Source organism: Prosthecobacter gellanilyticus (assembly GCF_007992435.1).
GTDB classification, from domain to species: domain Bacteria; phylum Verrucomicrobiota; class Verrucomicrobiia; order Verrucomicrobiales; family Verrucomicrobiaceae; genus Prosthecobacter; species Prosthecobacter gellanilyticus.
The window spans coordinates 1-49,109 of sequence record NZ_BKAG01000051.1 but is presented as its reverse complement, the minus strand read 5'-3'; the positions used below and the strand labels follow the sequence as shown (position 1 = coordinate 49,109).

General features: G+C 59.0%; 48 protein-coding genes. 28 read left to right on the top strand and 20 right to left on the bottom strand.

Features of this window, described 5'->3' with window-relative positions:
• Positions 1 to 346, top strand: a 346-nt coding sequence (locus tag BGE01nite_RS24010; protein ID WP_146854528.1) for a DUF1553 domain-containing protein, incomplete at its 5' end; no start/stop codon positions are given.
• Between the two features lie 22 nt (positions 347 to 368).
• On the opposite strand, the gene BGE01nite_RS24005 is transcribed toward BGE01nite_RS24010, so the two are convergent.
• Positions 369 to 800, bottom strand: a complete 432-nt coding sequence (locus tag BGE01nite_RS24005) for an ASCH domain-containing protein (protein ID WP_146854526.1) — start codon at positions 798 to 800, stop codon at positions 369 to 371.
• Positions 797 to 2,809 (bottom strand): GNAT family N-acetyltransferase, encoded by a 2,013-nt coding sequence (locus tag BGE01nite_RS24000; RefSeq protein WP_146854524.1) that lies wholly within the window; start codon positions 2,807 to 2,809, stop codon positions 797 to 799. Before BGE01nite_RS24000 ends, BGE01nite_RS24005 begins: the two co-directional genes overlap by 4 nt.
• A 259-nt stretch (positions 2,810 to 3,068) precedes the next feature.
• Between BGE01nite_RS24000 and BGE01nite_RS23995 the strand changes: the two genes are divergently transcribed.
• Complete coding sequence (locus BGE01nite_RS23995) at positions 3,069 to 4,508, top strand: DUF1501 domain-containing protein (RefSeq protein WP_146854522.1); 1,440 nt, start codon at positions 3,069 to 3,071, stop codon at positions 4,506 to 4,508.
• Here BGE01nite_RS23995 and BGE01nite_RS23990 read toward each other — a convergent pair.
• Positions 4,489 to 5,283 carry a metallophosphoesterase family protein gene (locus BGE01nite_RS23990; protein WP_146854520.1) on the bottom strand — a complete coding sequence of 265 codons (795 nt, stop codon included), beginning with the start codon at positions 5,281 to 5,283 and terminating at the stop codon, positions 4,489 to 4,491. The two genes, BGE01nite_RS23995 and BGE01nite_RS23990, sit on opposite strands and share 20 nt — an antisense overlap.
• An 81-nt stretch (positions 5,284 to 5,364) precedes the next feature.
• On the opposite strand from BGE01nite_RS23990, the gene BGE01nite_RS23985 reads away from it, so the two are divergent.
• From BGE01nite_RS23985 to BGE01nite_RS23945, 9 genes are all read left to right on the top strand, one after another.
• Positions 5,365 to 6,336, top strand: a complete 972-nt coding sequence (locus tag BGE01nite_RS23985; RefSeq protein ID WP_218033085.1) for a Kelch repeat-containing protein — start codon at positions 5,365 to 5,367, stop codon at positions 6,334 to 6,336.
• A gap of 45 nt (positions 6,337 to 6,381) precedes the next feature.
• On the top strand, positions 6,382 to 7,815 hold the full coding sequence (locus BGE01nite_RS23980) for a DUF1501 domain-containing protein (protein WP_146854516.1): 1,434 nt from the start codon (positions 6,382 to 6,384) through the stop codon (positions 7,813 to 7,815).
• 32 nt (positions 7,816 to 7,847) lie between these two features.
• Complete coding sequence (locus BGE01nite_RS23975) at positions 7,848 to 8,525, top strand: matrixin family metalloprotease (protein ID WP_170267017.1); 678 nt, start codon at positions 7,848 to 7,850, stop codon at positions 8,523 to 8,525.
• 52 nt (positions 8,526 to 8,577) lie between these two features.
• Positions 8,578 to 8,799, top strand: coding sequence for an AbrB/MazE/SpoVT family DNA-binding domain-containing protein (locus BGE01nite_RS23970; RefSeq protein ID WP_146854512.1), 222 nt, complete (start codon positions 8,578 to 8,580; stop codon positions 8,797 to 8,799).
• A gap of 303 nt (positions 8,800 to 9,102) precedes the next feature.
• Entirely contained in the window at positions 9,103 to 10,491 is a 1,389-nt protein-coding gene (locus BGE01nite_RS23965; RefSeq protein WP_146854510.1) for a DUF1501 domain-containing protein, read from the top strand.
• A 25-nt stretch (positions 10,492 to 10,516) separates the two neighbouring features.
• Positions 10,517 to 12,253 carry a DUF1549 and DUF1553 domain-containing protein gene (locus BGE01nite_RS23960; protein ID WP_146854508.1) on the top strand — a complete coding sequence of 579 codons (1,737 nt, stop codon included), beginning with the start codon at positions 10,517 to 10,519 and terminating at the stop codon, positions 12,251 to 12,253.
• A 199-nt stretch (positions 12,254 to 12,452) separates the two neighbouring features.
• Entirely contained in the window at positions 12,453 to 12,983 is a 531-nt protein-coding gene (locus BGE01nite_RS23955) for an FMN-binding protein (protein WP_146854506.1), read from the top strand.
• A 10-nt stretch (positions 12,984 to 12,993) separates the two neighbouring features.
• Positions 12,994 to 13,875 carry an FAD:protein FMN transferase gene (locus BGE01nite_RS23950; protein WP_146854504.1) on the top strand — a complete coding sequence of 294 codons (882 nt, stop codon included), beginning with the start codon at positions 12,994 to 12,996 and terminating at the stop codon, positions 13,873 to 13,875.
• A gap of 27 nt (positions 13,876 to 13,902) precedes the next feature.
• Positions 13,903 to 14,796: a helix-turn-helix domain-containing protein gene (locus BGE01nite_RS23945; protein WP_146854502.1), complete on the top strand. Its 894-nt coding sequence runs from the start codon at positions 13,903 to 13,905 to the stop codon at positions 14,794 to 14,796.
• Between the two features lie 204 nt (positions 14,797 to 15,000).
• Here the strand turns inward: BGE01nite_RS23945 and BGE01nite_RS23940 are convergent, their stop codons facing one another.
• Both BGE01nite_RS23940 and BGE01nite_RS23935 read right to left on the bottom strand, forming a co-directional pair.
• On the bottom strand, positions 15,001 to 16,035 hold the full coding sequence (locus BGE01nite_RS23940; RefSeq protein ID WP_146854500.1) for a ChuX/HutX family heme-like substrate-binding protein: 1,035 nt from the start codon (positions 16,033 to 16,035) through the stop codon (positions 15,001 to 15,003).
• A gap of 54 nt (positions 16,036 to 16,089) precedes the next feature.
• Positions 16,090 to 16,557, bottom strand: coding sequence for a flavodoxin domain-containing protein (locus tag BGE01nite_RS23935; protein WP_170267016.1), 468 nt, complete (start codon positions 16,555 to 16,557; stop codon positions 16,090 to 16,092).
• 163 nt (positions 16,558 to 16,720) lie between these two features.
• Here BGE01nite_RS23935 and BGE01nite_RS23930 point away from each other — a divergent pair, with 163 nt between their 5' ends.
• The 3 genes from BGE01nite_RS23930 to BGE01nite_RS23920 all read left to right on the top strand — a co-directional run bounded on the left by BGE01nite_RS23930 (position 16,721) and on the right by BGE01nite_RS23920 (position 21,504).
• A complete protein-coding gene (locus BGE01nite_RS23930) occupies positions 16,721 to 18,670 on the top strand; it encodes an efflux RND transporter periplasmic adaptor subunit (protein WP_146854496.1) in 1,950 nt (649 codons plus the stop codon).
• A gap of 341 nt (positions 18,671 to 19,011) precedes the next feature.
• Entirely contained in the window at positions 19,012 to 19,902 is an 891-nt protein-coding gene (locus BGE01nite_RS23925) for a polyphosphate kinase 2 family protein (RefSeq protein WP_146854494.1), read from the top strand.
• Positions 19,903 to 20,061: 159 nt separating this feature from the next.
• Positions 20,062 to 21,504 carry a DUF1501 domain-containing protein gene (locus tag BGE01nite_RS23920; RefSeq protein WP_146854492.1) on the top strand — a complete coding sequence of 481 codons (1,443 nt, stop codon included), beginning with the start codon at positions 20,062 to 20,064 and terminating at the stop codon, positions 21,502 to 21,504.
• Between the two features lie 10 nt (positions 21,505 to 21,514).
• On the opposite strand, the gene BGE01nite_RS29125 is transcribed toward BGE01nite_RS23920, so the two are convergent.
• Positions 21,515 to 21,685, bottom strand: coding sequence for a hypothetical protein (locus BGE01nite_RS29125; protein ID WP_170267015.1), 171 nt, complete (start codon positions 21,683 to 21,685; stop codon positions 21,515 to 21,517).
• A 75-nt stretch (positions 21,686 to 21,760) separates the two neighbouring features.
• A complete protein-coding gene (locus BGE01nite_RS23915) occupies positions 21,761 to 21,982 on the bottom strand; it encodes a hypothetical protein (protein ID WP_146854490.1) in 222 nt (73 codons plus the stop codon).
• Between the two features lie 113 nt (positions 21,983 to 22,095).
• On the opposite strand from BGE01nite_RS23915, the gene BGE01nite_RS23910 reads away from it, so the two are divergent.
• The gene (locus tag BGE01nite_RS23910; protein WP_146854488.1) at positions 22,096 to 22,689 is read left to right on the top strand and encodes a hypothetical protein; all 594 of its coding nucleotides are present in this window, start codon (positions 22,096 to 22,098) and stop codon (positions 22,687 to 22,689) included.
• Positions 22,690 to 22,832: 143 nt separating this feature from the next.
• Here the strand turns inward: BGE01nite_RS23910 and BGE01nite_RS23905 are convergent, their stop codons facing one another.
• From BGE01nite_RS23905 to BGE01nite_RS23895, 3 genes are read right to left on the bottom strand one after another with little or no spacing between them, the layout of a single operon-like run.
• On the bottom strand, positions 22,833 to 23,387 hold the full coding sequence (locus BGE01nite_RS23905; protein WP_146854486.1) for a hypothetical protein: 555 nt from the start codon (positions 23,385 to 23,387) through the stop codon (positions 22,833 to 22,835).
• A gap of 4 nt (positions 23,388 to 23,391) precedes the next feature.
• On the bottom strand, positions 23,392 to 24,051 hold the full coding sequence (locus BGE01nite_RS23900; protein WP_146854484.1) for an anti-sigma factor family protein: 660 nt from the start codon (positions 24,049 to 24,051) through the stop codon (positions 23,392 to 23,394).
• Positions 24,035 to 24,646, bottom strand: a complete 612-nt coding sequence (locus tag BGE01nite_RS23895; RefSeq protein ID WP_146854482.1) for a sigma-70 family RNA polymerase sigma factor — start codon at positions 24,644 to 24,646, stop codon at positions 24,035 to 24,037. The genes BGE01nite_RS23900 and BGE01nite_RS23895 overlap by 17 nt, the downstream gene beginning before the upstream one ends.
• A gap of 183 nt (positions 24,647 to 24,829) precedes the next feature.
• Between BGE01nite_RS23895 and BGE01nite_RS23890 the strand changes: the two genes are divergently transcribed.
• Together BGE01nite_RS23890 and BGE01nite_RS23885 are read left to right on the top strand one after the other, a co-directional pair.
• On the top strand, positions 24,830 to 25,441 hold the full coding sequence (locus BGE01nite_RS23890; protein ID WP_146854480.1) for a DUF1801 domain-containing protein: 612 nt from the start codon (positions 24,830 to 24,832) through the stop codon (positions 25,439 to 25,441).
• Positions 25,442 to 26,044: 603 nt separating this feature from the next.
• Positions 26,045 to 26,749 (top strand): TVP38/TMEM64 family protein, encoded by a 705-nt coding sequence (locus BGE01nite_RS23885; protein ID WP_146854478.1) that lies wholly within the window; start codon positions 26,045 to 26,047, stop codon positions 26,747 to 26,749.
• A 189-nt stretch (positions 26,750 to 26,938) separates the two neighbouring features.
• On the opposite strand, the gene BGE01nite_RS23880 is transcribed toward BGE01nite_RS23885, so the two are convergent.
• The 5 genes from BGE01nite_RS23880 to trxA form a co-directional block, all read right to left on the bottom strand.
• Positions 26,939 to 28,825 (bottom strand): DUF4209 domain-containing protein, encoded by a 1,887-nt coding sequence (locus BGE01nite_RS23880; protein ID WP_146854476.1) that lies wholly within the window; start codon positions 28,823 to 28,825, stop codon positions 26,939 to 26,941.
• A 1,039-nt stretch (positions 28,826 to 29,864) separates the two neighbouring features.
• The gene (locus BGE01nite_RS23875) at positions 29,865 to 30,407 is read right to left on the bottom strand and encodes a hypothetical protein (protein ID WP_146854474.1); all 543 of its coding nucleotides are present in this window, start codon (positions 30,405 to 30,407) and stop codon (positions 29,865 to 29,867) included.
• Between the two features lie 33 nt (positions 30,408 to 30,440).
• Entirely contained in the window at positions 30,441 to 31,529 is a 1,089-nt protein-coding gene (locus tag BGE01nite_RS23870; protein WP_170267014.1) for a transporter substrate-binding domain-containing protein, read from the bottom strand.
• Between the two features lie 185 nt (positions 31,530 to 31,714).
• Positions 31,715 to 32,206 carry a DUF6530 family protein gene (locus BGE01nite_RS23865; RefSeq protein WP_146854470.1) on the bottom strand — a complete coding sequence of 164 codons (492 nt, stop codon included), beginning with the start codon at positions 32,204 to 32,206 and terminating at the stop codon, positions 31,715 to 31,717.
• Between the two features lie 290 nt (positions 32,207 to 32,496).
• Entirely contained in the window at positions 32,497 to 32,826 is a 330-nt protein-coding gene (trxA, locus tag BGE01nite_RS23860) for a thioredoxin (RefSeq protein ID WP_146854469.1), read from the bottom strand.
• Positions 32,827 to 32,954: 128 nt separating this feature from the next.
• On the opposite strand from trxA, the gene mazG reads away from it, so the two are divergent.
• The gene (mazG, locus tag BGE01nite_RS23855) at positions 32,955 to 33,749 is read left to right on the top strand and encodes a nucleoside triphosphate pyrophosphohydrolase (RefSeq protein ID WP_146854468.1); all 795 of its coding nucleotides are present in this window, start codon (positions 32,955 to 32,957) and stop codon (positions 33,747 to 33,749) included.
• A 103-nt stretch (positions 33,750 to 33,852) separates the two neighbouring features.
• On the opposite strand, the gene BGE01nite_RS23850 is transcribed toward mazG, so the two are convergent.
• Entirely contained in the window at positions 33,853 to 35,076 is a 1,224-nt protein-coding gene (locus tag BGE01nite_RS23850; protein WP_146854466.1) for a polysaccharide pyruvyl transferase family protein, read from the bottom strand.
• A gap of 124 nt (positions 35,077 to 35,200) precedes the next feature.
• Between BGE01nite_RS23850 and BGE01nite_RS23845 the strand changes: the two genes are divergently transcribed.
• A complete protein-coding gene (locus BGE01nite_RS23845; RefSeq protein ID WP_146854464.1) occupies positions 35,201 to 35,644 on the top strand; it encodes a hypothetical protein in 444 nt (147 codons plus the stop codon).
• A 6-nt stretch (positions 35,645 to 35,650) separates the two neighbouring features.
• On the opposite strand, the gene BGE01nite_RS23840 is transcribed toward BGE01nite_RS23845, so the two are convergent.
• Positions 35,651 to 37,012, bottom strand: coding sequence for a PDZ domain-containing protein (locus tag BGE01nite_RS23840; protein ID WP_146854462.1), 1,362 nt, complete (start codon positions 37,010 to 37,012; stop codon positions 35,651 to 35,653).
• Positions 37,013 to 37,186: 174 nt separating this feature from the next.
• Between BGE01nite_RS23840 and BGE01nite_RS23835 the strand changes: the two genes are divergently transcribed.
• The 7 genes from BGE01nite_RS23835 (at position 37,187) to BGE01nite_RS23805 (ending at position 44,392) form a co-directional block, all read left to right on the top strand.
• Positions 37,187 to 38,443, top strand: a complete 1,257-nt coding sequence (locus tag BGE01nite_RS23835; RefSeq protein WP_146854460.1) for an ABC transporter permease — start codon at positions 37,187 to 37,189, stop codon at positions 38,441 to 38,443.
• Between the two features lie 3 nt (positions 38,444 to 38,446).
• Complete coding sequence (locus tag BGE01nite_RS23830) at positions 38,447 to 39,952, top strand: ABC transporter permease subunit (RefSeq protein WP_146854458.1); 1,506 nt, start codon at positions 38,447 to 38,449, stop codon at positions 39,950 to 39,952.
• A gap of 95 nt (positions 39,953 to 40,047) precedes the next feature.
• Positions 40,048 to 41,946: an extracellular solute-binding protein gene (locus tag BGE01nite_RS23825; protein ID WP_170267013.1), complete on the top strand. Its 1,899-nt coding sequence runs from the start codon at positions 40,048 to 40,050 to the stop codon at positions 41,944 to 41,946.
• A complete protein-coding gene (locus BGE01nite_RS23820) occupies positions 41,946 to 42,932 on the top strand; it encodes an oligopeptide/dipeptide ABC transporter ATP-binding protein (protein ID WP_146854532.1) in 987 nt (328 codons plus the stop codon). Before BGE01nite_RS23825 ends, BGE01nite_RS23820 begins: the two co-directional genes overlap by 1 nt.
• Positions 42,929 to 43,114 (top strand): type II toxin-antitoxin system HicA family toxin, encoded by a 186-nt coding sequence (locus BGE01nite_RS29835; RefSeq protein WP_146854455.1) that lies wholly within the window; start codon positions 42,929 to 42,931, stop codon positions 43,112 to 43,114. Before BGE01nite_RS23820 ends, BGE01nite_RS29835 begins: the two co-directional genes overlap by 4 nt.
• 25 nt (positions 43,115 to 43,139) lie before the next feature.
• Positions 43,140 to 43,412: a type II toxin-antitoxin system HicB family antitoxin gene (locus BGE01nite_RS29830; RefSeq protein ID WP_146854453.1), complete on the top strand. Its 273-nt coding sequence runs from the start codon at positions 43,140 to 43,142 to the stop codon at positions 43,410 to 43,412.
• 11 nt (positions 43,413 to 43,423) lie between these two features.
• Positions 43,424 to 44,392 (top strand): ABC transporter ATP-binding protein, encoded by a 969-nt coding sequence (locus BGE01nite_RS23805; RefSeq protein WP_146854451.1) that lies wholly within the window; start codon positions 43,424 to 43,426, stop codon positions 44,390 to 44,392.
• Between the two features lie 10 nt (positions 44,393 to 44,402).
• On the opposite strand, the gene BGE01nite_RS23800 is transcribed toward BGE01nite_RS23805, so the two are convergent.
• Positions 44,403 to 45,299: a LysR family transcriptional regulator gene (locus BGE01nite_RS23800; protein ID WP_146854449.1), complete on the bottom strand. Its 897-nt coding sequence runs from the start codon at positions 45,297 to 45,299 to the stop codon at positions 44,403 to 44,405.
• 112 nt (positions 45,300 to 45,411) lie between these two features.
• Here BGE01nite_RS23800 and BGE01nite_RS23795 point away from each other — a divergent pair, with 112 nt between their 5' ends.
• Together BGE01nite_RS23795 and BGE01nite_RS23790 are read left to right on the top strand one after the other, a co-directional pair.
• Positions 45,412 to 45,837, top strand: a complete 426-nt coding sequence (locus BGE01nite_RS23795; protein WP_146854447.1) for a type IV pilin protein — start codon at positions 45,412 to 45,414, stop codon at positions 45,835 to 45,837.
• 1 nt (position 45,838) lies between these two features.
• Positions 45,839 to 46,426, top strand: coding sequence for a methyltransferase domain-containing protein (locus tag BGE01nite_RS23790; protein WP_170267012.1), 588 nt, complete (start codon positions 45,839 to 45,841; stop codon positions 46,424 to 46,426).
• 7 nt (positions 46,427 to 46,433) lie between these two features.
• Here BGE01nite_RS23790 and BGE01nite_RS23785 read toward each other — a convergent pair whose 3' ends face one another.
• Together BGE01nite_RS23785 and BGE01nite_RS23780 are read right to left on the bottom strand one after the other, a co-directional pair.
• Positions 46,434 to 47,081 (bottom strand): response regulator transcription factor, encoded by a 648-nt coding sequence (locus BGE01nite_RS23785; RefSeq protein WP_146854443.1) that lies wholly within the window; start codon positions 47,079 to 47,081, stop codon positions 46,434 to 46,436.
• On the bottom strand, positions 47,074 to 49,050 hold the full coding sequence (locus tag BGE01nite_RS23780; protein ID WP_246145788.1) for an ATP-binding protein: 1,977 nt from the start codon (positions 49,048 to 49,050) through the stop codon (positions 47,074 to 47,076). The genes BGE01nite_RS23785 and BGE01nite_RS23780 overlap by 8 nt, the downstream gene beginning before the upstream one ends.
• Positions 49,051 to 49,109 lie beyond the last annotated feature (59 nt).

The window sequence follows — 49,109 nt, the reverse complement described above, 5'->3', positions numbered from 1 at the left end:
TATGTTCATCAAGCGCGGGCTCGTGGTCCCCATGCTGGAGACGCTGGACCTTGCCGACACGGTGAGCAGCTGCCCGCAACGCCAGGTGACCACCGTGGCTCCGCAGGCGCTGACGCTGTTCAACAGCGATTTTGTGAATGAGCAGGCCCGGTATTTTGCCGCGAGACTGAAACGTGAAGCGGATGATGACGCCGAACAACAAGTGCGACTGACTTGGCGGCTGGCGCTGTGCCGTGAACCTTCCCAGGATGAGATGGCGAAGATGCGGGCGTTTTTGCGAGAGGAGTCTCTGGAGCAGCTTTGCCGGGTGGTGCTGAATCTGAATGAGTTTGTTTATCCGGAGTGAGGTGACTTCCGTCCTGCAACAATCACACTCTCGAATCAGGCGATAAAATCTCGCGTTCGGATCCACGCAAGTATCGATAGGATTGAGGTGGATGGAATCCTCTAACCTGCTTTCTGAGAGACTTTAATTCAGCCTCTTCGTTCAATGTCCATGCCTTAGCTATTTGGATGCCGTAAGCTGTTTTACAGCCACTGAAATAGGAATCAAATTCTGCCTGGGTTACCCCGGCGTCTTTGCCATGACTGCGATAAACACTTCGTGGAGTTCCTGAGACAATGCCAGCAACCTCAAACCCGCCGACCAGTGCCATTCGGGGCCCTGAAGCATATACCATCACAAGGTCTCCAGGCTTCAACTTCGGGCACACCCGCCGCAACTCAATCGTCTTCACTCCCGAGAAGATCATTTCAGAGTATCTGGGTTTGATAGACATCAATACGGCATTTCGGGTCATGGTGTGGCTCCTGTTCCTAACTCGTATATCCGCTTAAACGCTTCGTGATCAACAGACATTGGGCCTTGGAAGGTTCCCTTGATTCCCAACGCCGAAAGCTGCGACCTAGTCACAGGGCGCCTAAATCTCTCAGTATGAGAGAAACGAAGCGCAGTGATTTTCTTGTTCACATCTTCATTTGCGGTTTGATACACCTGCTTCCAGCTATAGACGCCCAACCTCTGAAACTGTCTGAACAGTTGTTTGGGGCCATCTCGCACCCAGGAACGCAGGCGAGACACAGCCTTCACAGTCATACTACCCAAGTCTTCACATCCCAGGCTGACATACCAGAGAATGTGTCCCGGCGCGGAAAACTTGTTCCGGCTGGCGCTATAATAGACGCCTTCAACGCCCAAGTGTAGCTCACTACGAATGTCTGAGATTCCCGGCAGCCTTAACGAGGCCAACTCATCATCAAAAAAGTGCTCTGCCCACTGCGCTTGGATTGGAACAAGATAACAAGGTAGGGATTCGGCGTCTATCTTGGCTGGCCAAATCAACGTGCCAAGTTCATCCGGCGTTCGCCAGCCTTCATAAATACCTCGAGATCGAAGAAGTTCCGAGATTTCCTCCATAGGTTTGAATCCATGAAGCAACGGCTTTATCCACTGCTTACCCGTCGCGACAAAGCCAAGTTCTATGAGAGCTTGCACGGCATCACAGCTCAGGTGCGTGTCGTCTAACGATATCAATTCCTGCGCGGAAAATGCCCCTTCTCGGATCAAATTCATTAATATGTGCCTGGCAACAGTAGGAGCAATCGAGTGCCCGCTGATACGCAGCATTCTAATAAGCTCGCCGCCGTCGGCCGTCTCTATCCCGGCTAACAAAAGGGGATCGCCTCCCTGCTCGACCAGACGAACACTGCACCTACGGGGATGCGTCAACAACTCGCTAAGCCCTGAACGAAATTGATGCATTTTCTCATTCGCCTTATCACGAAATGCATCACAAACTCTCTCAATGTCGGAGGCCTTCAAATTCGAAGTTACGAGTTTCGTTCCCAACAATTTCTGTGGCTGATATTCCGATTCACGATCGATAACATCATGCATGCTTATGAGCTCAACTGGGCTGAGCACCTGAATATCGAACGACTGCAATAACTCAGGAGCGAGGGAAAGGACTAACTCGTCACGGGTGACAAAGAAACGCACGCCTGCCGTAACTGTGTACGCAATGTGCTTTAAATCGGACCGGCCACGATCTGTCTTAGCAAGTTCGGGGTATATCCCAGCTAACCTCGATGCAAGTTCAGACACTTCCGCAGTCGGGGCGCGGATCATTTCATACCTCAAAAGAAGATCACGTGATGCCTTGCGCTGCGCATCATCCTCACAGCGGTCAATATCATTGTATATCTCCGGTGTAACAACCAGATCTAAAATATCATCAAGCCATGAAGCGGTTAGACCTGTTGCTTTCAAATGGTGCTCACGCCTGGGATACGAAAGATCCAAAAATACATTGGTATCGATAACCACTTTAGTCTTCTCATTCTCAGCGCCAACCACTGATAACAAGTCTTGGTGGCCATGATCATAATGCCAAATCGTGAGTTCTGCACCATCAGCGCCACGCCCTCTGACGCTTGCAAGTGGAAGAAAATCGAGGCGTGGCCAAAGATCATTTGCCGAGTAATCGCGTCGGCATCTCAATGTGATGCAATCGAGGTGCGCTGAAATTTGTTTTAGTCGGTTAACCAGCAGCTTTGCAACCCCTTGCCCACGAACCTCGAGTACTGTGCATAAATGCACGACAGCGGCTCTCCCTCGCGCGATTCTAAAAAACAGATAGCCAACAATGCGTCCCTCTTTGCTTGTGGAAATGAGGATTCGCTCCGTTGCGATAGCCTGCTCAAAAGCCCCTTCCGGCATAAAACCGAGAGTCGCTGACTCTTTACGGTAAAGTGCAAAGATCTCGTCCCGTCGCGTCTGATCCGACAATAATGAAACTTCGAAAGTCATGACTGAAAGGACCTCCCTGAAGCTCCCAGTTTGACCTCGAAGCTCAGACTTGAATCCGTGGAAGATATTCTCAACGGCGTCGAGAAAATCTCTTCTGGCAAGACATAGGAAGGAGCAATCAGCATAACATTTACAATTCGACTAAGCTTACAGCTTATAATGATATCCAACACTCATCAAAACAAGTAAAGGCTCGCCTGTCCACAGTTTATACAGAGCAAGAGCGTGTGCGTGATGTCTGTATTGGACTCATCTCACCATGTCACGCTTCATTCCGAACCGCACGCCTTGTGGGCAGACACGCCGGGAGTTTCTGTGGCAGGTCGGGGGTGGGTTTGCGGGGATAGCATTGACGGATTTGATGGTGGCGGAGGCGCTTGCGGCATCGACTTCGCCGATGGCGGAGAAGAGGGCGCATCATGCGGCGAAGGCGAAGCACTGTGTGTTCCTCTTCATGAATGGCGGGCCTTCGCAGGTGGACACGTTTGATCCGAAACCAATGCTGAAGAAGCATGATGGCAAGCCGTACACGGGCGATGCGAAGGTGGGATCCAACGGACGGGCGGTGGGGCATCTGATGGCATCGCCGTTTGAGTTCAAGAAGCATGGGCAGAGCGGACTGGAGATCAGCAGCTTGTTTCCGCACACGGCGCGGCATGCGGATGATCTGTGCGTGATCCGGTCCATGCATGCGGACACGGCGGCGCATGCCTCCGGCTGCCTGCAGATGAACACGGGCAGCATTTTTATTGGGAAGCCGAGCCTGGGCTCGTGGTTGAGCTATGGGTTAGGCACGACGAACCAGAACCTGCCAGGGTTTGTGGTGATGACGGATCCGCGTGGCGGACCGATCGGCAGTGCTTCGAACTGGACGGCGGGCTACATGCCGGCGGCGTATCAGGGCACGCTGTTTCGCAGTGGTGGATCGCCGCTGCTGGATCTGGCGACGCCAGAGGGGACGAGTGATCGCACGCAGCGCAGGAGCCTGGATCTGCTGAGGTCACTCAATGAGGAGCATCTGAAGATGCATCCGGAGGAGACGGAGCTGATGGCGCGCATCGAGTCTTATGAGCTGGCGTATCGCATGCAGACGGAGGCGATGAGCACGGTGGATGTGGAACTTGAAGACGCGGTGACGCGAGAGATGTACGGGCTCAATGATCCGCGCACGGCGGACTTTGGCCGCAAGTGCCTGATCACGCGGCGGCTCATCGAGAAGGGCGTGCGCTTCATCCAGCTCTACTCGGGCGGTGGGCACATCGAGGACACGTGGGACGGGCACAATGACTGCATCACGAATCACACGCTGCATGCGGGTGAGACGGACAAGCCGATCGCGGCACTGATCGCGGATCTAAAGCGCACGGGACTCTGGGATGAGACGCTGCTGGTGTGGGGCGGTGAGTTTGGCCGCACGCCGACGAGTGAAGGTGTGGGCAAGCCGGGGCGTGATCATGACTGGCACGGCTTTTCCATGTGGATGGCCGGAGCGGGTGTGAAAGGTGGACAGGCCATCGGCGCGACGGATGAGCTGGGCTTCAAGGCGGTGGAGGATCGCTGCCATGTGAGTGACCTGCATGCGACGGTGCTGCACCTCATGGGCATCGACCACACACGACTGAGCTTTCCGCATCAAGGCCTGAACCAGCGCCTCACGGGCGTGGAGGAGCGGCATGTGATCACGAAGGCTCTGGCGTGAGGAAGGAAGGCTTCAGATCGACAGTAAGATCAGGAACAAACGCTTGGTTAGGCGAATCTGGATAGGCTCGTGGATTCGAGAGAACTCGAGTTTCACCAATCTTGTAGTCGTTGCTGTGATGAATGTGGCCGTGGATCCAAAGCTGCGGCTGATGCTCGGTGATCAGAGCATCCAGATGCGAGGCATAGGCGCAACTGATGTCCTCCGTGCGGCGGCGCTCGGGCAATGAGAGGATGGAGGGCGCATGATGAGTCACGATGACGGATGATCTGGCATCTCCTGCGGCGAAGAACTCTTTCAGGGCCTCTACGGAAATCAGGTGTTTGTGGCGCGTCTCCACGGGCCTGAGACGGCGGTTACCGCGGTCCGAGTTCCGCACGCGTTTGTAGTCATTCATCACGCCTGCGGCCTCAATGGCACCCATCTGCCAGTCACCCATGAGAGCCATGTCTGTCCAGAGCGTGGCCCCGAAGAAACGAACGCCCTTGATGGTGACAGAGTCATTCTCCAGGAAATGCACGTTCGTGCCTTGGGCCTTCTCGCGCAGCTTCTCGATGAGGCGTGGGAACCTTTCGCCGTAGAACTCGTGATTGCCGCAGATGTAGATGACGGGGACGTCAGTGATGTTGCGCAGGATCCAGTTCAGGCCGCTCATCTTGATCGAGACATCACCGGCGAGCACGACGCAGTCACAGTCCACCTTGGGCAGAGGGATCTCGCCGAACTCCTGATGCAGGTCACTGACCACATGGATGCGCATTTGATTCCGTAGCATGATTTAAAGAGAGCGCCAGCGTTCCGCTTTTCGAAGGATCGCAAGCACGGTGGCGAGATGGGCGTTTGTCATCTCTCCCGCATGAAGTCGCTTTTACTTTTCCTTTCGTTCACAAGCAGTGCTCTCGCACAAGACTGGGTGCTGGAGGGGAACGCGGCGTGGCAGGCGAGGGACTCGCAGGCGGAGTGGGTGTTTCGTGAGCAACTTTGGATAGGCGGGGGATGGTTTCAGTCGTTTGCGGATCCGCCGAGGGATGTATGGTCATCGGCCAATGGCAAGGACTGGACGCTGGTGGAAGGCAACGCGCCGTGGGTGCACAGTGATCTGCCGATGAATGTGACCTTTGCGGACAAGATGTGGATCATGGGCGGCTGGTATAAAGGCAGGCTGCCGGGGCATTCAGCGAGCAACCAGGTGTGGTCGTCCAACGATGGAGTGAAGTGGGATCAGGTCACGAAGAGCGCGGAGTGGTCGCCAAGAGTCGCGGCCGGGCTGGTGGTGCATCGCGGGAAGATGTGGATGCTCGGGGGGATCGAGGACTACTATTTTGGCACGGACAAGAGTCTGAAGAATGATGTGTGGTCGTCTGATGATGGGAAGACTTGGAAGCTGGAAGTGGCGAGCGCGCCGTGGTCGGCGAGGGCCTATCATCAGGCGGTGGTTTTGAATGACCGGATTTATGTGATGGGCGGTGGTAACTACACGCCGGCTTATCATGCGAAGAATGATGTGTGGTCCTCCAGCGATGGTGTGAACTGGAACGGCGAGACGGAGTCGGCGCCGTGGGAGGCGCGGCTGTGGTTCAGTGCAGCGGTGTATCGCGGGCAGATGTGGGTGCTGGGCGGGTGGTCAAAGGAGAAGGACAACTACGGCGATGTCTGGCATAGCGCGGATGGGAAGACGTGGAAGCGGCTGGAGACGAGGACCTGCTGGAAGGCTCGGCATGAGCATTCGGCGTTCGTTTTCCAGGACAAGCTCTGGGTGGCGGGAGGGCATGCGCGGCCGCTTTCGAATGAAGTGTGGTCCCTTCAGCTGACCAAGGATTGGCCATAGCGAAATGGAAAGGCACTGCGGAGGCAGCGCGTACTTTGCCCCCGTATGCTCACCATCAACGGCACCACGCGCACGAACTGCTCCGGCATCTCGCGCCGGGAGCTTTTGCAGATCGGCGGGGCGGGTTTGTTTGGCATGACTCTGCCGGGCGTGCTGGCCGCGCAGGAGGCTCAGGAAGCTTTTGCAGGTGGGAAGGCGAAGTCGGTGATCTTTCTGTTTCTCTTTGGCGGGCCGAGCCAACTCGAGACGTTTGATTTGAAGCCTCAGGCGAAGCCGGAGATACGCGGACCATTCAAACCGATCCGCTGCCGCACTCCGGATTTGCTGATCAGCGAGCATCTGGCACGGCTGGCGAAGATCTCGGACAAGTTCACGGTCATCCGGTCGATGACGCACAGCTACAATGACCACAGCGGCGCGGGGCACTATCTGCAGACGGGGCATCGCTGGCATCTGCCGGTGGGAGGTGGTTTCTCGGCCACGCCGCAGGACTGGCCGTCTATCGGCTCGGTGGTAGAGCATCTGAGTCAGAAGCAGCCGGGAGGCATGGAGCGTGATCTGGCCTCATATGCGGTGCTGCCAAACCGGCTGGGGCGCTTGCAGGATCGCGGGCAGTATGTGCGGCCCGGTGAATACGGCGGATGGTTAGGCCAGGCCTACAACCCGATGACGACGGTGATCGACAAGCAGAGCCTGAAGGACAACCCCTACTGGCGTGCCTGCGCGGATGGTGAGCTGAGCTTTGAGATCGAGGGGCTGAAGCCGGTGATCCCGGTGAGCCGAATTCAGGAGCGCGTGGGGTTGCTGGATCAGTTCGAAGCGGTGCGCACGAGGCTCGACCTCGGTGATGGCGATGCGATGGATCTGCATCGCAAACGGGCGATGGCCCTGATCTCTTCGGACAAGACGAGCAGCGCGCTGAACATCCGCGCGGAGTCTGAGAAAATGCGGGATCGCTATGGGCGGCATCTGTTTGGCCAGAGCTGCCTCATGGCGCGGAGACTGGTGGAGGCAGGGACGCGCTTTGTGACCGTGCATTACGATACTGCAGACGGCTTCGGCTGGGACTCACACCGCACGAGCGATGATGTGCGGGACCATTTGCTGCCTACCTTTGACCAAGGCTGCGCAGCGCTGCTGACGGATCTGGATGAGCGCGGTCTGCTGGATGAGACGCTGGTGGTGGCACTGGGCGAGATGGGACGCACGCCCACGCCGAACGCGACGTGGGGTCGTGGTCACTGGAGCACCTGCTTCCCGGCCCTGATCGCGGGTGCAGGCATTCGCGGCGGCATTGTGTATGGAAAGTCGGACAAGGAAGCGGCTTATCCGGATGACAAACCGGTCTCGCCAGAGGACCTGGCGAAGACGCTGTATTGGTCGCTCGGCATCAATCCGGATCTCATGCTGATGAACCGCGAGAACCGGCCGATCCCGGTGGTGGATGGCGGAAGGCCGTTGCTCGATCTTTTTGGGTGACCTGGATCGTGATGCATCTGCCCAGGCCTAATATGAAGCATCTCATTTACTTGATCGCGTGCCTGCTGCTGTCAGTGGTGTTGCTGGCGCAGGAGGGCAAAGAAGCGGCGGTACCAGCAGCGCCTGAAATGCCGGTCATCACTTTGCCGGTGAGGATTCATCTGATGCAATCAAGCTCGATGCCGGACATGCACACGACGCTGGTCGAGGCGGATGTCCGGAGGGTCATGAGCAAGGTGAACAAGGTATGGGCACAGGCGGGGATTCAGTTTGAGATCGAGTCCATCAAGACTGCGGAGGCGGTGCCAATGCCAGAGGAGAACCGGCTGAAGTCTGAGTTTGTGCGGGTGAAGTCGATGGTCCCGAAGAGCGTGCTCAGCCCGACCGGGATCGACATCTGCTATGTGAAGACGGTGAAGCCGAACGGCTTCTTCTATGGGGAGCCGATCGTGGTGAAGGACACGGCTTCTCTCCGTGAGGTACCAGGAGGTCTGGACGAGCCGCTGCCGAGGGTGACGTCCCATGAGATCGGCCATGCGCTGGGGCTGAACCACCGGCAGGACACCACGAATCTGATGCAGTCCGGCACCACGGGCTTCAGCCTGAACGCGGAGGAGATCACCACGGCACGGGCGAAGGCGCAGGAGTATCTGGAGAAGCACGGAGGCGGTGCGGCGGAAGCAGCGACAGCGGCCCCTTCTATTAAGTAGTGAGCCGGGACGAAGGTGTTGACAGTCGTTACCCCATGCGTGGTAGTAGACTATGATCCAGACGATCACCAAAATTGGCAATACTCAGGGAATCATCCTTGATCCAACATTGCTCGAACAGGCTGGGCTTGAACTTGGTGATGAAGTGAATGTGGAAGTGCTTGGCAATGGGATCATCAGCATCAAGCCCATTAGCATTGGTTCGAGGCGTGCAGGTCAAGAGGCGCGACGCTTGATTCAAAAGAATGATGAGCTGTTCCGTCGGCTTTCTTGACGGCGACAACATCTTCCAACCAATCACTGGGCTCAGTGAGGAAACAACGTCCAGGTCCGAAGATGCGGGACCCACGTTGGGGTCCGACATGGAGATAGCGGAGGCGGGACCGGTTTCCAGGGTAAGCTCGCTATGGCTCGCCAACCCTTCGCTATGGTGCGGAAGGCCGTTGGCCTTCGAACCAGAGGCAGCAGGCAGAGACAGGGCTGACCTTGTGGGGAGCCACCTTGCTGCGTGCTCGCCAATCGGATGAATTTCGGCCAGTCTGGATGGAAATTCCCTGGATCAACGTTTTAAGCCGTCATGGACTTCCTCCCTGCCCTGTCACGCCGCCGGTTTCTCGGAGGGGCAGGTGTGGGGTTGTCGGGCATCGCGTGCTCGCAGTTGCTGGGCAGCGAGGCGCTGGGGGGTGAGGGTAAGTCCCACTTTCCGGCGAAGGCGAAGCGGGTGATCTGGCTCTTCATGCATGGGGGGCCGAGCCATGTGGACCTTTTTGATCCGAAGCCGGACCTGATCCGCCATGCAGGCAAGCCGTTGCCGGATAGCTACGGGACGGTGGAGACGCGGCGGAAGGTGGCGAAGAATCCGCTGCTGGGGCCGGTGAAGGCTTTCCGCCAATATGGACAGAGTGGCATCGAGGTGAGTGATTTCCTGCCGCACATGGCGGAGCTGGCAGACGAGATGTGCGTGATCCGGAGCTGCCATGGTGACAGCGTGAATCATCCGCAGTCCGTCTACCAAATGAACACGGGATCCATCCAGATGGGCAAGCCGAGCATGGGGAGCTGGGTGTCGTATGGCCTAGGCTCTGAGAATGCGGACATGCCTGCGTTTGTGGTGATGCCGGATCCGGGTGGTGGTCTGAAAGGCGGTCCGCCGGCCTGGGGCAGCGGCTTTCTGCCTGCAACTTTCCAAGGCACGACGATGCGGGCAGGTGAGCACCCTATTTTGCATCTCAACAGTCCGATGAGCAGTGCCCGTCAGCGGGCGACGCTGGACCTGATCCAGCAGATGAACGCGGCACATCAGGCCCGGCATGAGGCAAACAGCGTGCTGGATGCGCGCATCCGCGCTTATGAGCTGGCTTTCCGCATGCAGTCCGCGGCGCCTGAGGCGGTGGATATCTCGCGCGAGACAGAGGCCACGAAGAAGCTTTATGGGATGGATGATCCGACGACGAAAGAGTTTGGCACACGGTGCCTGCTGGCTCGTCGCATGATTGAGCGCGGGGTGCGCTTTGTGCAGCTTTATTCTGGCGATACCAATGGCTGGGATGCGCATGAGGATGTGCTGAAGAATCACACGGAGCACTGCGCGCGCACGGACAAGCCGGTGGCAGGTCTGCTGCGTGATTTGAAACAGCGCGGGCTGCTGGAGGACACGCTGGTGATCTGGGGCGGTGAGTTTGGCCGCATGCCGATGAGCGAGAAGGGTGTGGGCCGCGATCACAATCCCTGGGGCTTTACCACGGTGCTCTTCGGCGCGGGTGTGAAGCACGGCCATGTGCATGGGGCCACGGACGAGTTCGGCCTGCGCGCCGCCGTGGACAAAGTACACATCCATGATCTGCACGCGACGATCCTGCACACGCTGGGCATTGACCATGACCACCTCACCTTCCGGCTCAATGGGCTGGATCAGAAGCTCACAGGGGTGGATGAGTGCCGGGTGGTGAAGGAGATCCTCGCGTGAGGAATGACGAAATCCGAATGTTCGAATGATGAAGAAAGTCCAGACTGCCGCGATTTTGCTAAGCATGCTGTTAGGCATGAGGCAGAGCCATGCTGTGGCGATTCATGCTTCGGCGGATCCGGTGAAAGATGAGCCAGCGATCACGGAGAAGGATCGTGAGCACTGGGCCTTTCAGCCGCTGGCGAAGGTGGATGCGAAAGCGGGCATCGCCACCTGGATGCCGCCGCAGTCTCCGGAGGCGGATCAAGCAACGTTGATTAGGCGTGTTTATTTTGATCTGGTGGGCTTGCCGCCACCCATTTCAGACGCGGAGACGCGGAGAGGGGGAGACACGGAGAAGGATTATGAGGCGCTCGTGGATGAGCTGCTGGCGAGTCCTCGCTATGGGGAGCACTGGGCGCAGTGGTGGCTGGATCTGGCGCGGTTCGCGGAGACGGATGGATTTGAGTATGATGCGGAGCGTGGACGCGCCTGGCAGTATCGGGACTGGGTGATCAAGGCGCTGAATGATGACATGCCTTTTGACCAGTTCATGCAGCAGCAGATCGCCGGGGATCTTTTGCCGAACGGCGAGGCTGCGGCGACGGGCTTTTTGTTCGCGGCTCCAGACATGCCGGATCTGAACAGCCAGGACGAGCGGCGCCATGTGCTGCTGAATGACATCGCGTCCACGGTGGGCTCGGTGGGACTCGGCCTAACCGTGGGTTGTGCACAGTGTCATGACCATCCTTATGATCCGGTGAGCCAGGCGGATTTTTACCGGCTGCGCGCTTTCTTTGACAACACGGTGCAGCCGAAGAATGGCAAGCAGATCGGGCCCTCAGTGCGTATCTTCACGGAAGGCGTGCCCGTGAGCACGGTTTTTGTTAGGGGAGATTTTAAGCGCCCAGGACCGGAGATCAAGCCAGCCTTTCCACGCATCCTCGGCAAGCCTGCGGAGAGTCCGGACCGTGCAGCTTTAGCGATGTGGCTGACTTGTGAGGACAATGTTCTTTTTCTGCGCGCCACGGCGAACCGGCTCTGGCAGCAGCATTTTGGTAAACCGCTGGCGGCGATTCCAGGTGATCTGGGCAAGCAGGGAGAGGCGCCGACGCATCCGGAACTGCTGGACTGGCTGGCGGCGGAACTGCCAAAACAGGGCTGGAGCCTGAAGAAGCTGCACAAGCTGATCGTGATGTCGCCGACCTATCGGCAGGCGAAGCTGACACCGCGCCGCCTCACAGGTGAGATGCTGCGGGATGCGATGCTCTCTGCCTCCGGGCAGCTCAATCTCAAGGCCGGAGGTGCCAGCGTGCGCCTGCCGATGCCGAAAGAGGTCAGCGAGACGCTGCTGAAAAAACAGCTGCAAGTCACGGAGGATGTCACTGAGCACACGAGGCGGAGCATTTATACCTTCGCACGCCGCAATGCGCGCCACCCGCTGTTTGACCTCTTTGACCGGCCGGATGCGCTGATGTCCTGCGCGCGCCGGAATGAATCCACCACGGCGCCGCAGGCGCTGATGCTGCTGAACTCCAGCTTTGCCCATGAGATCGCGGGGAAGATCGCGAATGATTTGACGGAAGCGCATCAATCCGAGACAGCCAAACTGGTGGCTGCGGCCACTCAGAGCTGCCTGTCACGTCCGGCCACAGCGGCTGAGATTGAGGTGGGGAGCGCATTTCTGGAGAAGCACACCGCGATCGCGGGTAGCTTTAGCGCAGCCCTGGCGGACTACTGCCTGGCCCTGCTGAACTCGAACGAGTTCGTGTTTGTGGACTGAGGCATCCCAAGCGGATGTTGGCTGCGATTTTGGAGGTGAGGACAGAATTCGTCCCATGAGTGCCTCTAACCCGTAGAGGTCAAAGATTTGCCTTGCGCTTTAGTAATTGAGATTCATTTTCATCTCATAAGCTGAGAATGAATCGCATTTTCGTCTTCGTTTGATTGTCGCACTTCAACAACCGCCGCCCTCTCATCCCATGCGTCGCCGCGCTCTGATCAAGAAATTTGCCCCAGCCCTCCTCCTGGCCCCAGGCGGGGTGCATGCGCAGGTTTATCTGAGCCGTGAGCAGGCCCGGCAGATCCTCCTGCCCGGGAAGACTGCCACTCAGGTGGCGGTGCATCTGAGCAAGGACGAGCGGAAGGAGATCGAGAAGGCTTCCGACGTGAAGGTGGAGACTCGCGACTTGGACGCCTGGAAGGGCAAGGATGGCTCCTGGCTCATTTTCGACACCGTCATGGGCCGGTATGAGGCGATCGACATTGCGGTGGCCATCGATTCCGATGGCGAGACGAAGGGCGTGGAGATCCTGACTTACCGCGAGATGTATGGCTATGAAGTGCGGAGCCCGAAATGGCGGAAGCAATTTCACGGCAAGAGCGCTGACTCGAAGCTGAAGGTGAACAAGGACATCTCCAACATCTCTGGAGCCACGATCAGCAGCAAGGGCATCACCGCAGGAGTGAAGCGCCTGGTGCACACCTGGGAGATCGTGCTGAGAAAACTCTAAATCATTCGTTATGCCTGCCACGAACACCATCCAGCGCTGCCAGCCTCTGCTCGGGACGTTTGTCGAGATCACTCTCACGGGAGCGAGGTCCGAGGCGAAGCTGCATGAGCAGGCCGGGAAGGCTTTTGAGATGATCCGCAGCGTGCAGCGCATGATGAGCTTTCACGACACGGACAGTGACGTCAGCCGGCTGAATCGCTGCGGGCATGTGGCACCGCTGCAGGTACATCCGTGGACCTATCATGTGCTGGAGCAGGCGGTGCAACTGAGCCGCGAGACGGAGGGTGCCTTTGACATCACCGTGGCTCCAAGACTGGTGCGCAGCGGCCTGCTGCCACGTCACACACAAGTTTCCTCGCTCGTCGAGGCAGGCCGTTGGGAGGACATCGCGCTTCTGGGTGGTCGCGCGGTGTCCTTCCGACAGCCGTTACAGGTCGACCTGGGTGGAATCGCCAAGGGTTTCGCCGTCGACAAAGCGGTGGAGTATCTCAGCACGCTCGGTTTGAGCGGAGCGATCGTGAATGCTGGCGGCGATATGCGCGTGCTCGGTCAAGCTGACAGCCGCGTGGCCATTCGTGATCCAAGGGATCCGCACCGCGTGGCTGTGCCGGCGGTGATGCTGCGACCTGCGCTGGCCACGAGCGCGGCGTATTTTGTGAAAGCGGCGAGCGGTCTGCAAAAGGCCTCTGCGATCATGCATCCACGCACAGGCAAGCCGATGAAGAGCAACCTGAGCGTGAGTGTGTTTGCCAAAACGTGCATTGAAGCAGATGCGCTGACAAAAGCGGTGCTGCTGGCTCCGCAGAAGCTGTGGAACCAAGTGCTGGCAGCGCGTGACAGCGTGGCGCTGCTGCTGACCAAACAGGGTGAGCAGGTGATGTTTCCCGTCTGACAGGCAGCGAGCCATCCCCTGTCTTTGATGCAGCTCCCGTTTGCCGCTTTTGAAAGCCGCTGGCTCGGCGCCGATCCCTCCGGGACGGGTGACGGCCGCCGGGTGGAGATCATGATGACCCGGCCGGGCATCTGGGCGCTGCTGACGCTCTCCGGCCGTGTGCGCGCGCAGACCGAGGACGGACGTGGACATGATGTGCTGGCGAACCAACTTTTGTGGATGCACCTGCCAGACAAAGGCCAGGCACTGCCCGACTGGCAGCTGCATGCCTGGGAAAAGCCACATGCCCTCCTGCTCTGCTTCCCGGGTGAATGGGTGCAAAATACGTTAGGCAATATGCGCCAGCAGCTCTCGCCTGATTTTGAGACTCTGCTTCTGGGGCCGCATGTGGCACTGCCGGTGCTGCAGAGGCCGCTGGAGGCGGAGGACCGGGCCTGGGCGCGTGCGCTGATGGCTCCCACGCTGTGCACGGAGGCGCGGCAACTGCTCGAGGGCAGCCGCATGGCGGAGTTTTTCTTTCGCAAAGTGCTCACCGAGACGCGTGGCGAGGAGCTTTTCTGCACACGAACGAGGCGGCTCTCCATGGAGCGTGTGGCCCGCGTGCGGGAGGCGCTTTTGAAGAATCTGGAGAATCCACCTTCCCTGGAGGAGCTGGCGCAGATCTGCGGCTGTCATCCGCAGTATCTTTCCCGTACGTTCTCGGAGACTGCGGGAACGACGATCAGCCTGTATCTTCGACGATTGAGGATTGATCGTGCGGCGACACTGATGGGCAGCGGGCGCATGAATGCCAGCGAGGCGGCGCTGGAGGTGGGGTATCGGAGCCTCAGTCATTTCAGCCAGGCTTTCCGTGCGGAGAAGAACATGACGCCGAGCCAGTGGATGCGGGGTCAGGGGAGGGAGATGAGGGATCAGGGATGAGAGATAAGGGATGGCAGAAAGATTAGGGCAGAAAAATTTGGGGCTTTTTTGGACGCGAGGTGATGCGATGCATGAGGTGGCATCGGGGGTGCGAACTGACGGAACGATGGTCTCAGCGCGTTGATGTGCGCGCACAGCGGTGTCGCGCTTGAGCGCTTCCCACCGCACTCCACGACGCTATCGCGACATTCGGCACCTAACGAGTTATGCCACTTTCTCGTCGAGGCAGGACCAGCCGGAGGTTTTGAGCATTTCGTTCCAGAGGGTGCGCTGCCAGTCGGCGGCTTCGGAGCGGACGCCGAGGCCGGCGGCGAAGTTTCCGCAGTCGTCGTAGAACTCGACGCAGATCACTTCCTGATCGCCACGGGTGAAGCGTGTGGCCCAGGTGTCTCCGCCGACCTGGCTGCCGCGCAGGGTGAACTGGGAGGTCTCGCCAAACAAGGTGATGCCGCAACTACACTCACCGCTGTGCGTGGGCCAGAAACCCACGGGCAGGAAGACGGCTTCATTGCGCACGGCACCGCCGAGGGGCACCGAATGCTCAATCATCGATTGGAGCGTCTGCCGCACCACCCAGCGCGCCAGACGCCAGGCCTTGTCCTGTCCGACGGCGGCGAGCGCATCGTGGCGCGACACACCTTCCAGCCCGGGGAAGCTGGAATCGGGCAAAGACCGCGAGAGCCCGTCCCAGACGGCCCGGACCATCTCCGTGTCGGGCACGGATTCGGGACGTTGGCTGGCTCGCGTTTTAAGGCCAAATTGGGTCATCCGACGTCCGCAGGCATGATCGCGGACGAGGGATTCAAAAGCATCAAGATCAGATCCGTTGGTGAGCAGGAGCTTCAGGCAGCCGCGACCATTGCGATCAAAGAATTGCAGACTGGCGAGCTGCTGCCCGGTGGCGGCGTGCTCGATCACAGCCATGCCGCCACCAAAGGCGGAAGGTGTGAGCTCCACACCAGACTCCAGGCACAGCAATGCACTGGAACCGGGATAACAATCAAACTGCGGCGCGGCCCAGGCGGAGGCCATGCTGACGGGTCCATGGCCTGCGCAGGCGAGGATGAGATCCAGCTCAGGCAGGCGCGGAAAAAGCTCAGGCCAGCGGCCGTCCAACTGCACGGCCAATGCCGTGCCGCCATCTGCCTCGAAAACATATCTCGGGCAGAGCGCCTCAAGATCGAAGGTGCTTTCAGGGAAGCTGTAGGAGATGCGGGACTCAGAGCTTGAGTGATGCATGAGGGGCAGGAATCAATGAATGACAACTGGTTAGGAAAGGCGCGGGGCGTGTGCTCAAGCGGCCATCAGTATCCGGTCCTCGGCCAGCGCGGTGAAGACTCCCTCCACCCACGTGTCACTCGCATCATCGAAGTCCCAATCGCAGTCGGTACGCGGATGAATGCGTGTGGCACCGAGCAACTCGAGCGCGTCATCGTAGTCTTTGCCGGTTTTGCAGAACTGGTCGTAGTTCTTGTCACCCAACGCGAGGACGGAGAAGCGCAGATGAGTGAGCAGCATGTTTTTCTCCTGCACCACGGCACGATAAAAGTCCTCGGTGCCATCGGGCGGATCACCATCGCCATAGGTGCTGGTGACGATGAGGACGGTGCTGAAGTCACGCAGCACTTGAGGGGATGAGCGGGCCATGTCCTCGACCGTCACATCATAACCGCGACTTCTCGCGACATCCGCGGCCTTGTCAGCGCAGTGTTCAGAATTGCCAGTGACGCTGCCATAGAGAATGAGGATTGGCTTGGACATGGAAGTCAGGTGCAGTTGAGCGTGTACCATGATGCACAGCCCGCCTTCACGCCGCTGCCGATGGTTTGACGCAAAGTGTGGATGAAATGCCAAAGGCTGGATTGGATGAATGCGGCGAGTCTGCGCATTGACGTGAAAGCGCAGCACCGGCATCTTTCAGGCAGTGACGCCACCCTCCCAAGCCCTGCAGACCCTCAGCCAAGAGCTGGCGCGGCTTGCTGCCTCCGGGGGTAGTGATGGCGAGGTGCTGCAGTCCGTGCTCACGCGCCTCATCCATGCCACGGATGCGCTCGGTGGTGCTATCTGGATGGTGGTGAAGCGTGAAGGCAATGACATGTCTCTGAAACTGGCCGCAGGCACGAATGTGGAAGAGGCCGCAGGAGCTGCGGACAGCGCGCAACGCCAGCAGGTGCTGCGTGCGGCGACGGAGGTCATTCTTTCCTCCCAGCCGCTGGTGCTGATGCCAGCGTCCCCCGGTCAGGAAGTGGTGACGCCGGGTGTGCTGGTGAACCTGGGACCGCATGGCATCGTGGGTGTCCTGCTGCGCAGTGGTGATGATCATCTGGGCTCGGTGCAGCTTTGGTTCCCGCGCCACAATGATCCCAAGAAGCTGGCTGAGCTGGCGCTGATGGTGCAGACGCTGATGGTAGAGCTGGGGCCGCGGTTGCGCTCGCGACACATTCGCGAGCTTGGCGCCCAGAGCCGGAGACAGCAGCAGCTTTTGCAAATGGCGCTGGACGTGACGGGCCAGCTGGACACGAAGCAGGCGGCAAGGCTGGCGGCGGCGCATGCACGTGAATTGTTAGGCATCAACCGTGTGAGCTTCCTCATTCATGAGGGGGATCGCTGGCGTGTGGTGGGTGTGTCCGGACAGGCGGAGGTGGATGAGCGCTCCGAACCGGTGACACGCATGATCAAGCTGGCTTCCAAAGAGGTACGTGACCATGCCTGGGTGATCATTCGTGGTGAGGGCACTCCACCCGTGGACTGGTATTTTGAGGACACGCAGATGCAGTCCGCTGTCATGATCCCTTTGCGCGATGGCGCGGAAGGTCGTGTGATCGGCCTGATGCTGGGAGAGAGCATTGAATCCGCTACTTTTGGTTCGGCAGGAATGCCGGGGGATCCTCGGCCTCCGGCACTGGCTTTGGCGCAGTGGCTGGCGGATCTGACTGGCAAGTCTCTGTGTGCGGCGCTGGTGCATCAATCATTGCCGCTAGGTCCTACTCTGGCGAAACTTGGGCGCTGGCGCACGGAGGCGATGGCGACGCACAAGCGGAGGTGGTGGACTTGGACACTGGCTTTTGGCCTGCTGATTCTGGCGGGGTTCTTCTGGCCGCTCACGGCGAAGATTGAAGGTGACTGCACGCTCCTGCCCCGCAAGCGTGCGCTCATCACGGCAGAGGCTGCGGGGCGTGTCGATGAAGTGCTCGTGCGTGAAGGTGATCGCGTGAAGAAGGATCAGATCATTGCGAAGCTCGACACGCGGCGTTTGCAAACCGAGCTCGAGAGCACGGCGCAGGCGCGCAAGCGACTCGAGGCCGAGGCGGAGCGGCAGCGTGGTCAGGGGAAGGAGGCGCTGGCACGCATCGCCACGCTTGAGGCGCAGTCGACAGCGGAGATGGAGAAGCGTTTGCAGCTCGAGATCGATCTGGCGCAGATGCGCGCACCAATCGATGGCGTGATGATGACGAAGGACATTCATCTGCGCACCGGCACTTTTTTACAGGCCGGCGAGGCGCTGGCGGAGATCGCCACGATTGATGGCTGGGATCTGCGCATGGATGTGCCGGAGGCGGACATTGCCGAAGTGGAGGAGGCTTTGGAGAAGAAGTCGCCGCGGGAGGTGCGGTATCTGCTCTACACGCAGAGTGCGCGCGAACTGAGCGCTTCACTGAAGGACAAGAGCCAGATCAGTCCGGCGCTGCAGGCCAGCAAGGATGGTGGTGTGTTTAGCATCACGCTGCCGGAGGTGATGCTACCGGAGGAGCTGCTGCCGCTCATGCGGCCGGGTTTGACGGGGAGAGCGAAGATTGAGCTGGAGAACCGTGCGGCGGGACGTTTGCTGCTGCGCAAGTTCACGCGGTGGTTGAGGATGCATTGGTGGTTGTGAGGTTTTGGGCAGACACATCTTATGAAGGTGCGTGATGAGTGGAGAAGCGGAGGCGCATTTAAAGATACGGGACCCACGTTGGGGTCCGACGTGGGAGGAACTTATGTCCCGCATGATTCCAGGGTAGGCTCGCTAGGGCTCGCCAACCCTTCGCTATGATGCGGAAGGCCTTTGGCCTTCCATCCATTTTGACGATAATGAGATATGCTTGTGTGAGCCTTGATCCATCAGGGGCATCCTTTGTGCTCTGCCTGCAAACTCACGCTGTTCATGGGATGGGAATCCTGTTAATGCTGCGATCTCGTTAAATCCATCTTCCAAACTCTGCTCCCCTTCCCGACATGAAACTCAAAATTGATCTCGATGACTTCCGGGTGCCGGATGGTGGCCACTTTCGCATCTCGAAGGCGAAGACGAAGGTGAAGAAGCTCTACGCGGATGACACGCACTATGAGGAGCTGATCGCGCAGTTCCGGGAGGAGATCGATGATCTGCAGCAGAAGATGTATGCGCAGGACCAGCAGGGGCTTTTGGTGATCTTCCAGGCGATGGATGCGGCGGGCAAGGACAGCACGATCAAGCATGTGATGAGCGGGGTGAACACGCAGGGCGTGGAGAGTCATGCCTTCAAGCGGCCCACGGATGATGAGCTGAACCATGACTTCCTCTGGCGCACGACGCGGGTGATGCCGCCGCGCGGACGGATCGGCATTTTCAATCGCAGCTACTATGAGGAGGTGCTGGTGTGCCGGGTGAACCCGGACATCGTGACGAAGATCCAGCGACTACCTGCAAAGACGACGAAGAACCTGGACAAGCTTTTCAAGGACCGGCTGAAGGACATCCGCAACTTCGAGGAATACAGCGACCGCAACGGCATCCGCATTGTGAAGTTCTTCCTGCATGTTTCTAAAGAGGAGCAGAAGAAGCGCTTCCTGGCGCGCATTGACACGCCGAGCAAGAACTGGAAGTTCGAGGAAGGCGACGTGAAGGAGCGCGGCCACTGGGATGCCTACATGGAGGCCTATGAGGATGCGATCCGCAAGACGTCCACGGAAGAGTGCCCGTGGTATGTGGTGCCGGCGGATGACAAGAAGAACATGCGGCTGATCGTGAGCGCGGCCATCCTCGAGGAGATGCAGGGGATGAAGCTGAAGTATCCGGAACTGCCGGCGGAGCAGAAGGCACATCTGGCGGCGGCCAGAGAGTTTTTGATGGCGGAGAAGGAGTGAGTCCGAGAGGATTGACCACGGAATGCACTGAACACACGGAAGGGGCAGATTCACGGGACTTGGCAAGTCCCGCTCCTTGAGAGGCGCGAGTCACTTCCTGCGGGGGTGAGGTCTCTTCTGTATTGTTAAACTGGGGGGCTCTGCGGCGTAGATATGGGTATGTCGTCCCCCCTCGACCGTCGCCAATTCCTCTCCAGCGCCTATGGCATGGGCACCATCGCCCTGGCCACGCTGCTGCGTGAGCAGGGGCTGCTGGCCAATCCTGCGCTGGCAGGCGGGCAGCAGCATTTTGACCTGACGCCGAAGCCTGCGCACGGGTTTGGCCAGGCGAAGGCGATGATCTCCATGTTCATGCAGGGCGGGCCGAGCCACATTGACCTCTTTGAGCCGAAGCCGGAGCTGATGAAGCTGGATGGCAAGGATTTCCCCGGTGAGGTGAAGTATGATGATGCCGCCGGTGCGAGCCGCGAGGTGATGGGTCCGCAGTGGAAGTTCAAGCCGCGCGGCCAGAGCGGCATTGAGATGAGTGATCTGGTACCTTACATGGGCAGCATCGCGGATGAGATGACGCTGATCCGCAGCATGCACACGGGGGTGAACAATCACGGCCAGTCGATCTATGCGCTGCTGAATGGGCAGGTGGTGGGCGGCCGGCCGACGCTGGGAAGCTGGCTGACCTATGGTCTGGGCAGCGAGAACCAGGATCTGCCGGCCTATGTGGCGCTCACGGACCCGCGTGGTCTGCCGGTGCTGGGCGTGGACAATTTCTCCAATGGCTGGCTGCCCTCCATGTTCCAGGGCACGGTGATTCGTGCGAAGGAGCCGCGCATTTTGAATCTGGATCCGCCGATGTCCCTGAAGGGCGAGGCGCAGTCACGCTACCTGAGTTTTGTGAACCGGCTGAACCGCGAGCATGCGGATGCCCGGCCGGGTGAGAGTGATCTGGAAGCACGCATTCAGAGCTTTGAGCTGGCGGCGCGCATGCAGACAGCGGCGAAGGAAGCGCTGGATATCTCCCAGGAGAGCGAGGCGACGAAGAAGCTCTATGGCATCGACAAGCCCGCGACGGAAGAGTTTGGCAAGCGCTGCCTGATCGCGCGTCGTCTGGTGGAGCGCGGGGTGCGGTTTGTGTCCCTGTTCACGGGCAACCAGACGTGGGATCATCACAGCAACATCATGACCAGTCTGCCGACCGCTTGCATGCAGGTGGACCAGCCGGCGGCAGCGCTGGTGATGGACCTGAAGCAGCGTGGTCTGCTGGACAGCACGATCGTGCACTGGGGCGGTGAGATGGGACGTCTGCCGGTAATTCAAAACCGCGCCGGGGCCAAGGGCCGCACAGGCGTGGGCCGCGACCATAACACGTATGGCTTCAGCATGTGGGTGGCGGGTGGTGGTTTCAAAGCTGGTTATGCCCACGGAGCCACGGACGAGTTCGGCCATCATGCGGTGAAGGATGTGGTGAACCACTTTGATTATCACGCGACATTGCTGCACCTCTTCGGCCTTGACTCCAAGAAGCTCAGCTACAAGCGCAACGGCACGGAGCAGGTGCTGGTGGAGAATCCGCAGGCGCGGGTGGTGAAAGAACTTCTGGCGTAATTGGTTAGGCTCACTCCCTGGCCTTTGACTTGGTCTGGATTTTTTTCTCCACGGCCTCTCTTTCCTTGCCGGTGGTCTTTTCGGCGAGGCCTTGGAGGTGCTCTAGTTCCTTGGTTTTCGCGGACTGCTGATCAAAGGTCTTCAGGTCTTTGTCGAGCTTCTTGTCAGGTTCGTGTTTCATGATGAAACATGAACCCCATGGCTCGTGAGAACCATGGGGTGTTTACTCCAGCCGAGTCCTTGAGTTGAGGGTCTTCTAGACGGAGTTTCCGCTGATGACGCCAGCGGTCTCGCCGGGTGGTTCTACGGGTGGCACTTCGGTGCCTTGTCCTTTGGCTTCTTGTTGGGATCCCTTGGTTTTCACCAGGTCATCCTCGTGGATTTTTTCGGGGATGAGTCCAACTCCGGCGGATTGCTGGTCGGCTTCAGCGACATCCTCGTCGACGGGTTTGGTGGCAGGCTCGTTTTGTGGTTTCATGGAGTGAACATGGCAGATGAGCCGGGACGCAACCATGGGGTCTTCCCCTCCTTTTCCCCTGGATGAGGCATCACTGCTTGCGCTCAGGCCTCAGGGCGGCACTCTGGGCAGACATGAAGTTGATCATCGCCTCCCTGCTTGCCGCTCTTGTTTCCTTCACCTGGGGGTATGTTTCATGGATGCTGCTGGGCTGGCATGAAGCGGGCTGGCATGACTTCAAGGATGAGAAGGTGGTGGCCCAGGTGGTGCGAGACAATGCCACCAGCGGACGCGGCATTTACATGCTGCCCTTCACGCAGGAAGCGCTGGAGATTGACTCACCAGAGGAGCAGAAGGCGAAGATGGAAGCCCATGCGACGGCGCATGAAAAAGGCCCCTATGTGTATGCCATCGTGCGTCCCGGCGAGGCTGAGCTGAACATGCCTCAGAACCTGCTCCGCAGTTTCATCCGCTCTTTGATCGTGACGATTTTGATCGGCGGGCTGATGACGCAGCTGACGATGAGCTACCCGGGGAAGCTGGCCTTTGCGGCGGCGATCGGGGCGATCATCGGTCTGGGATCTGAGGCGCAGATGTGGATCTGGTTTGAGCTGCCGACTCGGGAGCTGATCGTGAACATGACGGACCATTTTATTGAATGGACGCTGGCGGGGAGTGTGCTGGCGCTGTTCCTCGGCACGGAGCCGACGGTGCGGGACCGGCATTGAGAGGGCGGAACAAGCGACGTGAGTGCCGTTACCAGAGAGGTATGTAGAAAGATTTCTGGAAATTTTTCTACCTCAATCTTTCTACCCTTTCTGGCCTTGATGCTTGGCGATCATGGCTTTGTGCCATGCGCTGTGAACATGCCTCACGAGCCCTTTTGAAGGACCAGGACGAAGAGGAGCTGGCCGCCGCGCCATTTGGGGCCGGCGATGAAGAGGGGGGTCTCGGCTTTCAGGACGGCATCGGTCTTCACGATGACCTGCTGGTCACGCCAGAACTGGAGGTGGAGGTTCATGCCGCCTTCTTTGGCGGGGCCTTTGGAGTCGACCTTCAGGAAGAGGTCCTTCGTGGGCACGACCCAGGATTCATACTCGCGAAAGACATCCTGCAGGTGCTGGCCGATGACGTCGATATGCTTGTAAGGGAAGACTTTGCCGAGACGCGCCGGGATGTCCGCAAACTCAGGCGGGACGTCCACCTTGGGCATGGAGGCGGCTTCCTTGGGGTCGTTGCTGGCGAAGACGAGGGCGCCCCAGACCTTGGCATCGGTATCAGGCTTTTTCGATGGCAGGGGCTGGACGGGCGGGGTGCCTTGACCATGCGTCACAGGTGTCGAAAGGGACGCCAGCAGGGCGAGCCCGGCGAGCAGGGCGCTCCGACGAGTGTGAGAGGGCACGGTAAAGGCAGGTACGGGCTTCATCAGATCAGCGCGCGGGCGAAGAGGTGAGCAGCACGGGCTGGCTGCGGGCATCCTTGGAGATGACGGCGACGGCGTTGTCCTCGGCATCAAAGAGGGTGGTGGCGGCCACGTCCTGGTCCACCTCACCGCGGGTAATGTTAAACCCCACGATCTTGCGGTCGGCAGGCATCTCCTCCAGGCCATCGAGCATCAGCACGGTGGCCTTGGCATCGGTGGAGTGATAGGTGCTGGCGTGGACGGCAGTGTTTGGCACGTAGATGCTGTGCACGTAGGTGTCCGAGCCGCCCTCAGGGATGCCGATACCACCCTGCTTCAGGGTGGTGAGGCCGGCGGCGATGAGGACCGCAGCGAGGCCCACAGGAGCCAGCCACTGGAGGCGCAGCCAGCTGAGCCAACCTGCGGAGGCGGGGACGCGGACCGGCGCTTGGTCCTCCTCCTGGGCCAGACGGCGCTGGATCTGACTGTTGAAGAAGTCCCCGTAGGGCACGGGCATCTCAGCGGGGAGGTGCGTGCGCAGATCGGCACTGAGACGCTGCATCATGTCGGCCTCTGCCTTGAGGGCGGGGTCGGCGGCCAGGCGTGCATCGAAGCGCTCGCGTTCAGCGGCGCTCATCTCTCCATCCAGCCAGCGGAGGAGGTCATGGTCTTCAGGCGGCGTTTTCATAACAGTCTTTCAGAAGTTCCTGGAGTTTCTTGCGAGCGTAGAAAAGGCGGCTCATGACCGTGCCCAGGGAACACGGGATGGCGGCAGCGATTTCCTCATAGGCGAGCCCCTCCACCTCACGCAGCAGGATGATCTGCTGGTGCTCGGGGCTGAGCTTGGCGATGGCCTGCTGGATGCGCTTGCCCAGCTCGGCATTTTTCATGGCAGTGTCCGGGGCCTGATCCCCGTGAGGCACCGCCTCCGCACCTGCGGCGATCCGATGCTCCGTGCGCGAATCGTCGAACTCACCATCTCCCTGGATCTTCTTTTTACGCAGCCAGTCGTAAACGACGTTATGCGTGATGCGGTAGAGCCAGGTGTAGAAGGCCGAATCCATCTTGAACGACGGCAGGGCTCGCCAGGCTTTGATAAAAGCCTCCTGCGAGAGGTCCCAGGCCTCGGTTTCATTCTGGATCATGTGGTAAGTCATGGCGTAAATCCGCCCTTTGTAACGACTCACGAGCACGTCAAACGCACGCGTGTCGCCCGCCTGGCAGCGCTTGACCAGGTCGATGTCCGGGACTTCGCCAGGCTCAGGCGCAGTGGAGGCGGGCATGTGTTACAAAAGATGGCAGAGTTACAGACGGGAGCAGGGCCTGCTCCATTCACAAGAAAATGAGCCTTATTGTGGATGGGGTGCGCTTTGGCGTCAAAGGAATGGTCATTCGGTGCGGGTTTGACCTGATTTCAGGGCTGCCGGGCATTGATTTTCCGGCCAAACTCCCCTTCCCTCCCGCCCATGGACTGCTCCCGCGCCAAAACCCATGATCCCGACCAGTGGCTGACCCAGACGCCGGCCTTTTCCCAACCGCTGGCGGAGCAGGTGCGGGAGTGGATCCTGCGCTGGGAGCCGGACCTGACGGAGTCCATCAAATGGAACATGCTGTGTTTCAGCGGGCGGAAGCTGGTCTGCGGGCTGAGTGCGTGCAAGGGGCACCTGGGGATCAGCTTTTTCCGGGGCACGGAGCTGCGGGAGATGACGACGCTTTTCAATCCCGGCGGGGAGAGCAACACGAGCATCCAGAGTGTCCGTGTGACGTCGCTGGATGATCTGGATCAGCGTGCGCTGCGGAAGCTGCTGCATGCGGCGGTGCAGGTGGATGCGAATCCGGAGCTCCCGCCACCGCCGCAGGTGAAGCGCGAGGAGTGGCCGATGCCGGAGGCTTTGGCGAAAGCGCTGAAGAAGAACAAGGCCGCGGCGGCGGGTTTTGAGAAGATGAGCAAGACCTGCCAGCGGGAGTACAAGGTGTGGGTGAGCACAGCGAAGCAGCAGGAGACGATTGATCGGCGGGTCGCGGAGACGATGGATGCCCTCACCCACGGCCGTAAATGGGCCCAGCGGAAAGGGTGACACTGAAACCTGCCCAACCCACCAGGTCGGATCTGGTCGGATTGACTCGGATCACCCCGTGTAGCGGCCGCCCGCGATCTTCGAAGCCTTGGCGAAGGAGATGCGTAAGCCTGCCGTTCTCCGAGCACGCCGACACCACCACTCTCCATCCAACCCACCAGGTCGGATCTGGTCGGATTCACTCGGATCAACCCCTCTGACGAACCACCGTAAACAATCCGTTCTCCGAAGCAGTCTGCGAAGGACGAACTGCAAACAACCGCAACCCATCGCAAACGGCCTAGGCCTGATCCAGTCGGATTCACTCGGACCGCCCTCCCCCTCTGAAAACCACCGTAAACGACTGTCAACCACGGTAAACAACTGTAAACGGCTCCCGTCCCATCTCTGAAACCACCGCCAACCATCGCAAACGGCTCCCGCATTCCGCGCCTTGGTCATCGGTTCCTGGTCCTTGGTCATTCCCCACATAGCGCTCGCACTCTCCACCATCACCCCGCATCTAGAAAGTGACCCAAGCGGACCCTTTGGACACCGCGAACCTGCCTGAGCCGCCAAGGAAGACCACAGGCCTCGCCACATGCGATTGCTAAGCGGTATCGCATGAAGTTTCTCAAAGAGCATTGGAAGGTGATCGCGGGGCTTCTGGCCTTGGGTGGGTTGATTCTCGCAATGCAGAAACTGCCGGTGATTGACTGGCTGCAGCAGGTGGCGGAGCCGCTGAGAGACATGGGCTGGGCTGGGGTGGCGCTGTTTGCGCTTCTGTATTTCATTGCCGGGCTGCTCTGTGTTCCCTGCATGCCGCTGGCGTTGACGGCGGGTTATGTTTTCGGGACGGTTCAGGGAGTGATCGCCGTGCACACGGCGGCGGTGTCCGCTGCGGCGGCGGGCTTTCTCCTGGGCCGAATGTTGGGTCGGAGAAAGGCGGCGACCTGGTTGCGCAAGAGCGAACGCTTTCATTTCCTCGATGACGCCATTGCGAAGGAGGGCTGGAAGATCGTGGGCCTGCTGCGCATGCAGGCCCTTCCCTTCGGCGTCAGCAACTATCTCTACGGCCTAACGAAAATTGACTTCTGGCAGTACCTCCTGGCCACCGCCATCGCCATGATGCCCGGGCATTTTATTTTAGTTCACCTGGCCTCGGTGGGTGGCAAGCATCTGTCGGGTCGGGGAGAAATTGGCGCTGTCGAATGGGTTTCTCTTGGGCTGGCGATCTTGAGCAAGATTGCTTTGGTGATGCTGGCGACGCGGATGTTTCGGAAGCACAAGAGGGCGGGTTCCAAGGCTCCTGCCGCGAGCTCGGTTTGAGGAGTGCCAACTGCGTCTTCACATTGAAGTTGAGAAGCCAATGCATAGCGTCTTTTAGTCTGTGAGTTGCCAGTTTCTACATAAAAACTCTGTTTCCGGTGAGGTCCCTTCTGTGCGCTGATGAGGAGAGCTTGAAGAAAAGCCCTTTGCATGTGTGCGATTGATTGATGCGACGAGCCGAAAGGCATCCTATTCGTTGAATGATTCGCTAGTCTCTGAGGGAGTGTTTTCTTCCAAGCCCTCAAGAAATAGCAATCCGTGGAAACAAAGACGTAAAGTCAGCCACCAGACACCCAATCCGGCATCCGAGTAACATGCATTGTCACTAACAAATCCGTGGGCTACTTGATTGCGAAATGCAAAGCCGCTTTTCTCGATCAGGTGCCCCCGAAGCTCAAAACACATATCAGGACCGAAAATCTCCAGTGTTTGAGGAAGATCAAAAAGAGGGCCTAAGACCTTAACAGGTTGGGTCAAGTCGGCATTGATATTTGAGACGTCGACACCATGTCGCTCCAAGACATACCGAAGCGAATTTTCAATCTGTGGAGCTAGAAGATGAGACGACAAAATAAGGTCTCCCGCCAAGCCATAAAATAGCCCTAGAAGGAAGATTTGCTCATGGCCGGGCGGAATGAACGGATTACAGGTCACGAGAAATTCCAAATCTCGGTGGGTGGGCCGGTGGTCATACCAAATCTTCACTCGCGCGGGTTCAATAAACGTCGCGGCCCTAAAGCGCCAATCACCTCTCGCAGCTTGCTGAAACATGTGTGACTCCAAGCTCTTTTCGAATTCCACACCTTGTTTCATGAGCAGCCCATCCACTTTTGCCTCTGTTCGTCCCTGACTGTCCATTAGGCCATTTGTCATCAAAAACATAATTGGCGTGGTGTCAGCGAGCTTGAGCACGTATTCACGAAATTCCTGAACATTCGTGATTGGGTGTCCGAAGGCCATTTGCCTCAACGCTTCGATCAATGTATCAGCTTCTACGAATTTCTGTGCAGCTTGTGCTTGTTCAGAAATATCCACTTTTGGAAACTTTATCAGACTTAACTCGTTTAGAGCTGCTGACTGATACGTGCGCAGTTTCTTTCGCAGATCTGCAATGACTTTGGGATCTCCATTGGCTTGCCTAATGGCATCTATGCCTTTGATCAACAGGCCGCTCGCAGCCATGTAGCTAGAGTGCCCTGTAGAAATCTGCATTTCGGACTCCACAATGTAGGTGAGTGCTGCTGTAAGACGTGCTGCCTTTTCTTTTTCAGGTTCTTTACTGCGCCTCCAAAACTCGGCCTCCAGAAGGCAAAAGTCTCTCTCAATACCTGGCGGATGTTTTGTATGTGCCTCTTTTGCTAGATTGCCAACTTTCACTGCAAAGGCAGCTGTATCGCCGACCCCCATGTCGAGAGCAATATTGAGAAAAGACACAAGTATACAAGCTACTGAATTGCACGCAGGGTGATCCAAAGCGGCCAGGAAGGCAGCACTCGCAATCTCCCATCCATCATTCTTTCTGCCTAACGAATTTCCTAATTGCAGAGCCCTTCTAAACAAAGAACAAGCCCTGCTCCAATCGCCTTCGATCAGCAGCTTGGTTGCTGTATCGAGATAGTCTGGAATGATTAAACGGGCGACTCTATGATCGCGTTTTCTTACCCAGAGAATGTCACCAAGACGCGCGCGGATCGCTTGGCTTTTCGAACGGTCAAACAGGCACCTAACACTAATTAGGTCGTCCTGAGAGAGATCAGCAGGCACCAGTGATCGACGCCCGTCGCTATACTGGATTTCGGGCCTATACGGTTCGGCCGGGTTTCCATAGTTCGGGTGAAAGGAACATAAAATGCCCAATGAACGAAGCAGAGCTGCGTCCACCGTTCGCTCCTCGCTGTCAGCTACCTTTGCCAATTGAAAGTACCGATCACAGTAAACTCTACATGTATGTCCTCTGACACCCTCCAGAAGATCCTCAAAGTCCATCTCCGGTATCGTCATACCTGAAATCGGCAAGACATTGCTGGAAACGGTGCCTTCCTTTTTTGGGCCGACTTCATTTTCTTGTGAGTCCATGGAGATATCTTCAATGTTATTGCGATTTGCACAGGTGGCAAATGTGACAACGCAATCCTGTATCCCGTTTTGGGTTGTACAGGCCGCTGTGACCTGGATGCTGAGACTCGCGGTGTCCAAAGGGTCCGTTTGGGTCCGTTGGATGGGGGATTAGGTGGTGGAGAATGGAGGGAGCCCGTTTCTAGACGGGGCTTTGTTGGTTCGGTTCAATTCAACTCACTCTACTCTTTTTATGAATGCATTTTTTGTTATGCCTGGTGAAGGCTTTTGGGAACCGTTTACCGTGGTTTACAGTTGTTGACGGTGGTTTGCCCGAGAGGCCGATCCGGTTCACTCCGACTGGCTCAGGCCTGAGCCGCCTACGATGGCTTGCGGTTGTTTACGATGGTTGACGTTTGTTTCTCAGAAGGGGCGATCCGAGTCAATCCGACCGGATCCGACCTTGGGGCGACAAGAGGGGTTGGCGAGCATGGGACGCGCTTTCAGCGCTTGGCGCTGTGTGGCGTCCCGGGAACCTAGGGCTGGACGCCCTAGGCTGGTATGGGGTGCGCACGTTGGCGCTGGGGAGTTCAATCCCACGCTGAAGCGTGAACAACGTTCGGCCTGAAGGTGATCAAGGTGGGACAGGAGCCGTTTGCGATGGTTTGCGATGGTTTGCGATGGTTGGCCGTTGTTTGCGATGGTTGCCAGAGGAGTCCGATCCGGTTCAATCCGACTGGATCCGACCTGATGGGATGGAGGAGGTGGGGGGAGCTGGCGGGATCGGTGGCTCATCACACGGAGTGGTGATGGCTACTTTGCTGGCGCGCTTCGGAAGGAACCGTTTGCGATGGTTTGCAGTGGTTGGCCGTTGTTTGCGGTGGTTGCCAGAGGAGTCCGATCCGAGTCAATCCGACTGGATCCGACCTGAGGTGGTGGCGCGAGCGGTCTTCTCGTTCTGGCGAACGAGCTTACGGGCTGAGGGTGATCCAGGTGGATCGCAGTAGATCAAGGCTGGTTTGCTGGCGAGGGGGCACCTCAGGCGAGACCCTTGGAGGCCTCAACATTCAGGGAATCTCAAGCCCGTAATGGCATGAAGAAAGTCATACCCTTGCTCGGGACTTTTGTAGCAAGAATGGTCATTCCCGAAGTAGGCTCGTTCGACCTTAAGTGATGAATCCCAGCGTCGCAGGTATCGCTGAACTCGCTCTGGTTTGACGCCCCAGATTCGGTTGAGCTTTTCGGCGTCGCCGAGCTTGGGCTCATCCAAGTCCCAGATCTCGGGGGCAGGCACAAACTCATCCACGAGAGTCGAACCTTCATACATCTGGTACTCCCATACGATATGCTCCAGAAACGACACTACGATCCAGGGACATTGAAGCTCGGCTCCCAGCCGGGTGTAGATCTGATAGGGATCGTGTTGGCGTGAGCGTATCCAGACGAGGGCCGACGTTGTGTTGGATTGGATTTGAGCTTCCGCCTCATAGTCAAACTGGGGGCTGTTCACCGTGACCTTCCCATCATCACAAATCTCCAGAAGCCAACGCTCAAGCGACTCATGCCCTGGGGTGCGAAACGCGGCGATGTAAGCGTTGCTCATCGTGCAGATGGAAGACGATGGTGAAGCCCCTGACTACTGGTCCTCGCCGAAGTATTTTTTGCGGAGTTCGTTGCCGACGCCTTGCTCGGAGAGCTTGAGGAGGGCTTGGTTAAGCTTTTCGCGGAGGGGACTGTCCTGCTGGAGGGCGAAGGCGTAGTTCTGGCGCATGAACATCTGGCCGACCATCTGGAGCTTTTCGTCGTTGAGCTTGCCGGCTTCATACTGGAGCACGGGGGCATCATAAACGACGGCTTGGACTTTGCCGTCCTTGAGAGCGAGGACGCAGTCGGTGACGGTGGCGAGGGGCTCGACCGTGGCGCCTTTGGCGGTGAGCCAGGTCTCGGCGGTGCTGCCTTTCACCGTGGCGACTTTGCGGCCGGGGAGATCGCCAGGGCCGCTGATATCGCCCTTGAGAGTATTGATGGTGAGGGTGGTGGTGAAGGAGGCGGTGAGGAGGGAGACGAGGACGATGCTGAGGAGCATCCAGACGATGGCGATGATGCGGCCACCGACGCCGACGGGGCCTTTATTGTCCGCGCCGCCGACGAGGAGGGTGCTGATGGTCCACCAGAAGGATTCCCAGAGGCCGGCTTTGTAGCTTTCGGGCCATTGGTCGCCATTGATCTTATGCTCATACCGCCAGACGAGATGGGAGATGATGAGCATGGTGAACAGCAGCAGCAGGAACATGCCGATGAGCTCGAGATTGAAGAGGTTCTTGATGAGGGCGAGCATGCTGTCTGCAAAGCTGCCGCTGCCGCCGGAGGTGAGGATCTGCAGGCCGGACTCGTAGAAGGGCTGGGAGAAGTCGATGATCTCCTCACGCTGGGCGGTGACGCTGATGGCGCCGACGCCGACATCGGCGGTCTTGTTTTTGAGGGCGTCGATGACGTCGGCGGCGGTGTTGACCACCTGGACTTCGTATTGCAGGCCTGTTTCACGGGAGAGCTGGTCCCACAGCTCGGCGGCGTAACCGACACGGCGGCCGTCTTTCTCAAAGGAGAAGGGCTCGAGATTGCGGGTGGCGACGCGGAGCTTGGTGCCGGGAGCCTGCGCGGCAGCCGGGGTCACACAGCCGAAGAAGAACGAGGCGACGAGGAGCAGCGAGAGAAGCAAGCGCATGGTGCGTGTCATACTAAGCGCCACAAAATCCGTCAACTCAGGAAAGCGGCGGGCTGAGCGCACCACCCGTTAGTCCCAGCACTAGAAAGGGACCAGGAAGAGATGGTCGATTAGCCGGCAGACAGGCGCTCCTCACGGAGAATCGCGGTCTGCCAGCCGTCTTCAAAATCTTCCATCCCCTCGCCTCAGTTCCCTGCCCCGTATCCCAAGTCTTTGAGAGCCGCTGCCAGACGCTGGAGTCGCTCGCCGATGCGTTCGTCTTCCTTGTTCAGGCAGTCGCGGAACAGCTTCACATCTTCATCGATCATCTCGTTGTTGGTGTTGATCGACACGGACATCGCCGCGCCCTGAAGATCGATCCGACCAATCTGCGGGGCTTTAGGATCATAGAGCTTCTCGAAGCGGTAGGCTTCTTTCATATGCTTCTTCGCCTCACAGATCAGCAGGGCCAGGTCCAGCACCCGGTGGAGCGGAAGCTCTTCCGACTGGCGCGACCACTTTTCACCCGTGTGGCGCCAGACCTTGGCGGAGATGTCCACCTTGCCGCGCTCATTCCACTGGGCCAGCCCGAGGGAGAGCCCCATGGCGTCGGTATCGCCAGCGTATTGGCCGTCAATCTGGTTGTAGTTCTCGGCCACGATGACGGCCTTGTGCTTGAGGTGATTGGGAATATCCATGTGCGGTTCGATTTACTGAGTTAGTAATTTACTAAATTAGTAAACAACTAAATTTAGACTCAGCAAATGGTTTTGTTGTTTGGGGATGGCGTCCCCCTTCCTTGCCTAGTGCTCTCGGGATCTTAGAGCGGTGCTAAACCTTCAGAATCAGTCATCTGTGATCTCTGCGTTATCTGCGGTCCAATTCTGGGAGGTCCCCAGCCCACGAAAAGGCGGGTGACCCAGCCGAAGCTGAATCACCCGCCTAAAGCAACCAACAGTCAAAAATCAGTCAACTACCCAGCCAGCGATCAGGCGATCGCGTCCAGCTTGCTGGCGAGGGCAGCCTTGGACTGCACGCCGACGACGGTGTCCTTCACAGCGCCGTCCTTGATGAAGAGCAGCATGGGGATGGAGCGGACGTTGAACTTCTGCGCCAGGCCTGGGTTCTCATCCACGTTCACCTTGGCCACCTTCACAGCGCCGGCTTTCTCGGTGGCGAGCTGGTCCAGCACCGGGCCGAGCATGCGGCAAGGGCCGCACCATTCAGCCCAGAAGTCCACGATCACGGGCACGGTGGAAGAGGAGATTTCAGCGTCAAAGTTTGCTTCGTTCAGGTTCAGGACAAGTTCAGAGGCCATAGAGGTGGGGTTTGGATAATGAGTTACGCGGGGAGATCCAAAAAGGAGACAATCAGTGGGTAGGCACTCCGGACGGAGGCGCAAACTTTTTCCATGCCAGGGGCGGTTTTTCGCGCTAGCGGCAGGGCATGAGTCTCGATCACCCCGACGGCCTGACCCGCCTCCGTCACATCGTCCATCGCCTGCGTGCTCCGGGGGGCTGCCCCTGGGACATGGAGCAGACCCACGAGACCCTGATTCCCCACGTGCTGGAGGAGGCCTACGAGGTGGTGGATGCCATCAAGAGCGGCAATCCGGAGCTGATCTGCGAGGAACTCGGGGACCTGCTGCTCCAGCCTGTGCTGCACGCCGAGATCGCCAGCGAGACCGGTGCCTTTGACCTGGACAAAATGGCCCACGGCCTCTCGGAAAAGCTGATCCGCCGGCATCCGCATGTGTTTGGCGAGGCCAGCGCGGCCACCTCAGACGCAGTTTTGACCCAGTGGGACGCCATCAAGCGCCAGGAAAAAGGCACGCAGAAGGAAGGCATGCTCCACGGGGTCGGCTCCGGTCTGCCTGCGCTGATGCGCGGCCAGAAGCTGCAGAAAAAGGCGGCGCGCGTGGGCTTTGACTGGCCGGATGCCGGGCCTGTCTTTGGCAAGCTGCGCGAGGAGATCGCCGAACTGGAGGAAGCCGTGGCCAAGGGTGAGACGGCTGCGATGGAAGAGGAGCTGGGCGACCTGCTTTTCAGCGTGGTGAATCTGGCGCGCAAGCTGGGGATCGACTCCGAGCCGGCACTGGCTGCCGCGAACGAAAAGTTTGTTCGGCGCTTCCACGCCATCGAGGAGAAGCTCACCAACGCGGGCAAGAAGCTCGGGGAGTGTACTCTTGAGGAGATGGACGCGGCGTGGGATGCGGTGAAGCGCGAGAGCAAGGGAAGCTGACTTACCACTGATAGACACTAATGAGCACTGATACTGATCAAGCCCTCTGAGGCTTGGTCATCAGTGACTATCAGTGTCCATCAGTGGTAAGAATGGTTAGGCTTCAGGCAGGCGTGCTGAGTTCCTTCACCTTCGCCATGGACTTGCGCTGAAGTTCGTTCACGAGATCGCGCGCCTTCTCCGCCTTCGCTTTCGCTGCCGCAGGGTCTTTGGCCATCGCGAGCACGGCAGGGAGGATGCCGGGGATCTCGCTTTCCTCGTCGATGTTGAAGAGCCATTCGCCGAGACCGATGTCACGCCACATGAGGCCCTTGCTCGTTTGCTCAGCCCAGCGGCAGACGATGGCGGGGATGCCATTGCCGATGCACATGATGGGGCTGTGCATCTCCGCGCCGAAGAGCCCGGCGCTACGCACGTAGGTGCTCAGGGCTTCATCGGTGAGCCAGTAGTTAGGCCGCCAGACCACGCGGTCCTTCACATCTGCGGGCAGTTTGTCGATCAGCATCTCTTTGCCGATCTCCATCTGGCTGGCGTCTTCTGGACAGACGAGCACTTTCATCTCGGTCTGCTTCACGACTTGCACGATGGCCTCGCGCAGGGGCGCGAGATCATGCTCCTTCATCGCTTCATTCCGGGCATGCTTCTTCTCGTCAAAGGCATAACCTTTTTTGATTTTCCAGTAGGGGGTATTGCGGTAGCGCGGGATGCAGCAGAGGAACTTTCCTTTTTCGAGCTGATGCTCTTGGAGAAATGCATCTGCCGCTGCATCGTTGCGCAGATCCACGGCGAAGGAGCCTTCCGGACAGAACTCCATGAGTGCTGAGGTCACGCCATGATCCTTGGCAAACTTCAGCGACACGGAATCGCGGAAATAGACGAACTTCGCGCCGCTGAGGAGATCGCGGGATTCGTCGTCCTTCGCGGCATAGGTGATGCAGTAGATGCCATAGGGCTTGCCGGTTTCTTTGGCCCACTTGGCCACATCTTTCTTCGCCACGAAGCCCGGTCCGGAACCATGCAGCAGGAAGTCACACTCCTTCAGCGCGGCGAGGATGTCCTCGCGCCCGTTGATGATCTTCAGCTTTGGAAAGCGCTTCATCAGCATCTCCTCCACGCCATTGCTCACACTGCTGGGCCAGAGGCGGATCTCGGCCTCCGGCAGATGCTGCTCCAGCAGATGCAGCACGCCGGGGGTGTGGGCGATGTCGCCGATGTTCACTGTCTGCCAGGAGGAACGCAGGACGATACGGGGCGCGCGCTTCTCCTGGGCGAGCACGGGAGCGATGGCGGCAAGAATGGCAGAGGAGAGAAAGTGGCGGCGGTCCATGGTATGTGAAGTGCAAGGGTAGACTGAAACCGCGAGGCTTTGGACAGCTTTTTCTTCGGGCGGAGCCCTGATGAAGCTGTCAGTGGCAAAAGATGCCTCCCGCGGAACGTTTTGCAGGATCATCATGCCCCGCCTCCTTTTTCTCCTGTTTGCTTCCGCCTTGCTTTCCTCCTGCTCCATGGCCTTTAAAAAGGAGTGGCGGCAGGCTCTCCAAGCAGGCCCCAAACCCGGGGTCGAGGGAGCCTGGTCAGGCACCTGGAAAAGCGATGTGAACGGCCATCATGGCCGTCTGCGCGCCGTTGTGGGCCCCGTCAAAAATGCCGAAGGTGACCATAATTTCCGCTACCATGCCACCTGGGCGAACATCATCAGCGGCTCCTATCTGGCCGAGCATCGCGTGAAGCCTGCCAAGGACAAAAGCGGCAGCACCTTCACCGGCCAGCATGACATGCCGGGATGGGCTGGCGGACGCTACACCTACTGCGGCACGGTGAAGGGTGATGAGTTCAGCGCCTGCTACCAGTGCTCCATGGACAAAGGCACCTTCACCATGAAGCGGGTGAGGTAGACCCGTTTACTGAATGAGCTTCTGACCCGGAGTGTGCATGATCTGCTGCCGGGTGATGGTGATCACACGGGCGGCACCGCCATCCGCAGGCTGGATGCGCAGGGACACCGCCGTGCCTGCCTCCCCCCGGATCAGGCCGACGACATCGGCGAGATTGGTGTCCTTGGCATCCACCCACTGCCCGGCACCATCACTCACCGCCAGGATGCGATCCCCCTTTTGCAGCGTGCCCGCGCGTTGGGCAGCGCTGCCATCCATCAGGCCACTGACCACGGGCAGGCCCTGCTCAGTCCCTAACGCAGCGCCGATCCCCACCGGGGCAGAAGCACGGATGCCTGTCTGGGTGGCATTGCGCTCCGCCTCGTCGGTCAGCGTGGCGGCCCACTGCATGGCCGCACGAGTGTCCTTCGCTGCCCACTCCCGGGCCACGGCCTGCAGGATTTCCACTCTTCCCGGCGTGTCGGCTGGCAGTTGCTGGGCATGCCGGGCCGCGCCCACGGCATCCCTTTCCGCCTGGCTCTCGATGATGCTGGCCTGGAGCTCCGCGCGCGTGACCAGATCCGGGACCGTGGCAGCCCATTTCATGGCCGCTTCCGGATCCTCAGCGGCCCAGCCATCGGCAAACCGGTGCATGAAGGCCATCTGCTGCTGGCCCGTCAGCTCATTGCCGAGCGCAAAAGCCGCCGCCGGATCAGTCTTCACCAGAGTCGCCGCGACCTCCGCCAGCAGGGACCCACGTATGCTTCCCTTTATAAACTCCCGTGCGAAAGCAGCTACCTCTTGAGGACTGACGTCCTTGCTCCTGCTCTTCAGCAGGTGCAGTCCGAGCGCTCCGGCGATGCCGAGCTCGCTGCTCACCGTCAAAACCTCAGGACTATGCCGCCAGCTTCGCAAAAGCGCCCCCATCGCCGCCTCACGATCCAGTACTCCCGGAATGCGTTTGAGCAGCGCCAGCGAATCCGCAGGCTTCTGGCTGAGTGCCAGTTGCTCAAACATGCCCCGGATGAAGGCCGTTCGATTCTGGAGATCGGTATATCCATTCAACTGCTCCATCCGGCTCATCGCTGCCTCGGCACCCATACCCGCCAGATCCCAGCCCTCCCGCTCGAAGCGATGACGGTTCGGCACCCCGTTGTTAAGGAGGTCCCTGGCCGCCACTCCAGGCGACCTCGGATCCACAGCTTTCCCGGAGGACGACAGCGACCCCGCTTTTTCGACCTTCGCCACCCGGTCCTGTGGCGGTTTTTCAGCCTTGGGCTTTTCTACACTCACCTCCGGCGGCTTCGTCATCAGATAGGTCACCCCTGCCCCGGCACCAAAGGCCAGGATCAAAACCATGACACGCGGGAGAGATGTGGCGGAGTTCATGACAAGGGACCTTGGAATCCACAACGTGTGAACTGTTCGAAGATTGGGAAGGCACGCAGGGAAAGTCACGCATTAAGAAAAGACTAAACGGCAACCACCTGAGTCCGCAAAAATAGACACAAATCCTTGTGCCCCGCATGCGTATGTCTGAAGCTATCTGTCTGCTACCGCCTCATGCGCGACTATTTCCTCCGACGTTTCCTTCTCATCCTTCCGACCTTGCTCGGGGCGACGTTGGTTGTTTTTGGTATCACCCGCATCGTCCCCGGCGGTCCCATGGAGAGGGCCATGCAGTCCGCCCTGGCCAGTGAGCGCGGCGGCGGCTCTAAGAATGCTGGAGCATCCATGACCGACGAGCAGAAAGAGGAGATGGCTGCTTACTACGGCTTCGACAAACCTTTCCTGCCTGCCTACGCGGCCTGGCTCGGCGTCTGGCCGCGAGAGGAGTCCAAGCAATGGATCAAGTTTGAAGAGGGCAAAGACGAGATGCCCGTGACCCTGAAGATGCTGCTTCCGCGTGACCAGTGGACCGCCACGAATGCCTACAAGGTCACCCAGGCCACCATGAAGCGCGATGGCACCCTGAATGGGCCGGATGCGGATGTGGTGGCCCATTACAAAACACATCCCGAGCCTGAGAAGCAGCGCGTGGCGGTGTTTCATCCCACCTTCAGCGGCCTGCTGCAGGGGAACTTCGGCCTCTCCACGAACTACAACATGGATGTCCTGGACATGATGATCTCCAAGATGCCCGTGTCCCTCTTCTACGGCCTGCTCACCTTCTGCATCGCCTACATCGTCTGTATCCCTCTGGGCATCCTGAAGGCCATCAAGCACCGCACGGTGATCGATAACGTCACCTCCATCCTCATCTTCATCGGTTACTCCATCCCCGGGTTCTTGCTCGGCAGTCTGGTCGTGGTGTATCTCGCGGCGCGCATGGGCTGGTTCCCCACGGAAGGCTTCACCAGTGAGAACTTTGCCTCCCTCACCCTTGGCGGAAAGATCTGGGACATCATCCATCACGCCATCCTGCCGCTCGCCTGCTACATGATCACCAGCTTTGCCTTCCTGACCATGCTCATGAAGAACAACCTGATGGACAACCTCGCTGCCGACTACGTGCGCACGGCCATCGCCAAAGGCGCCAGTTACAAGCACGCGGTGCTCGGTCATGCACTGCGGAACTCGCTGATCCCCATCGTCACCACGCTCGGCAGCATCACCACCGTGTTTGTCGCAGGCTCGCTCCTGATCGAGCGCATCTTCAACATCGACGGCTTCGGCCTGCTCACCATCCAGAGCATCACCGACCGCGACTACCCGCTGGTGATGGGCATCCTCACGCTGGACGTGATCCTCATCATGTTGGGTAACATCCTCTCTGACTACCTCGTCGCGCTCACGGACCCACGCGTGCGCTTCCATTGACCCATGTCTCCACGCACCACAGGCATCCTTCTCATTGTCTTCTCGCTGCTCTCCCTGGTGCAGCGGCTGGCCGGGCTGCACGTGCCGGTGATCAAGATCCCGTTCCTGGCTGGCAGCATTGTTGGTTATGCCCTTGCCACTCTTTTACTGACCCTTGGAGCGTGGCTGGTCCTGCGCGGCAAAAAGGAGTGGAACATCTCCCCGCTGACCTTGAAGAAGCTGCAGCGCTTCACCCGCATCCGCCGCGGTTATGCCTCCTTTCTCATCCTTCTGTCCCTCACCGGCATCGCCTCGCTGGACAGCCTGCTCGTCGGCAAGCGCGCCTTGATCGTGAGTTACGAGGGCAAGCTCAGCTTCCCTTTTGTGCATGGTGTCATTCCTGCCAGCACCTATGGGCTCTCCGGAGATGGAGAGGCGGACTACCGCGAGATGAAGAAGAGCTTTGAAAAGGAAGCCAAGGGCAACTGGGTGGTCATGCCGCCCGTGCCCTATGATTCCTCGCTCGATACTCCAGAAACGATCGAAACGCTGGAGATGAAAAACGGCAAACTGCTGCGCCATGGCCAGCCTTACAATGGCGCCGCCTACACGGTCTTTGCCACGAACCCGACGCTGAAGCGTCAGGAGTTCCAGTTCCGCGGCGGTGTGAAGCATGGTGATTTCCGCGGCTACGATGACAAAGGCCAGACCATCGAACAGGGCATGTATGCCCAGGGCAACCGCACCAAGTACAGCGACTTCATTGAAGGCAAGGCCGCCGCCTTTGAAGGCCAGGCCAGTGATGTCTGGCAGCGCCTTGTGTATCCGCCTGCGGCCCCCTCGATCGCGCAGAAGCATTTCCTCGGCACGAACACGACCGGAACTGATGTGCTGGCCAATTTGTTTGGTGGCTTGCAGCAATCGTTGATCGCATCAGTTCTCTTCGTGACGTTCGTGTTCACCGCAGGTGTGATGATCGGCGGCACGCTGGGCTACTTTGGCGGCTGGGTAGACATGCTCGGGCAGCGATTGATCGAGATCTGGCAAGTGCTGCCCTTTCTTTTTGTCGTGATGATCATCGGCTCACTCGTGGGTCCCACTTTGCCATTGCTTGTCGTTCTCCTTGCAGCGTTCAAGTGGATGGAAACCACGACCTATCTACGCACCGCCACCTTCAAAGAAAAGGAACGGGACTATGTGGCCGCCGCACGACTCCTTGGCATGGGAACCCAGCGCATCATTTTTCATCATGTGCTGCCCAACGTGATCGCCATTCTTGTGACACTCGCACCCTTTGTCGTCGCGGATGTCATCACTGCGCTCGCCGCTCTGGACTTCCTCGGCTTCGGCCTGCCGCCAGACCTGCCGAGCTGGGGCCGCCTCCTCCATGAGGGCGTGGATAACTTCAACTACCCCTGGATCGTCACCAGCGCCTTCGTGGCCATGGGCTTGGTCCTCGTGCTCGTCACCTTCGTGGGTGAGGCCGTGCGCGAAGCCTTCGACCCGAAAAAATTCACCACCTACCAATGATCGTAGAACCACCAGTGAAGTGCGAGGAACGACGCAGCATGAAGCGCATCGCTTTGTGGGCTTGGGCTCTTTGCTCTCTGCTCTTGGCTCTTGGCTTGCCGTCCTGCTCCCGTGACGATGACGAGCGCTTCCCGCCCTATGACAACACGGCGGAAGTGGAGGCCGAATGGAAAGCGCATCCCGAGGTCTACCAGTTCAAGACTCCCGCCGACCTTCCGCCTAACCTAAAGTGGGAAACAGGCGCGGACTATCCGGAGCTCGGCGATCCAGCAGCGAAGAAGGGCGGCACCTTCCACTACGACATGCCGAACTTCCCGCCCACCCTGCGCTTCATGGGTCCGGATGGCGGCAACACCTTCCGCAGCGAGCATTGGGACAACATCGAGATGTCCCTCGTCCAGCTCCATCGCAATGTGGGCAAATGGATGCCCTGCATCGCGGAAGCCTGGGCCATCGGTGATGACCGCAAGACCGTCTATTTCAAGCTGGATCCATCCGCCACCTATTCGGATGGCGTGAAGATCACGGTCGAGGACTTCTTCATGACGCTGTACATCGCGCGCTCGAAGTACACCAAGGACCCCTACTCGTATGCCTATGCGCATGAGCACTACGCCTCCATTGCCAAATACGATGACCGCACCTTGTCGATCTCGCTGGTGGAGACGGCGGCAGATCCTGTGCTGCTCACCGGTGCCCCGCAGGATGGTCTCGGCGGTCCCATGCCACGCCATTTCTTCCGCGAGTTTGGCGATGACTTCCCCGCCCGCTACCAGTGGCGCAAGATGCCAACCACCGGCGCTTATGACATCCTGCCTGAGGATGTGAAGTATGGCCGCAGCGTCACGCTGACCCGCGTGAAGAACTGGTGGGCCAAGGACAAAAAGTATTATCGCTACCGCTACAACGCCGACCGCTTCATCTATCAGATGGTGCCGAATCTCGACACCGCGTTTGAGCTCTTCCGCCAGGGCAAGATTGACCTCTTCAGCTCCGCCGCGCAGATGCTGCCACCTAACTACTGGTATGACAAAGGAGACATCCCCGAACTGCTGAACGGTTACGTGGAGCGCTACACCTTTTACAATGACTTCCCGCAGATCCCGCGCTGCCTCTATATCAACCAGAGCAAGCCCTTCCTGGACAATCTAGATGTCCGCACCGGCCTGCACTACGCCATGGATATCGAGAAGGTCATCGCGCTGGTGCTGCGTAGTGACCCCGTGCGCATGCAGAACAGCTGGTCAGGCTTCGGCCGCTTCATGAATCCGAATCTGCGCGCGCTGCCCTATGATCCCGTGAAAGCGCAGGAGCACTTTGCCAAGGCAGGCTTCACCAAGCGCAATGCTGATGGCATCCTTGTGAATGCCGAGGGCAAGCCGCTCTCCTTCACTCTCACGATCGGCACCTACCCCGCCTACACGCAGGCGGCCCTGATCTGGAAGGAAGGCGCGCGCAAGGCCGGCCTGGATCTCAAGATTGAGTCCATCGACTTCACCCAGCTCTTCAAGAAAGGTGAGGAGAAGGAGCATGAGATCATCATGGCCGGTTTCGGCGCCACGCCGCCCTTCCCGGAGATGTGGCAGTTCTTCCACTCCAGCAACGCTTACGAGATGAAGGACGGCAAGAAGGTGAAGAAGGCCAACACCACCAACTTCACCATGACGGACAACCCGGAGCTGGACAAGCTGATCGACCTGCAGCGCAAGGCCCCAAATGAAGATGAGATGCAGCGCCTGTGCTGGCAGATCGAGGAGATCGCGCACAACAGCCGCTGCCAGATCACCACCTGGGAGACACCGCTCTACCGCTACTTCCACTGGCGCTGGCTGCGCTGGCCAAAGGATGGCAATTTGAAACAGACCCGCGAGGGTCTGGACTCCTTCACCTGGTGGATCGATGAAGACATCCGCAAAGAGACCATGGATGCCATGCGCGAAGGCAAGAGCTTCGGTGAGATGTCCCGCGTGTTTGACCAGTATCGCATGAAATGATGAGCAGCACGGCCCCCATCCTCCAAGTCCATGATCTGGTGACGGCCTTCGACACCGACGCAGGCCGAATGACGGCGGTCGATGGCGTGTCTTTCGATGTGCCGCGTGGCAAGACGCTCGGCATCGTCGGCGAATCTGGCTGCGGCAAAAGTGTCACCGCGTTCTCCATCACACGACTCCTCCCCCAGCCGCATGGGAAAATCCTCGGCGGCCGGATCGAGTTTGAAGGGAAGGACCTCGTCACCCTGCCGCATGAGGACATGCGCAATCTGCGTGGCAATGACATCTCCATGATCTTCCAGGAGCCGATGACGGCGCTGAATCCCGTGCAGACCGTGGGCAAGCAGCTCGCCGAAGCCATTCTGTTGCATGAGGATGCAAACCTGGATACCGTGCGCGCACGCTGCCTGGAGATGATGAAAAAGGTGCGCATCCCGGCGGCCGAGCAGCGCCTGAATGAATACCCGCACCAGCTCAGCGGCGGCATGAGGCAGCGCGTGATGATCGCCATGGCGCTGATCAACACACCCAAGCTGCTCATCGCCGATGAACCCACCACCGCTCTCGATGTGACCGTGCAGGCGCAGATCCTGGACCTGATCAAGGACCTGCAAAGTGACCTCGGCATGAGCGTGATCCTCATCACCCATGACCTCGGTGTCATCGCTGAAGTGTGTGATGAAGTCGCTGTCATGTATGCCGGCCGCATCGTCGAGCGTGCCAGCGTCTACGATCTCTTTGCCAACCCGCGTCACGCCTACACACGCGGCCTGCTGGACTCCATCCCGAAGCTCGACAGCACGCCAAAGACCAAGCTGAAAGCCATCCCCGGCAACGTCCCCTCCATCGCCGACTTCAAACCCGGCTGCCGCTTCGCCGAGCGCTCCGGCCGCGAACATACTTTGCAGGAGCTCGGCACCCGGCCTGCGTTCGTTGAAATCGCTCCTAACCACTTGGTGGAGAACTGCCCGGTCTGCGTCTCATGAAGGTCCGACAAGTACTGCAACGCCTTCACGAGGAAGGGTGGACTCTCAAAGCCACCAAGGGCAGTCACCGTCAGTTCGTTCATGCTCTGAAACCGGGTAAAGTGACACTCCCCGGGCATCCATCGGACGAAATTTCCCCTGGAACGTGGAACAGCATCCGCAAACAAGCAGGTTGGAAATGAAGCCCGCTTCTGCTATCATCAAGTCATGAAATATCTCTTCATCATTGAGAAAGGCACCCGGAACCTCTCCGGCTATTTTCCGGATGTCTCGGGCTGCGTCACAACAGGCAGGACCGTTGAGAAAACACTCACGAATGCACGAGAAGCCTTGGATTTGCACTTCGAGAACGAAACCAGGTTTCCACGTGCCAAATCCTTGTCCTGGCACCTCGATAAGGGTGGCCTAAAGCTTGCCCCCACGGATCTTGTGACCTGGGTTCAGTATGAACAGACGCCTAGCGTGACTGCACGCGCTTGATTGCTGCCTCCATGTCCCTCCTCACCGTCCAAAACCTCCAGCAGCACTTCCCCGTCCGCGGCGGTGTGCTCAGGCGCGCTGTAGCCTCCTGCAAAGCGGTGGATGGTGTGTCTTTCGAACTCGGCAAGGGCGAGACACTCGGCCTCGTGGGTGAATCCGGCTGTGGCAAGACGACGCTGGGCAAGGCCATCGCGCGACTGCTCAAACCAACCTCCGGCCAGATCACCTTTGACGGCCAGGACATCACTCATAAGAGCATGGGCGAGCTGCGCCCCATGCGGCGGAACATGCAGATGATCTTCCAGGATCCGGCGGAATCGCTGAATCCTCGCCACACGGTGCGGGACATCCTGGAAGAGCCCTTCATCGTGCAAAAGATCGGCACCAAGGAAGAGCGCCGGAAGTGGGTGCTGGACCTGCTGGACAAAGTCGGCCTAGCCAATAGTGCCGCAGAAAAATTCCCTTTTGAGTTCAGCGGCGGGCAGCGTCAGCGCATCGGCATTGCCCGCGCCATCGCCTTGAAGCCGAAGCTCATCGTCTGTGACGAACCTGTGTCCGCGCTGGATGTGTCCGTGCAGAGCCAGGTGCTGAATCTCCTGCTCGATCTCCAGCGTGACATGGGCCTGAGCTATCTCTTCATCGCCCATGGTCTCAGCGTGGTGAAGCACATGAGTGATCGCGTGGCCGTGATGTACCTCGGCAAGATCATGGAGCTGGCTCCGGCTGAGATGCTTTATCACAGCCCGCGCCATGCCTACACAAAGGCTTTGCTGGATGCCATTCCGGTCCCGGATCCCTCGCTGCGCCGCTCACGCAAACTGTTGCAGGGAGACGTGCCATCTCCCATCAATCCACCGCCCGGCTGTGCCTTCGGCCACCGCATGAAGCATCCGAACTGGGAGCAAAGCGTCGGCATGGATCTCTCGCTCAAGGAAGTCTCGCCCGGTCACTGGGTGCAGCTCTGCCCTTGCTGCACGTGACTCATCGACATCACGGCGCGCGGCCTGAATGCAACCGCCCGAGCTCGTCTGCCATATGTGATGCACCTTCGAGGAAGGTCTCAATCAAAGGGGTCGGCTTCCCCTGCCACATGGCCACATAGGTGAGCGGCGGAAAGTCCGTCAGCCTCAGACGCCGCGTGCCCTTCGGAGGTGAAGTGTCCGGTTGATCGACAATCAGCCCAACCCCAAACCCCTGCGCCACATACTCGGCCACTAGATCCAAAGCCGCGAGCTCCAGCGCCGGATACCACTCGATCTTCCGCCTCTGCAGCTCATGCTGAAACGTCCGGCACAGCGCATCTCCCTCCTCCACGCAGATGAGAGGCTCCTCGATGCGGTCCTGCTTCCAAAAATCATCCGCGCTTTTGATGCGGCTTTTCTCACGCACCAGCAGCGCCATGGGCAGGGACAGCAAATCGCGATGACGCATGCCTGCCGAGGGCTTGCCAAACATGCTCGTCACCACCAGGTCCAGTTCACCGGATAATAAGCGAGCCTCAAACTCACCCTGCCAGCCCGTGAACAGGGAGAACTCCAGCCTCGCGAACCTCTGCTTCAGTGCCTTCAGAAGCCTGGGCAGGTAGCAGTATTGGATGGCGGCAGGCGCGCCCACGCGAAGGTGCACTTCATTGCCACCGCGCAGCCTCTCCGCCATCTTCGGCAGGCCGGAAAAAAAGGGCTCGATGAAGGCAAAGAGCTCCCTGCCATGGTCCGTCAGTTCAAACGGCCTGCGCTGAAACAAGGTCACCCCCACGCTGTCCTCCAGCTGGATGATCTGCGCGCTGATGGCAGGCTGCTGGATGCCATACGGAATGTGGCGCGCGGCAGCGCTCACGCCCTGGTGCTTCGCCACATAATAAAACAGTTCCAGATGGTGGATGTTCACGCGCTGATCCTAGCGGCTTCGCGAAACCGGCACAACGCCAATGAGAGATGCCTCGCCCGGTAACAAGTACTTGAACAATTCCAGTCTGGCAGGAGCGTTCCGGCTCTCTCTCTTGAAAAAGCACCTCCAGCGTTCACCCTTCGCCCGATGCCGCGCCGCCTTCAGTGTGGTCGAGATGCTCATCGTCGTCGCCATCATCGGTGCCCTGTCCGCGGTGGTGATCTCCTTCTACGGTCGCTATCACCGGGACGTGGTCCTGCGCGTGCGTGACCAGCGCAATGCCCAGGAGATCACCTCTCTCACCATGGGCGCGAATGCTGCTGGCGCGGAGGTCATCGCGCCGGATGACATGGAGCAGACCATCCTCAATCTGATCGAGGGACGAAACGGCAAGGTCGGTGCCTTCAAAGGACATCACTTCGGCCTCAGCAAGCTCACCGCGGAAGAGATTGCGGGAGCCATGAGGTATCTGCGGTGGCATGCAGGCTTCCCTTCCTACGTCCCGGAAGGCGTGCCAGCCGTAGATGCAGGTAACTGACATGACTGACTGGGACCAACTCTACGTCGAGGGTGAGACACCCTGGAACAAAGGCCTGCCATCGCCCCCCATGAAACAATGGGTGACGCATAACAAACCGTCTGGCAACGCTCTCGTCCCGGGCTGCGGACTGGGACATGACCTGCTCATGCTGGTGAAGCATGAGGTGGATGCCCTGGGCCTCGACATCTCCGAAACAGCCGTGGCTCGGGCCAGGGAGACCCATCCGGCCATCGCCGATCGCTTCGTGCTCGGGGACCTCTTTGCCACACCTGCGGATTGGAAAGGCTCTTTTGACTATGTCTTTGAGCACACCTGCCTCTGCGCCCTACCACCGGAATGGCGCGGGAAGTATGAACAGGCCGTCCATACGCTTTTAAAGCCCGGCGGCCTGCTGGTGGGAGTGTGGTACATGGAGCCTGACATGGAGCCCGGCGAGTCCGGACCTCCCTTCGGCATCTCCGTGCCTGAGTTGGATCATTTGTTTGGCGCCCCACGCTGGCAGCCTGTGGAGGATTACATCCCCACCACCGCCTTTGACGGCCGCATGGGCCGTGAAAGGCTGCGCGTGCTGAGGAAGACAGCGTGACCTCGGCTCACACCAGGCCTTCCTTCACCGCCTTCGCGATGGCGCTGCCACGACTGCGCACCTGCAGTTTCTCATACACCCCGCGGATGTATTCATCCGCCGTGTAGTAGCCGATGCCAAGATCTGCCGCCGCTTCCTTGATGGTCTTTCCGGCCACCAGAAGGTGAAGGATCTCCAGCTCACGCGGTGTCAATCCATAGTCCTTCTGCGGCGCTGCCGTGTTCGCCTTGGAAAACATCTCCAGCACGCGCCGCGCAATCGTCGGGTTGATTGGCGATCCTCCTGCCGCCGCGCTGCGAATAGCTCCGGCAATGTCTTCCGGACTCGAGGTCTTCAAAAGATATCCCGCTGCTCCTGCGCAGATGGCGCGGAAGATTTTATCATCCTCCTCAAACACCGTCAGGATCACGATCGCCATCTTCGGCGCCAGTTGACGAAGTCTCGCGATGGCATCAATCCCATTCATCCCAGGCAACCCCACATCCAGCAGCAGCACCTGCGGCGCCACCTCAGATGTGAGTGCCGCAAACGCATCCTCACAAGCTGTGAAGCGCTTCCCACAAGCAATCCCTTCCACACGATTCAGCGCACGCGCCAGTCGCTCGCCATACGTTTTGTGATCTTCAATGAGCCAGACTTGGATGGATTCAGGCATGCAGTGGCAAAGTAAGTGTTAGCGTGGTGCCTTGCGGCGAAGAAATGATCTCAGCAGACCCTTGGTGCTTCTCCGCACGGCGACGAAGATTCATGAGGCCCATACCTGACGTGATGACCGTGGTGTCAAAGCCACGACCATTGTCATGGATCGTGAGCACGACCGCATCCTGAACCTGCGCAAGCTTGATCTTCACCTCGGTGGCAGCGGCATGACGGGTGATGTTATGCAGCACTTCTTTAAACATGAGGATGAGGTCACGCTGCCGGTCCACGGAGAGGCGCTTGGTCTGCACATGCTCATCCAGATCCAGCGTGTGCGAGATGCCGCGCAGCATGCGGTCGGCGGTGTCACGCAGAAGAGTCGGCAGATCATCCGCGCCATAACGTTCGCTCTGCATGAGACGGGTGATATCACGCATGGCGGCCACGGTTTCATCCGCGATGTCCTTGATCTCCACCAAGTCGTCACGGCTCTGCCCGCTCTGACCACCCACCGCCAGAATGTCCTGCGCGATAAGCGCGATGCTTCCCAAACTGCTGCCTATCTCATCATGCAAATCCTGGGCGATGCGCTGGCGCAGCCGCTCCATCTCTGCACGCCGTTCACGACGCTGACGATGCAGCCAAAGCCACACGCCAATCATAACCACAAGTGCAACAACAATGAGCACTCCAAAGCCAAGCCGCTGCATGCGTTGCGTGATCTCAACTCGTCTCCCCTCGATGAGCACGAGCTGATGCTGTATCTCTCTTCGCTTCGACAAACCCGCCAGCCACTCCGGCCAGTCGACGATGTCTGCACCACTCGCAAAGCCATCCACCAAGGCCGCGCGCGACCAGCCCTCCGCCTCGGTGGTGTCCGAGGAACCCACAAAGCTCCCTGGCGCGATGTTCTTGTCTCCTGACCAGACCTGCATCTCCGCCATCGCCAGCACCACGCTGCCATTGCTGACATGCGGGTCCAGCACATTGAGCCGCACAAAACGCGCCTGACGTCCACCCGCTGGAATGGTCACCACATTGTCTCCAGGCACCGCATCGTAACTACCCGACTGCGGCGGTGAGAGCACACGCGGCGGATCATTGTCCTCCTCACGCAGCTCGATCTGATAATGCACCGGAAAGCCATAGCCCTGGCTGTGTGCGAACTGCGGCGGGTGCGATGGGAAGAGCCTGATTTCATCAAGGGTTGCCGGATTCCCGAGATCAATCTCCACCCACGGCAGATAGGTCATCTTCCGCTCACTCACCGGCTTGCTGCGAAAGCCGAGTGTCGAGCTGCTGCGCGTGCCCAGGGGAGGTCCGAGCACCGTGTGACCATCCACGAGATTGATGCGGCCCCAGTCCGGTCGCGTGCCCTGGCTGCTGCTTGCGCGCACCGCCGGAGGTCCCATGACCTCGATCTTTGCCGCGAGGTTCTCCTTGCCCTGCAGCAGCATGATCTCGCCGAGTGCGAAGAAAAAACGTCCCTTATCACCAGCGAGGCGCGTGGCTGTGACGCGCACCTTTTGCACCTGCCTGCCGCCCGCAGGAATCACCACCGGCAGCAGACCAGGATTCGGATAATCCTCGCTCGTATGATCCGCGATGATCGTGCGCTGGTTGTCCTCGCCCTCGCTCAGCAGCTCGACAAAAAACCTTCGCGGAAATCCATACCCTTCGCCGACCGAACTGCCATTCGGGGGCGGCGCAATGAGTACCACCGCATCCAGCGCCTGCGCCTGGCCGAGATTCAGTTCCACCCACTCCGCCTTGGACTCAGAGGTGGCGTATTCCGTATGCCAGCCCAGCCGCTGCGTGAGCTGCACAGGTGGCGTTGCAGGAAGATCCGCCAGACCTTGCTGCAAAGAAGCGCGCTCCGCCTCCAGCGCCTGGATCTCCGGCACCCAGGCCAGCCCATCAGCACAGGCCGCCCGCCCCCAAAGCAGCAGGGCAGCAGCAAACCATGGATGGAAGGGAAATCGCACGAGCCACGCACCCTAGCGAGTCCACGCTGAAACCGCCACCGCCTTCTCCGAATGAAGCT

Bases quoted from the DNA above. Each gene is read 5' to 3' on its own strand.
- BGE01nite_RS24005 (WP_146854526.1), bottom strand. From the start codon at position 800: ATGACCCGAAATGCCGTATTGATGTCTATCAAACCCAGATACTCTGAA.
- BGE01nite_RS24000 (WP_146854524.1), bottom strand. From the start codon at position 2,809: ATGACTTTCGAAGTTTCATTATTGTCGGATCAGACGCGACGGGACGAG.
- BGE01nite_RS23995 (WP_146854522.1), top strand. From the start codon at position 3,069: ATGTCACGCTTCATTCCGAACCGCACGCCTTGTGGGCAGACACGCCGG.
- BGE01nite_RS23990 (WP_146854520.1), bottom strand. From the start codon at position 5,283: ATGCTACGGAATCAAATGCGCATCCATGTGGTCAGTGACCTGCATCAG.
- BGE01nite_RS23985 (WP_218033085.1), top strand. From the start codon at position 5,365: ATGAAGTCGCTTTTACTTTTCCTTTCGTTCACAAGCAGTGCTCTCGCA.
- BGE01nite_RS23980 (WP_146854516.1), top strand. From the start codon at position 6,382: ATGCTCACCATCAACGGCACCACGCGCACGAACTGCTCCGGCATCTCG.
- BGE01nite_RS23975 (WP_170267017.1), top strand. From the start codon at position 7,848: ATGAAGCATCTCATTTACTTGATCGCGTGCCTGCTGCTGTCAGTGGTG.
- BGE01nite_RS23970 (WP_146854512.1), top strand. From the start codon at position 8,578: ATGATCCAGACGATCACCAAAATTGGCAATACTCAGGGAATCATCCTT.
- BGE01nite_RS23965 (WP_146854510.1), top strand. From the start codon at position 9,103: ATGGACTTCCTCCCTGCCCTGTCACGCCGCCGGTTTCTCGGAGGGGCA.
- BGE01nite_RS23960 (WP_146854508.1), top strand. From the start codon at position 10,517: ATGATGAAGAAAGTCCAGACTGCCGCGATTTTGCTAAGCATGCTGTTA.
- BGE01nite_RS23955 (WP_146854506.1), top strand. From the start codon at position 12,453: ATGCGTCGCCGCGCTCTGATCAAGAAATTTGCCCCAGCCCTCCTCCTG.
- BGE01nite_RS23950 (WP_146854504.1), top strand. From the start codon at position 12,994: ATGCCTGCCACGAACACCATCCAGCGCTGCCAGCCTCTGCTCGGGACG.
- BGE01nite_RS23945 (WP_146854502.1), top strand. From the start codon at position 13,903: ATGCAGCTCCCGTTTGCCGCTTTTGAAAGCCGCTGGCTCGGCGCCGAT.
- BGE01nite_RS23940 (WP_146854500.1), bottom strand. From the start codon at position 16,035: ATGCATCACTCAAGCTCTGAGTCCCGCATCTCCTACAGCTTCCCTGAA.
- BGE01nite_RS23935 (WP_170267016.1), bottom strand. From the start codon at position 16,557: ATGTCCAAGCCAATCCTCATTCTCTATGGCAGCGTCACTGGCAATTCT.
- BGE01nite_RS23925 (WP_146854494.1), top strand. From the start codon at position 19,012: ATGAAACTCAAAATTGATCTCGATGACTTCCGGGTGCCGGATGGTGGC.
- BGE01nite_RS23920 (WP_146854492.1), top strand. From the start codon at position 20,062: ATGTCGTCCCCCCTCGACCGTCGCCAATTCCTCTCCAGCGCCTATGGC.
- BGE01nite_RS29125 (WP_170267015.1), bottom strand. From the start codon at position 21,685: ATGAAACACGAACCTGACAAGAAGCTCGACAAAGACCTGAAGACCTTT.
- BGE01nite_RS23915 (WP_146854490.1), bottom strand. From the start codon at position 21,982: ATGAAACCACAAAACGAGCCTGCCACCAAACCCGTCGACGAGGATGTC.
- BGE01nite_RS23910 (WP_146854488.1), top strand. From the start codon at position 22,096: ATGAAGTTGATCATCGCCTCCCTGCTTGCCGCTCTTGTTTCCTTCACC.
- BGE01nite_RS23905 (WP_146854486.1), bottom strand. From the start codon at position 23,387: ATGAAGCCCGTACCTGCCTTTACCGTGCCCTCTCACACTCGTCGGAGC.
- BGE01nite_RS23900 (WP_146854484.1), bottom strand. From the start codon at position 24,051: ATGAAAACGCCGCCTGAAGACCATGACCTCCTCCGCTGGCTGGATGGA.
- BGE01nite_RS23895 (WP_146854482.1), bottom strand. From the start codon at position 24,646: ATGCCCGCCTCCACTGCGCCTGAGCCTGGCGAAGTCCCGGACATCGAC.
- BGE01nite_RS23890 (WP_146854480.1), top strand. From the start codon at position 24,830: ATGGACTGCTCCCGCGCCAAAACCCATGATCCCGACCAGTGGCTGACC.
- BGE01nite_RS23885 (WP_146854478.1), top strand. From the start codon at position 26,045: ATGAAGTTTCTCAAAGAGCATTGGAAGGTGATCGCGGGGCTTCTGGCC.
- BGE01nite_RS23880 (WP_146854476.1), bottom strand. From the start codon at position 28,825: ATGGACTCACAAGAAAATGAAGTCGGCCCAAAAAAGGAAGGCACCGTT.
- BGE01nite_RS23875 (WP_146854474.1), bottom strand. From the start codon at position 30,407: ATGAGCAACGCTTACATCGCCGCGTTTCGCACCCCAGGGCATGAGTCG.
- BGE01nite_RS23870 (WP_170267014.1), bottom strand. From the start codon at position 31,529: ATGCGCTTGCTTCTCTCGCTGCTCCTCGTCGCCTCGTTCTTCTTCGGC.
- BGE01nite_RS23865 (WP_146854470.1), bottom strand. From the start codon at position 32,206: ATGGATATTCCCAATCACCTCAAGCACAAGGCCGTCATCGTGGCCGAG.
- trxA (WP_146854469.1), bottom strand. From the start codon at position 32,826: ATGGCCTCTGAACTTGTCCTGAACCTGAACGAAGCAAACTTTGACGCT.
- mazG (WP_146854468.1), top strand. From the start codon at position 32,955: ATGAGTCTCGATCACCCCGACGGCCTGACCCGCCTCCGTCACATCGTC.
- BGE01nite_RS23850 (WP_146854466.1), bottom strand. From the start codon at position 35,076: ATGGACCGCCGCCACTTTCTCTCCTCTGCCATTCTTGCCGCCATCGCT.
- BGE01nite_RS23845 (WP_146854464.1), top strand. From the start codon at position 35,201: ATGCCCCGCCTCCTTTTTCTCCTGTTTGCTTCCGCCTTGCTTTCCTCC.
- BGE01nite_RS23840 (WP_146854462.1), bottom strand. From the start codon at position 37,012: ATGAACTCCGCCACATCTCTCCCGCGTGTCATGGTTTTGATCCTGGCC.
- BGE01nite_RS23835 (WP_146854460.1), top strand. From the start codon at position 37,187: ATGCGCGACTATTTCCTCCGACGTTTCCTTCTCATCCTTCCGACCTTG.
- BGE01nite_RS23830 (WP_146854458.1), top strand. From the start codon at position 38,447: ATGTCTCCACGCACCACAGGCATCCTTCTCATTGTCTTCTCGCTGCTC.
- BGE01nite_RS23820 (WP_146854532.1), top strand. From the start codon at position 41,946: ATGAGCAGCACGGCCCCCATCCTCCAAGTCCATGATCTGGTGACGGCC.
- BGE01nite_RS29835 (WP_146854455.1), top strand. From the start codon at position 42,929: ATGAAGGTCCGACAAGTACTGCAACGCCTTCACGAGGAAGGGTGGACT.
- BGE01nite_RS29830 (WP_146854453.1), top strand. From the start codon at position 43,140: ATGAAATATCTCTTCATCATTGAGAAAGGCACCCGGAACCTCTCCGGC.
- BGE01nite_RS23805 (WP_146854451.1), top strand. From the start codon at position 43,424: ATGTCCCTCCTCACCGTCCAAAACCTCCAGCAGCACTTCCCCGTCCGC.
- BGE01nite_RS23790 (WP_170267012.1), top strand. From the start codon at position 45,839: ATGACTGACTGGGACCAACTCTACGTCGAGGGTGAGACACCCTGGAAC.
- BGE01nite_RS23785 (WP_146854443.1), bottom strand. From the start codon at position 47,081: ATGCCTGAATCCATCCAAGTCTGGCTCATTGAAGATCACAAAACGTAT.